The sequence below is a fragment of the Mesorhizobium sp. M0571 genome (genome assembly GCF_040320985.1).
Taxonomy (GTDB): Bacteria; Pseudomonadota; Alphaproteobacteria; order Rhizobiales; family Rhizobiaceae; genus Mesorhizobium.
On sequence record NZ_JAMYQT010000002.1, the window covers coordinates 112398 to 168490 of the forward strand.

Here is a 56093-nt window from a genome sequence, read left to right on the forward strand (position 1 = left end):
TCACCGTCAGCGTCGCCGGCAAGGCGCCGGCGCGCAGCAGCACGGCGAGGTCGTTGGCGCTCTCAGCGGTGAAATTCCCCGATATCTGGCCGGTGCCGCCGGGGATCGGTTCGCGGATCTGCGGTGCCGAAATCACCTGATTGTCGAGGATGATGGCAAACAGCTTGCCGACGTTCTGTGATGTCGCCTGGCCGAACCGCTGCGCCCCTTTCGAATCGAAGCGAAACGAAACAACCGGCTCGTTGTTCTGGGAGTTGAACGTCGCCTGGGCATCGACGAGGTTTTCACCCGAAACGATGACGCGGTTCTCGATCAGATACGGAACCGGCGGGTCGTCCTGCGAATACAGCACCGAGGATCCCGGCGGCGGACGGCCGTTCAGCGCGTCCTGCACCGGCATCGATTGGTCGACCATCTGGAAGGTCAGCTTGGCGGTCTGGCCAAGAATTTCCTTCAGCCGTTGCGGGTCTTGGAGACCCGGCACCTGCACCAGGATGCGGTCGTCACCTTGCCGCTGGACGATCGGCTCGGTCGTGCCGAGTTCATTGACGCGGCGGCCGACGACCTCGATCGACTGCGTCAGCGCTGCCGAAGTACGATATTTGATGCCCGCATCGGTGACGGTGAACTTGAGCAGGCCGGGCTCGGAATCATCCAGCGTCATCTCCTGGATCGAGCCGCCGCTGAACAAGCCGGCCGCCACCGGATCGGTCAACGTCTTCAACGCCTTCTTGGCAGCGTCGATCTGTGCGGGATCGGTGATGCGGACCTGCACCGCGCGGCCCGTTCCGGCAAGGCCGGTATAGCCGATCTTGGCATCGCGCAGCAACGTCCTGATTTCGTCTCGCGTCGTCTCCAGCCGATCTTTGATCAGATCGTTCGGATCCATCCTGAGCAGGATATGCGAGCCTCCCTGCAGGTCGAGGCCGAGCGTCATCTGCCGCTTCGGCACCCAGTCGGGAAGCTTGGCCAGCGTGCTGGCAGAAAAAAGGTTGGGCGCAGCGAGGACCACTGTGGCGGCCACGGCCAGCCAGATCAGGATCATCTTGAAGCGCGAAAAATAAAGCATATGGCGTCGTCCGTCAGGGCGTACTGGCGGATCGTTCCGCCGACAATTCGGTTATTTCTTGGCGTTCTGGTTCGCCACCGGCTCGCCCTTGACGCGCACGTCGGCAAGCGTCGAGCGCAGCGCCGTCACCTTGGTGCCGCCGCCAAGGTCGATCTCGAGCTCGTTGTCGTCGATCACCTTGGTTACCTTGCCGACCAAACCGCCGCCGGTGACAACGGTGTCGCCGCGGCGAACCGCCGCCAGCATCTCGCCGCGCTTCTTCAGCTGCGTGCGCTGCGGCCGGATGATCAGAAAATACATGATCACGAAAATCAGAGCAAACGGCACGATCTGGATAAACATTGCGGACGAGTCCCCGCCGATGCCTTGGGCGTATGCCGGTGTCACGAACATCGAGGTACTCCTGAACTTTGAAAAACAGCCGCAAGGCGGCCCCGCCAAATTTGGCCGGAATATAGTCGGTAAAGTTGCCAATGCAACTGCGCGGCCGGGCAAATCGGCTGCTTTTCCGGCCTGGCGAGCCGTGTTAGAGGGTGATCCCGAAAAGCGACGCTCGGTTTTCGCAAAAGATCATGCCCGAACAAATGCTTGGGACGAGTTTCGAAACCGCTGAAATCAGGTAGGTTGCCCTGCCGCGCCGCTCTGAACGCGAACAAAAAAGACAAGAGATGACCGACAGCACCATCGCTATCCTGAACCAGAAGCTCGACCGCCTGATCGAGGCGGTCGCCCGCCTCGCCTCGCCGCCGGTGCCTCAAACCGACCTAGGCGAGGCCGATTGCTTCGTCTGGCAGGCCGATCCTGGCTATCTGGAACCGGTGCGCAAGGTCAACCGCGTCGAGATCGGCCTGATCCGCGGCGTCGACCGAGTCCGCGACATACTGGTCGACAACACCGAGCGCTTCGCCTCAGGCTACGCCGCCAACAACGTGCTGTTGTGGGGCGCGCGCGGCATGGGCAAATCGTCGCTGGTCAAGGCAGTGCACGCCTCGGTCAACGCCTCGGCGAAGCTCGACCTTCCGCTCAAGCTGATCGAGATCCATCGCGAAGACATCGACACGCTGCCGAAGCTGATGGGCCTGCTGAAGGCAGCACCCTTCCGCTTCATCCTGTTTTGCGACGACCTGTCATTCGACCATGACGACACGTCCTACAAATCGCTGAAGGCAGCACTTGAAGGCGGCGTCGAGGGCCGCCCGGCCAATGTCATCTTCTATGCCACCTCGAACCGGCGGCATCTGTTGCCGCGCGACATGATCGACAATGAGCGCTCGACGGCGATCAACCCGTCGGAAGCGGTCGAGGAAAAAGTTTCGCTGTCGGACCGCTTCGGTCTGTGGCTTGGCTTCCACAAATGTTCGCAGGACGAATATCTCGACATGATCGACGGCTATGTCCGCCATCACGATCTCGCCATCGATCCCGAGACGCTGCGCGCCGAGGCGCTGGAATGGGCGACGACGCGCGGTAGCCGTTCGGGCCGCGTCGCCTGGCAATTCACCCAGGATCTGGCAGGCCGGCTCGGCAAGTCGCTCAAGGACTAGACCATGATCCCGAACCGAAGGTCAGCGTAGCAAAAAGTGGAACCCGGTTTTCGGGCAAGATCATGGTCCGGAAAAGCAACAGAAGAAGCCCGCACCTTGCGGAGCGGACTTCTTCGGCGGGCTGAAGGTCAGGCGGCCCGCAAGTCGCTTTTTCTCTATTCGAGATAGCCTGACGGATCGACCGGCGCCGAGTTCTTGCGCACTTCGAAATGCAGTTTCGGCGAGTCGGTGGTGCCGCTCATGCCGGACAGGGCGATTTCCTGGCCGCGCTTGACCTTTTGGCCGCGCTGCACCTCGATCGAGCTGGCATGGCCGTAGACGGTGACCAGACCGTTTTCGTGACGCACCAGCACCGTGTTGCCGAATTCCTTGAGGCCATCGCCGGCATAGATGACGACGCCATTTTCGGCTGCCTTGACCGGCGTTCCCTCAGGCACGGCGATGTCGACGCCGTCCTTGCCGCCGCCGAAGCTTGAAATCACGCGGCCGCGCACCGGCCAGCGCATCTTGCCGATGCCGGTTGCATCCGGCGCCACCGCATCGTCGTCCTCGGCCTGCTGGATGACTTTCGCATCCTTCTTTGGCGGCGTGTAGGAGGCGAGCGTCTGCGTCGGCGTTGTCTTGGCCGGCGGCTGAGTGGTGGCCGTCGTCACCGGATCGACCTTTGCCGGCTTCGCGCCGGCGACAACAGCGGTTCCGCCGGCCGGCACTTTCAGGGTCTGGCCGATCTTGAGCAGTCCGTCCTGCATGCCGTTCGCCTGCTTCAGCGCAACGACGCCGACGCCGGTCTTTCTGGCGATGGCGGACAGCGTATCGCCTTGCTGTACCGTGTAAGTGCCGCCGGCACCGGCCGGCTTGGCCGTCGCCGAGGCTGTTTTGAGCGCAGTCTTTCCATCCTTCGGCTGGCTTGCGGCGGCCGAGGCATCCACCTGCGCGGCAGACTTGCCTTCCTTGAGCTTCGGCTGCTGCGGCAGCACGGCCACCTTCTCCGGCGCGTCGGCCGGCTGGTCGTGCCTGGTGCCGTTCGCGGGCTTGGCGTCGGCGACTTTCGGCGCGGCGCCGTTGCTCGAGTAAGCATAGGCCGGGATGACGAGCTTCTGGCCGGTCTTCAGCCCTTTGGTCGCGCTCAGCCCGTTGACTTTCATGATGGCATCCGCCGGCACGCCGTAGCGCTGCGACAGGCCGGAAATGGTCTCGCCGTCCTTGACGACGATCTCGGTTGCATGCGGTGCGCCGGCGGCCGTCGCCATGCGCGGCGCGTCGGGCTCGGCGTTCTTGAACGGCCTTGCCGCCGGAGCAACGGTGCCGGTTGCCGTCCTGTCGACACGAGGAGCGGCAGGCGCCAGGGCCGGCGCGGCAGCGGTACGCACCGGGCGGGCGGCAGGGGCCAGGGCGGGAGCCGGCGGCGGCAGTTGCTGTGCCGTAACCGGTTCGAGGCTTGAGCGGCTGACCGACTGGGTGTGGCTGCCGTCGATCGGGGCGGCCGCAACATCGCCCGGATAAGGCTGGGCAGCATCCTGCTTGTCGATGATGGCGCGCTGGTTGTTGGTCGAGGCGGTGAACACGTCGTCGACGCTGTTGAACCGCGCCACCTGGGAACTACACCCCGTCGCAGCGCCTGCGATCATGAGGACGGCGCAGCCACGCGCCAGATTGCGTCCGTTTGCCTTCAAAACACTGAATTGCATCGCACTAACCCGCACAGACCCGGTACAACTGAGTGTGATTAAAGCGCGTTAATGTTACCGGTCGGTTAAACCTGTAGAATCCGACGCAAATTTTCTTAAAATTTTTAAGTCAGATGACCGCGGCGACGCCGTGCAGGATCGGCTGCAGGCGCACCAGGCCGATATCCTCGCGTTCGAAGCGGCTGCCGACCTTGGTCAGCTTGGCCAGCACCTGCTCGCCTTCGTCGGGTCCGATCGGCGCGATAACGATGCCGCCGCTCGACAATTGGTCGAGCAGGAAGCGCGGCAGGCTGTCGAACGCTGCCCAGGCGACGATGCGGTCGAACGGCGCTTCATTGGCCAGCCCGTTGGAACCGTCCGCCTGGCGCACGATGACATTGCCGATGGCGAGTGCCTCGAGGCGCTGCCGGGCCTGTTCGGCCAGCGTCTTGTAACGGTCGATGGTGACGATCCGAGCGGCAAGCCGCGACATCACCGCCGCCGTATAGCCGGACCCGGTGCCGATCTCGAGCACGCGGTTTCCCGGCTCGATGGCAAGTGCTGCGATCACCGCCGCCTGCAGGTCGGTGCCTTCGATGGCCTCGCCGCATTCGATCGGCAGCATGCGGTCCGACCAGGCGATCGAATGGAAGTGGGCCGACAGGAAGCCGCGCCGCGGCGTCGCCTCAAAGGCGGCGATCAGCGCCTTCGGCACCGTGCCCCTGCCGCGCAGGCGAAGCAGAAAGGCGGCAAAACCTTCGCGGTCGTCGACCGCCGGAGCGTGGTTCAAGTTCATGCGAGCGCCTTGGCCAGTTGATCGCGGATTTCATGCGCGGTGAGATCGAGCTGCAGCGGCGTCACCGACACCAGCCGATTGCGCATGGCATAGAGGTCGGTGCCTTGCTTGCCTTCTACTGGCTCGCGGCCGAAGCGCAGCCAATAGTAAGGCAGGCCGCGGCCGTCGCGGCGCTCGTCGACCCACAGGCTGTGGACGAGCTTGCCCTGCGAGGTAACGACCGTGCCGGCGATCTCTTCGGGCGGGCAATTCGGAAAGTTGACGTTGAGCAGCACGCCGTCCGGCAACGGCATGGCGACAAGTTTTTCGAGCAGCGCCGGCGCCAGCGCTTCGGTGGTCTCGTAGGGAACGACGCGATCCTCGCCGACATAGGAATAGGCCTGGCTGATGGCGATCGAGCGCACGCCGAGCAGCGCGCCTTCCATGGCGCCGGCGACCGTGCCCGAATAGGTGACGTCGTCGGCGATGTTGGCGCCGGAATTGACGCCGGACAGGATCAGGTCGGGGGCTGCCGGCAGGATCTTCTTCACGCCCATGATGACGCAGTCGGTCGGCGTACCGCGCACGGCAAAGTGCTTTTCGCCGATTTTTCTTAGGCGCAGCGGCTCCGAGATCGACAGCGAATGCGCATAGCCGGACTGGTCCTGTTCCGGCGCCACCAGCCAGACGTCGTCCGACAGCGTGCGGGCGATGCGTTCGAGCGATGCAAGACCCTCGGCATGGATGCCGTCGTCGTTGGTCAGGAGGATGCGCATTATTTCGATTCGATCTTTTCCAGGCCGCCCATGTAAGGCCGAAGCGCTTCAGGAATGGTTACACTGCCATCCTCATTCTGGTAATTTTCGATGACGGCAATAAGAGCGCGGCCGACGGCCGTGCCGGAGCCGTTCAGCGTGTGGACGAAGCGATTGCCCTTGCCGTCCTTGTCCTTGTAGCGGGCGTCCATGCGCCGCGCCTGGAAATCGCCGCATACCGAGCACGAAGAGATCTCGCGATAGGTGTTCTGGCCGGGCAGCCAAACTTCGATGTCGTAGGTCTTGCGTGCGCCGAAGCCCATGTCGCCGGTGCACAGCGTTATGGTGCGGAACGGCAGGCCGAGCCGCTTCAACACCTCCTCGGCGCATTCGGTCATCCGCTCGTGCTCGGCAAGCGACGATTCCTGGTCGGTGATCGACACCAGCTCGACCTTGTAGAACTGGTGCTGACGCAGCATGCCGCGCGTGTCGCGGCCGGCCGAGCCCGCTTCCGAACGGAAGCACGGCGTCAGCGCGGTATAGCGCAGCGGCAGTTTTTCGTGCGGCGTGATTTCCTCGCGCACGAGATTTGTCAGCGGCACTTCGGCCGTTGGGATGAGCCAAAGGCGTTGTATAGATGCCGAGACGAACGTCTCTTCCGGCTGCCCCACCAGAGCATCCACAATTCGTTGTCGCGCAGAGCGACCGTCGACATCTGGTGAGCCCGCGTCTTGTGCTGAAGCAAGCGCTCGTACAACCTTTTCAATCGAAGTCAGATTTCTTGCTGTAGCAAACAAATCGTCCTCAAATTTCGGCAATTGTCCGGTGCCGAACATTGCCTCGTCGCGCACCATCAGCGGCGGGACGATCTCCTCGTAGCCGTGCTCGGTCGTGTGCAGGTCGAGCATAAACTGGCCGAGCGCGCGCTCCATCCGCGCCAGCTGGTTCTTGAGCACCGTGAAGCGCGAACCCGAAAGCCTTGCGGCACGCTCGAAATCCATCATGCCGAGCGCTTCGCCGATCTCGAAATGCTCCTTTACCCAATTCGGGCGGGTCGGCACCTTGCAGACGACGCGCTTGACGACATTGTCGTGCTCGTCCTTGCCGATCGGCACGTCATCGAACGGCACATTGGGCAGCACCGCCAACACGTCGTTCAGCGCCTTGTCGAGCTCGCGCTCGCGCGCCTCGCCATTCTGGATGAAGGCCTTGATCTCGCCGACCTCGGCCTTCAGCCTTTCGGCAAGGGCTGCATCGCCCGAACGCATGGCATTGCCGATCTCCTTCGATGCGGCATTGCGGCGTTCCTGCCTGGTCTGCAACTCGGTCAGATGCTCGCGTCGCGCCTCATCCGCGGCGATCAGGTCGTCGACCGTGGACTGCGCCTCCTCGGCCGACCACGAGCGCTTCTGGAGCGCCTCGACAAGGGCCTTCGGGTTGTCGCGAATCCATTTGATGTCAAGCATGGTCTGTTCGTCCTCGGCACGGCGGTTTCGGGGCAACGACATGCCCAAAACAAAGACCAGAGGGCGTAAACCGCATCATTGACCGATGCAAGATGTCAAGCCGAGTTCCTTCGCGCCCCGCTCAGGCCGGCAACACCGGAACTTTCAAACCCTGAAACAAAAAACCCGCCTCAGTAGGCGGGTCGTCGGCGCGAATCAGCACCATACCCAGATTAGTAGCATAGCTGCCGGCACAAAGCAAGAACAAAGATGCCAACCGCCCAACCGCAGCTACGTCGAAGACGCGTCCGCCGGCTTTTCGGCCACCTCTTCCCTGGCGTCCTGCTTTTCGCGGGCCACACGGTCGCGCTCCTTGCTGCGCTCGATCAGCCGGGCCGACCAGATCGAGACCTCGTAGAGAAGGATCGTCGGAATGGCGAGGCCGATCTGGCTCATCGGGTCGGGCGGCGTCAGCACCGCCGCCACCACGAAGGCGATGACGATCGCCCATTTGCGCTTCTCGGCCAAGCCCTGGGACGACAGCATGCCGACCCGCGTCATCAGGCTGGTCACCACCGGCAACTGGAACACCAGGCCGAAGGAGAAGATCAGCGTCATGATCAAGCTGAGATATTCGGACACTTTCGGCAGCAGCGAAATCTGCACCTGGTCGTTGGTGCCGGTCTGCTGCATGGCGAGGAAGAACCACATCACCATCGGCGTGAAGAAGAAATAGACCAGCGACGCGCCCATCAGGAACAGGATCGGCGAGGCGATCAGGAACGGCAGGAAGGCATTGCGCTCGTTCTTGTAGAGGCCGGGCGCGATGAATTTGTAGATCTGCGTGGCGATCAGCGGAAAGGCGATGACCATGCCGCCGAACATGGCGAGCTTGACCTGGGTAAAGAAGAATTCCTGCGGCGCCGTATAGATCAGCTCGACCTTGTGCGGATCGAGCCCGGCCCATTGGGTGGCCCATCTGAACGGGATCACCAGCAGGTTGAACAGCTTCTTGGCGAAGAAGAAGCACACAAGAAAAGCGACGAAGAAACCGCCGATCGACCACATCAGCCGCCGGCGCAACTCGATCAGGTGCTCCATCAGCGGAGCCGACGATTTTTCGATTTCGTCCTGTTCCTTATCCGAAGTGCTCACTTTGCGGCTCCCGCCGTTTTCCTGGCGGCCGGCTTCTTCGTTGCTGCCGATTGAGCTTTCGGCTCAGCTTTCGTGGCGGCCTTTGGCGCAGCGGTCTTTGCCGGCTTGGCCGGCACGGCAGCCGCTGCCTTCGCAGACGCCGGCTTCTTCTTTGCCGCCGATGCTTTTTGCGGCACGGCCGCTGCAGTCGTTTGCGCCTGCACTGCCGGTGCCACGACGGACTCGTCCGTCATCGCCGGAAAGATCGGCGTGGCCGGCGTCGGCTCCGGCGGACTGACGCCCGGCATCGTCGTTGCGCCGTTCTTCAGCGGCTCGGCTGCCTGCTCTGTCGAAGTGGCGGGATCGACGACCGGCTTGGGTTTCATCACGGCATCGACGCCGGAACGGACGTCAGCGGCCGCCTGCTCGAATGGATTGAGCTGTTTCCTGATCTCGGCCGCCGGATTGAGGCTTCTCAGCGAATCGACCGACTTCTTGACGTCGTCGAGCTCGGCTTCCTTCAGTGCGTCGTTGAACTGCCGCTGGAAATCGGACGCCATGGCGCGCAGCTTCGCCGTTGTGCGGCCGAAGGTGCGCAGCATGTTGGGCAAATCCTTGGGCCCGACGACCACGATCATGACGATCGCGATCACCAGCATCTCGGTCCAGCCGACTTCGAACATGGCTATACGTTCCGACTCAAGTTTTGGCCGACTAAAGTTTTGGGCTCAGCCTTTGCTGGCCTTTTCCTTCGGTACCGAAACGGTTTCGTCGGAACGGTGTTCGACGGTGCGCTTGTCCTCAGCAGTGTCGTCGTCGGCCATGCCCTTCTTGAAGCTCTTGATGCCCTTGGCCATGTCGCCCATCAACTCGGGGATCTTGCCGCGGCCGAAGACCAGCAGCACGATCACCAGAACGATCATCCAGTGCCAAATCGAAAATGAACCCATAGCAAATCTCTCTCGAACGGTTTCCCAGACGCTGATCTATGCGCTTTCGGGTTCGGATTCAAACAGAACTGCGACAGAGTTCATGAATGAGTGGCAGATGTCACGCACTTTCGGCACAGCAGCCCGCTACCAATCGGCGCAGTTCCGCCCTGCCTATGGCTTTAAGATGGCGCTCGGGTCAATCTTCCGTGACGCGCGGGGTCAAAAGGCCGAGTTCCTCGAGGTCGATGTCGGTCAGCGGATCCTCGTCGTCGGTGAGCGCATCGGGGTCGGCCGGCGGCAGCGGCACCGAGAAATTCGACGGCATGCGGCCGGACAGCAGCCCGGCACCCTTCAATTCCTCCATGCCGGGGAGATCGCGGATCTCCTCCAGCGCGAAATGGTCGAGGAAAATGTCGGTCGTGCCGTAGGTGACGGGACGGCCGGGCGTGCGGCGCCGGCCGCGCATCCTCACCCATTCCGTCTCCATCAGCGTGTCGAGCGTCCCCTTTGATGTCTCGACGCCGCGGATGTCCTCGATCTCGGCGCGCGTCACCGGCTGGTGGTAGGCGATGATCGCCAGCACTTCGAGGGCGGCGCGGGAAAGCTTCCGCTGCTGCACCGTGTCGCGGCTCATCAGGAAGGCGAGGTCGCCGGCGGTGCGGAAGGCCCAGGCATCACCGACGCGCACCAGGTTGACGCCGCGCCGCGCATAGATCTGCTGCAGTTCGGCCATTGCCGCGGCAATGTTGATGCCGTCAGGCAGCCGCGCCGCGAGCTGTTTTTCGCTGACTGGCTCGGCGCTGGCGAATACGATCGCTTCGGCCATCCGCACGGCCTCCGCCATATGCAGCCGCTCGCCGGGATTCTGCGACAAATTCTGCCCCTGGTTTTGTGCCGGGTTTTCGGCGACCATGCCTTGCTCGGCGTCGTCGTCGACCTTGAACGGAATGACCGAAGCGTTGGCGCGTTCGCTCATGGTGTCACCTCGACTATCTTGATGGCTTGGGCGCGGCCGCGCAGATAAAGCGGCGCGAACACCTGGTCCTGCCGCATCTCCATCTTGCCTTCGCGCACCAGTTCCAGCGTTGCGGCGAACGAGCTGGCAACTGCGGTGCGCCGCTCTTCCGGGCCGGCCAGATATTCGACCAGGAAACTGTCGAGCGCCGTCCAGTCGCGCAACGACCCGATCAGCCTGATCAGCACGTCGCGCGCATCCTTGAGCGACCACACGCCGCGCCTGGCGATCGTCACATTGGTGACCGCCTGCTTCTGGCGCTGCTGGGCATAGGCGGTCAACAGGTCATAGAGCGAGGCCGAATAGGCATTGCGCTTCTCGACGATAACCATCTCCGGCATGCCGCGCGCAAACACGTCGCGTCCGAGCCGGTTGCGGTTGACCAACCGTGCAGCTGCGTCGCGCATCGCCTCCAGCCGCTTCAGCCGGAACTGCAGCACCGCCGCCAGTTCCTCGCCGCTTTCGCCTTCGTCGCCGGGCTGCTTGGGGATCAGAAGCTTCGATTTGAGGAAGGCCAGCCATGCCGCCATCACCAGGTAGTCGGCGGCAAGCTCCAGCCTCAGTGCCCTCACCTTCTCGACGAAGACCAGATATTGCTCGGCCAGCGCCAGGATCGAGATGCGCGACAGGTCGACCTTCTGATTGCGGGCAAGATGCAGCAGAAGATCGAGCGGACCTTCGAAACCGGCCACATCGACGACCAGGGCGGGATCGCCGGTCAGCCGAGAATCGTCGTTCTCGGCCCACAGGCGGTCCATCGGTGCGGCCTTGCCGGCCTTCAGGTCCAATGTCTCCGCCACTTCGCTTCCTTTGATGCTAGGCCACCGCGTCGAAATAACTGGCAAATTCGGCCCGAATCTCGGTCTCGTCCGCTACGTCACGGTTCCTGATATAGGTCAGCGCCCGCTCCGCGCGCTCAAACGACTTGCGTTCAAGCCCGGTCGTGCGCGACGCAATGCCGGCCATCTCCTCGAACACGCCGTTGCAGTGAAGGACCAGATCGCAGCCCGCCGCAAGGATCGCGGCCGCCTTTGACGGGAAATCCCCAGAAAGTGCCTTCATCGAGGTGTCGTCGCTCATCAACAGACCGTCGAAGCCGATTTCGCCGCGGATGATCTTTTCGATGACCTTGCCGGATGTGGTGGCCGGGTTCTTCGGATCGATCGCGCTGTAGACGACATGCGCCGTCATCGCCATCGGCAAATGGTTGAGCTCCCTGAACGGGGCAAAATCATGCCGCTGCAGGTCGCCGATCGAGGCGTCGACGGTCGGCAGTTCGAAATGCGTGTCGGCGAAGGCTCTTCCATGACCGGGAATATGCTTCATCACCGGCAGCACGCCGCCTGCCATCAGGCCTTCCGCCGCGGCGCGGCCCAATTCGATGACGGCGCGCGGCTCCTTGCCATAGGCGCGCGCGCCGATCACGTCGCTGGCGCCTTCGATCGGGACGTCGAGCACTGGCAGGCAATCCGCGGTGATGCCGTAGCGCAGCAGGTCGAAAGCGTGCAGCCGCGCCATCAGCCAGGCGGCACGGGTGCCGGCGTCATGATCGTCGCGCCACAAGGCACCGAGTGCGCCGGCAGCCGGATAGTTCGGCGCCAGCGGCGGCCGCAGGCGCTGCACCCGACCGCCCTCCTGGTCGATGAATACCGGCGCGTCCGCACGCCCGACGCAGTCGCGCATAGCGGCGACCAGATCGCGGATCTGCTCGGTCTCGCCGATATTGCGCGCAAACAGGATGAAGCCCCACGGGCATTCATTGCGATAGAAACGGATCTCGTCGCGGGTCAGTGATTTCCCGGCGCAGCCCAGGATCATGGATTTTGATTCGGTCATGCGGAACAGTTTAGAGCTTCGCGTGGACAAAGGGAATCGCCCGCAATTGTCTCCAGGAATTTCCGTTCACGCAAAAAAAGCCGGCGCGGGCGCCGGCCTTTTCGAGGGGCTTTGAGCCGCTAGTGAGACACGAAGCAATTACCGCCGGCAGCCTTGTAGCCGGTGCACAGTTTGATGGCCTCGTTGCGAGACTGCGCCGGAACGCGGACACGGTAGAAGGTGCCCTTGCCGGCAATTTCGGCCTTGACGATGTTAGCGGTGCGGCCGGAAAGCACGCTGCCGTAGCGGCGCTGCAGATCCTGGTAAGTCGCCTGGGCGCTTTCGACTGTCGGCTGCGAAGCGATCTGTATCGACCACGAACCACCGCCGGCCGCGGCCGGATCGATGGAAGCAACCTGATCGGGCTTGACCTCGCCGACCACATCGACCGGCTGGTCGGACGGACGCTGCGGCGCCACGGGGACCGTGGCCGGGGTGTTGGCGGACTGCTTGCTGGCTGACGGCTGGGCCTTGGCTTCAGCCTTTGTGTCGGGCTGGGGCGCCGGCTGCAGCTTGGTGGTTTCGGCCTGGTCGCCACTCGCCTGGTCGCCACTCTTCGGATCACTTGTCATTTGGTCGATCAGGGGCACGGCGCCGGTCTGCGCCGCGTCGTCGGCCTGGGTCGACGGAGCTACGTGCTGCGGCGCCGGATCGGCCGGCTCGGCAGCAGCCATCTGCGGGGCGGCAGGCGCCGGATCCTCGCGCGCCACCAGCGAGCCGTCAGGTTTCACCACCATCGTCCGTACCTTGCGTGGCGCAACGGCGACGATCTCGGGGTTAGCACCCTTGTCGGCCTCCTGCAGAACCTGCGCAATGCGATCCTCGGACTTGGGCGCCGGTGCGGCGGCAGTTACGGTATCGCCAGACGGGTTGGTGCCAGACGCGTTGGTGTCAGACGCCCGGGTGCCGGGCGCGTCGATACTATCAGCGGCATCAGCGGCATCGGGGTCATTGGGCGAAAGATCGACGACGCGGCTCTCCGGCTCGTTGGCCTTCAGATCCACAGGCTCTTCGGTGTTGGTGACCAGCTTCTGCTGAACGGGCTCGGCGGGCTTGGTGCCCTTGACTACAGCGTCATAGACCTTGTTGTCCTGGTTCGGCACGACGGTGCCGCCTGGATTTTCCGGTTTGACCTTGATCGGCGTATTATCGGCCTTGACGATAACCGGCGCGTCGCTGCCGCCCTTGCCGCCGAAGGTCAGTGCAAAAGCGCCAAGGCCGCCGGCGATCGCCACCGCGCCAACTACCGCTCCTATCAGCAGCCCGCGCCTGCGCGGCTGCTTTTCGGCCTCCCGCTCGGCGAGACCCGGAACCGACATCGCCTCGTCCAGCTCGGGATCGTAGTCGAGCTCGTCAAAGGTGAAGTCGTTGGCTTGCGAAACCGGCTGGCCACCGGGCAATGTGCCCAGATCGAAATCGTCCGCTGCATCGGCATAGGAAGCGGCTGCCGCGCTGACAGGAGCTTCCACAGGCTTGGCGCCATAGGCGCGCGTCTCGCCACGATCTTGCTTATAGCCAGACCCGAAGCCGGCATCGTATTCATCATCATAGCCAGCACTGCGCACCGGGGCAGGCGCTATGTCCGTGGCATTCATTTCGGTGAGAAGGCTGGCAAAGTCGGCGTCAAGATCGTCGTAGGCGGGCGCCATTGGCTCGTCATCGTCGAAGTTGAGCTCCGGAATGTCGAGATCGTCCGCCAGCGCCACGACGCGCTCGGGCACGTCGACCGTCTCGACATCGGGCATCTCGTCATAGGCGGAAGGCTGTTGATGCGAGGTTGGTGCAGCTTCTGTGTAGGCCGGCCGATCTTCATAGGATGGCCCATCTTCATAGGACGGCCCATCTTCATAGAACGGCTTGTCTTCACGGGATGCCCGGCCTTCATAGGACGGCCTCTCTTCGACCGGCGCGGCCCGATAGGACGGCGTTGCAGCTGGCTGCTGCGGTGCAGGACGCGCCGAAGCCACCGGCTGGTTTGCAAAAGCGGGCTGAGGCTGTGCGACCGGCGTCACGCGGCTCCACGAGCGGGCCGGCTCGGCCGGTGTGGCGCGTGCCGTCAGCCAGTTCAGCGCATCTAGCGGATCTTCTTCGGAAGCAGCTGCCGCACTCTTGTCGGCCGAGTCATGATCCAGGCCGATATTCCTGGCGAAGTCGGCATCGAGCGCATCGTTGTCTAAATCATCCGTAGGTCCGGCGGCGGCGTCAACACCGAAATCCTCGCCTTCAAGCTCATCGAGGAGAACAGCACCAAGATCGGCGTCATCGGCGGCACTGGACTGCTGCGGCTCAGCGGGCTTGTGCTCATCGAGTTCCCAATCCAGCTCGCCGACAGGATGCACCGGTTCGTTGGTGACTTCTTCAGCCGCCGCGATTGGCTGTTCAGCAGCCACTGCTGGCTGCTGAATTGCAGGCGCCATGGGCTGCTGAGCAGCTGTCACAGGCTTCTGGGTCATCGGAGGTTCGTTGGCCGCTTGTGCCGGCCGTGTGCTCATCGCACCCAGCAGCGCGTTCAGCTCGTCTTCCAGACTGCGTTCCTCAGCAACTGGGGCCGTCGGGACGACAGCGGCGGCCGGCGCCACTGGTTCGGCCGCAACGACCTGCGCCACGGGCTCTTCGACGTCCTCGGCAAGCGCATCGTCGAAGCTCAGATCGAAATCGTCGTCGAACGCCGCTTCAGCGGCCGTGCCGGAAAGCTCAACGGCCTCTGGTTCTTCGATCGACAGCTCTTCGATAAATTCTGGTTCTTCGATTTCGCCAGGCTCGTTCGGGCGAACGTCGAAGTCCATGTCGACATCGGCCACGGCATCATCGACATGGCCGGCAAAATTCTCATCGTCCGAAACCGCCTCAACCGGCGATGCGACGTTTTCCGCCGGCTCATGCTCGTCGAACATCAACTCGTCTTCGAGCGAGCTTGCAACGGCATCGTCGAACTCGTCATTGAACGCAGGCTCGGCGGCTTGCGCTGCGGTTTCACCGGCGACGGCCTGCTCCATCGGCTCATGCTCTTCGAGCATCAGCTCGTCTTCGAGCGAGCTTGCCACGGCGTTGTCGAACTCATTGTCGAAGGCGGGCTCGTCGACCCGCGCGTACGCCTCGGCTGCGGCCCTGGGTTCGACATCGCTCGTCGCCCCGATCTTGCCCGTCACATCGTCGTCGAGCCGAAAATCCTGGTCGAGAGAGGCGGCAAGTTCGTCGCCCGTCGACAAGTCGTCCTCGAACGGCGACACGTCTTCGAGCGAGCCGGCGACGGCATTATCGAACTCGTCGTCGAACTCCGGCTCGACAGCGGGAGCGAACGCCCCGGTGCGGGCGGAGGCAATTTCCTCGGCAGCAACAGGAGCGGCCGCAACAGGAGCAGCATTGTCCGCCGCACTGTCCTCGAACGCGAAATCCTGCTCGAATGAGGCGGCAAGCGCGTCATCCATCTCGTCGGCGGCCGTTTCGGGTGCCGGTTCGCGAAGCTCGGCAGGCGCAGCATTGTCATTGGCGTCGGTGCCGAACTCGCCCATCAACTCCTTCTCGAGATCGATGTCGAAATCGCCCTCACCCGCCGACGGCTCGGCGGCAGCGGTTTTCGACTGGGCCGGGGTTTGCGGTTTGACCGGCTGGCGCGGGTCGAACCCCATGATCCTGGTCAGTTCCGCGAACGGATCATCGTTGGCGATGTCGTTGTGGTCGGCTGCTCTCAGCTGGGTTCTGTCTGCCATTATTGTTCCCGAACTCGCACTCATTCGGACGCCATGGACGTCGCGTAGGGTTGGCCCTTACCAGCGCAATGTGGGCAAAAGGTGACAGGTTTTTTAGTCAAACCTAACGCATTTCGGTGGGCGCATTGGCTCCGATCAGCGTCAGGCCGGACGTCAAAACGTCCGAAACAGCCTGCACCAGCCCTAGTCTGGCATGCGTCAATTGTCGGTCGTTAACCTTAACAAAACGTAAGTCGGGATTATCGGTGCCCCGGTTCCAGTGTCCGTGGAAGCTGGAAGCTAGTTCGTAGAGGTAAAATGCCAGCCGGTGGGGCTCGAGCGCGAGCGCCGCGGCTTCGATCAGTCGCGGATATTCGGCAAGCTTTCTGATCAGGCCGATCTCTCCCTCGTCGGTCAGCAAAGCCACTTCGGCGGCCAGCTGGTTGCGGTCGAAATTGGCCTCGCCCAACTGCTCGCTCGCCTGCCGGAACACCGAATGGCAGCGTGCCGAGGCATACTGCACGTAAAACACCGGATTGTCCTTCGACTGCTCGGTCACCTTGGCGAAGTCGAAGTCGAGCGGCGCGTCGTTCTTGCGGTAGAGCATCATGAAGCGGATCGGGTCGCGGCCGACCTCCTCGACCACTTCGCGCAAGGTCACGAACTCGCCCGACCGCTTCGACATGCGCACCGGCTCGCCGGCGCGAAAAAGCCTCACCAGCTGGCAAAGCAGCACGGTAAGCTTGACCTCGTCGCCGGCAATTGCCCGGGCAAGCGCCTCCAGCCGCTTCACGTAGCCGCCATGATCGGCGCCAAGCACATAGATCAGTTCGACAAAGCCGCGATCGACTTTGTCCTTGAGGTAAGCGACGTCGGCGGCGAAATAGGTGAAGGTGCCGTCCGACTTGACCAGCGCCCGGTCCATGTCGTCGCCGACCGCGGTCGAGCGGAACAGCGTCTGCTCGCGGTCCTCCCAGTCGTCCGGCTTCTCGCCCTTGGGCGGCGGCAGCTTCCCCTTGTAGATGTGGCCCTTCAGCGTCAGGTCGCTGATCGCCGAGCGTATCTTGCGGGCGTTGTTCGCATGCAGCGTACGCTCGGAGAAGAAGACGTCGTGATGCACGTTGAGCAGCGCCAGATCCTCGCGGATCATCGCCATCATCGCATCGATCGTCCTGTCCTTGACGATGGCAAGCGCCTCCTCGTCCGGCATCTGCAGCAGGGCACGGCCGAATTCGCCGGCCAGCGCCTGGCCGACCGGGACGAGATAGTCGCCTGGATAAAGCCCGGCCGGAATGTCGCCGATTTCCTCGCCGAGCGCCTCGCGGTAGCGCAGCATGACTGAGCGGCCGAGCACGTCGATCTGCGAACCGGCATCGTTGATGACATATTCCTTGGTGACGTCGTAACCGGCGAAGGCCATCAGATTGGCGAGCGCGTCACCGACCACAGCACCCCGGCAATGGCCGACATGCATCGGCCCGGTCGGGTTGGCCGAGACATATTCGACATTGGTTTTCTTGCCGCTGCCGACCGTCGAGCGGCCGTAATTGCGGCCTTCGCCGAGCAGCGCCGTCAAATGCGCCTGCCAGAAGTCGTCCTTGAGCCTGAGATTGACGAAGCCCGGGCCGGCGATCTCGGCGGCCGCGATATCCTTGTCGGCGCGCAGCGCCTCGGCCAGCCTTTCGGCCAGCGCGCGCGGATTCTGGCCGGTCGGCTTGGCCAACACCATCGCAGCGTTGGTCGCCAGGTCGCCATGGCTGGCATCGCGCGGCGGCTCGACGGCGATGCGCGACAGGTCCGGCGGCACGCCATTCTTGTCTTTCAAATCAAGCGCTTCGACGGCCTTTATGATTCGCGCGTTGAAATCGGCGAAGATGTTCATTGCTATGGCTCTGACGGTTTTGCAGGGATCCGGCTCGTTGGCCGGCAAAATCGAGCCCGCCCTAGCTCAAATCCGGCGTATGGTCAAACAAACGCCTGTGCTCCTTGAGCGCATAAGTGTCCGTCATGCCGGCCAGGAAATCGGCGACGCTGCGTGCCTTGACGCGGTCCTCCGCCCGGTCGAGCCCTTCGCGCCAGCCATCCGGCATGGCGCGCGGATCGGCGAAATAGGCGTCGAACAGGTCCCTGACGATCTGGTCGGCCTCGGTGCGCACCCGCATGACCTCGGCATGCCGGTAGAGATGCTTGTAGAGAAAGGCCTTCAGTTCCTTTTCCGATACGGCCGTCTCGGCGGAGAAGGTCACCATTGTCTCGCCTGCCGCCCTCACCGCTTCGGCGCTGTCAGGCTTGATGCGCGCCAGATTGGCCGTCGTCGAGACGATTACGTCCTCGACCATGATGGTGATCTGCCGGCGCATCAGCTCGTGGCCGGTGCGTACGTCATCGAGCGCCGGATAGCGCTCACGCACGCCCTTGAGGATCGACCCTGGCAGCGAGACATCCTCTAGCATATCCAGCGTCAGCAGCCCTGCCCTCAGGCCATCGTCGATGTCGTGGGTGTTGTAGGCGATGTCGTCGGCAATCGCCGCGCACTGCGCCTCGATACCGGCGAAGCGGTCGAGCTCGAGATCGTGCAGTTCGGAATAATCGCGGATCGCCTGCGGCACTGGCCCCTTCAGCCCCTTGCCCTTGGCATCGGTCAGCGGGCCATTGTGCTTGACCAGGCCTTCCAGCGTTTCCCAGGTGAGGTTCAGGCCGTCAAATTCGGCATAGCGCCGCTCCAGCCGCGTCACCACGCGCAGCGACTGCGCATTGTGGTCGAAGCCGTCCCAGGCGGCCATCTTCTCATTCAGCGCGTCCTCGCCAGTATGGCCAAAGGGCGTATGGCCGAAATCGTGCACCAGCGCCACCGCCTCGGCCAGATCCTCGTCGCCGCGCAGCGCCCGCGCCAGGGCGCGTGCAATCTGCGCCACCTCGATCGAATGCGTCAGCCTTGTGCGGTAATGGTCGCCTTCATGCGCAACGAACACTTGCGTCTTGTGCTTCAGCCGGCGGAACGCCGTCGAATGGATGATGCGGTCGCGGTCGCGCTGGAACGGCGTGCGCGTCGGGCTTTCCACCTCGTCGAACAGCCGCCCGCGCGACTTCGCCGGGTCGCTGGCATAGGCCGCGCGCGGCCGATAGCCAAATCCGATGTCGCCCAACTCGTTGGTCATAGCGTATGCCGCAGTTGACTTGCCCCGTCGCGCTTCATACCTATCATACGAAACCGAAAGCAAGGTGACGCCCATGGGCGCTGATGCCAAGACCGCTATGAAAGTCGAGATGACCGACGCCGCCGCCAGGCGCATCGCCAAGATTGTGGCGAACGAGGCCGGCAAGACGGCGTTGCGCGTTTCGGTCGAGGGCGGCGGCTGTTCCGGCTTTTCCTACAAGTTCGACCTGGTCGACAAGCGCAATGATGACGATGTCGCCATCGAGAAGGACGGCGCCACCGTGCTGATCGACGACCTGTCGCTGGTCTATATGGGCGGCTCGGTGATTGATTTCGTCGACGATCTGATGGGCCAGTCGTTCCAGATCAGAAACCCAAATGCGGTCGCCTCCTGCGGCTGCGGCACCAGCTTCAGTATATGAACGTATGAAACCGCTTCTCGAGGGCCGTGAGGATCCTGTGACGGTCCTTGTCGCTCGCGAGATAGAAGCAATTTCCGACGCCGATATTGTTGCTTGGGCCAGCCGCCATGCGCCGTCGCCGAGCTATGCCGACGACATCGACTACGTGCAGCTCGTGCGATGCAACCCGAGGAACGTTACAAGCCTTGGAAAAGCCCCGCGATCAATTGAAGTCGCTCGTTGTGCGGCGATTTCCTGATTTCGACGACAGGTCCGCAGAAGCGAGCGACATCGCGCGCAAGGTTTTCCTGCGGCGTATCAGCACTTATCTGCAAGGAGAGTTGGACCCGTTTGATATCTGCCGGATGGTCTTCCCCATTGAGCAGAAATACGACTTCCCGGTTTGGCTTGGCGGCGTCTTTGATGCCTGTGATTGGATGCACGAGAGTACGACGCGCGAGCAGTCAACGCATTTGCGGGAGGCGATAGAGCAGATACTCGCCGAAAATGCCGAGTGCCAACCTTTCGGGAGTAAGTGAATGCGCCGCGTTGGCGCGGTCCGTCAGGTCGCGCTTTCCGCCGGGCGCGACCTCGATGCAACGCTGGCGTTCTGGCGCGACGTGCTCGGCATGAGCCTGCATGTGCGTTTCGATCCGCCGGGCATCGCCTTCATCATGGCAGGTGACGTGCGCCTGCTTTTCACTGACGGCCTGCCGGCCGGCACCGTCTATCTCGACATATCGGGCCTCGAAGAGTTCCACGCTTCGGCAAGAGCCGCCGGTGTCCCCTTCACCGCGCCGCCGGCGCTCGTCCATCGCGACACCGAAGGCCTGTTCGGCCAGGCAGGGGAAAGCGAATGGATGGCCTTCCTAAAGGACCCGGCAGGCAATACGATCGGCCTTGTCGAACGTCACCCGCCAGATCGCTAGTCTCCGGACCACCAGCCTATCGAGGCCGTCATGAAAATCGTCACCTGGAACATCAATGGCGTTCGCGCCCGCATCGGCAATTTGACCCATTGGCTGACGGAAAGCGCGCCCGACATCGCCTGCCTGCAGGAGATCAAGACGGTCGACGAGCAGTTTCCCCGCGCCGAGATCGAGGCGCTCGGCTACAATGTCGAGACTTATGGCCAAAAAGGCTTCAACGGCGTCGCCATCCTGTCGAAGCTGCGCTTCGACGAGGTCAACCGTGGCCTGTCGGGCGACGATGCCGACGAGCAGGCGCGTTTCATCGAGGGCGTGTTCTCGACCGATAAGGGCGTCTTGCGCGTTGCCTCGCTCTATCTGCCAAACGGCAACCCGATCGATGACGAGAAGAAGTTCTCCTACAAGCTTTTCTGGATGGCACGGCTGGAGCGCTGGGCCGAGGAGCGGCTTGCGCTGGAAGAGCCGCTGGTTCTGGCCGGCGACTACAATGTCATCCCCGAGCCGGTCGACGCGAAATATCCGGAAAACTGGCTAAACGACGCGCTGTTCCAGCCCGAGACGCGACGCGCGTTTCGCCGGCTGAAGAATCTCGGCTTCACCGAAGCCGTGCGCGCGGTTACGGATGCGCCGGACACGTTTACGTTCTGGGACTATCAGGCCGGTGCCTGGCAGAAGAACAACGGCATCCGCATCGACCACCTGCTGTTGTCACCCGAAGCCGCCAATTGGTTTTCCTCGGCTTCGATCGAAAAGCAAGTGCGCGCCTGGGAAAAACCTTCCGACCACGTGCCGGTGGCGGTGGATCTCGACCTGCAGCCGGCCTGATCCGTCGGTGCCGGCACCGAACCCTCATATCGCCACAAATCGCGCGTCTGATGGGACGTCATCATGGCGGCAGGGGTTCCCATGACCATTCGAACGGCTCTTTGTCCGATTGCTCTGGCGTTTGCCATGGCAGCAACAGTGCAGGCTTTTGCCGATGAGGAATGCCTTGCCAACGGCAAATCGTTCCAGATCGGCCAAATGGCCTGCCTGACGCTTGCCGGACAAAGCCATCTCGCCCGCTGCGAGATGGTGCTCAACAACACATCCTGGACAAAGCAGCGGGACGGCTGCCCGGAGAACACGCTGGCCCCGCATCTGCAGGGCACGCCGATCTCAACACCAGCGCCCGGCGGCGTGCCGGCGGAACCGACCGAGAATTGATTTAAATCGACAATCCCGCCGGCCTACTAGTCGCCGCCACCCTTGGTGAGGATGTCGTCGGCCAGCGAGATCGCGGTACGGCGGTCGGCTTCGCCGGCGGCGGCAAACGCTTCTTCCTGCATGCCGCGGATCCATGGCTGGTCGGCGGGTGAGGCCCGTTCGAGCGCCGCGGTCATCATCGCCAGCCCCCGCACGATCTTGCCGCTTTGGAAAAGCAGGTTGCCGAGCGTCGCCTGTGCCCCCGCATGGCCCTTTTCGGCCGCCAGCTGGAACCAGCGGCCGGCCTGCTTGACGCTTGCCTTGACGCCGCCCTCGCCCTTGAGGAACATCTGGCCCATCTCGAATTGGGCGTTCGGGTTGCGGTAGTTGGCGGCGGCACGCATGTAATATTCCTGGGCCGCCACCTCGTTCTCCTCGACGGGGCTGCCGGGAATGCCCTTCCTCAGATAGTCGCCAAGCGCCACCAGCGCGTCCGAAACATAGCTTTCCTCGGGCGAACCGGGCTCGACGTCCTGGTCGACGATCTCGCTGAAGAACTTGAATGCCGCGTAGTCGTCTCGCGCCACGCCATCGCCTTCGGCATACATGCGCGCAAGCTTCCAGGTGGCACCGATCTGGCCGTTCTCGGCGGCATATTTATAGGCTTCCGCGGCCTGCTCCTTATGGCCGTTCTTGTAGGCGGAAAAGCCGAACTGGAATACCGCCCACGGGCTCGACTGCGGCTTCACGCCGGTCTTGTCGTCGAATACCTTGTCGTCGAAGGCCATGGCCTGGCCGACGGCGCCCAAGGTCGCGCCAAAAGTGGCGAGCGCAACCAGTGCCGAAAGGACAGACGACCTCAACAACTCAGATGTCCGCATAGCAGTGTGTTTCTTTGGCACCGCCGGGATGGGTGACCGCGCCATCGCGGGCAGATCCGACCGTCTGTGCGTATTTCCAGATCGCGCCCGACTGATAGTCGGTCGTGCGCGCCTTCCATGCCTTTGCCCTCGCCGCCAGTTCGGCCTTGGACAACGCAACCTCGATCGTGCCATTCACCGCGTCGATCGAAATCAAGTCGCCGTCCTTCAGCAGCCCGATCGGGCCGCCCACGGCCGCTTCCGGCCCGACATGGCCGATGCAGAAACCGCGCGTCGCGCCCGAAAAACGCCCGTCGGTGATGAGCGCCACCTTGCCGCCCATGCCTTGGCCATAAAGAGCCGCCGTCGTCGACAGCATTTCGCGCATGCCTGGGCCGCCGCGCGGGCCCTCATAGCGGATGACGAGAACCTCGCCTTCCCTATAGTTACGGTGCGTAACAGCCTCGAAACATTCCTCTTCCGAATCGAAGCAGCGTGCCGGACCCGAGAATTTGAGCTCCGCCATACCGGCGACCTTCACGATCGCGCCTTCGGGGGCAAGGTTACCCTTCAAGCCCACGACCCCGCCGGTCTGGGTGATCGGCCTATTGGCGGGACGGACCACATCCTGGCTGTCATTCCAGGAAACATGTTCCATATTTTCGGCCAAAGTGCGGCCGGTCACCGTCAGGCAATCGCCATGAAGATAGCCGTGGTCGAGCAGCGTCTTCATCAGCAACGGAATGCCGCCGGCCTCGAACATGTCCTTGGCGACGTATTTGCCGCCCGGCTTGAGGTCGGCGATGTAGGGCGTCTTCTCAAATATCTTGGCCACGTCGAAAAGGTCGAACTTTATCCCGGCCTCGTGCGCGATCGCCGGCAAATGCAGCGCCGCGTTGGTCGAGCCGCCAGTGGCCGAGACCACGGTCGCGGCATTTTCCAACGCTTTCATAGTAACGATATCGCGCGGGCGGATGTTCCTTGCGATCAGCTCCATGATCTTTTCGCCGGAAGCGAAATTGAAGCGGTCGCGCATCTCGTAAGGTGCCGGCGCGCCGCAGGAATAGGGCAGCGCCAGGCCAATCGCCTCGGCCACGGTGGCCATGGTGTTGGCGGTGAACTGGGCACCGCAGGAGCCGGCCGACGGACAGGCGACTTGTTCGATTTCAAGGAGCTCAGCGTCGCTGATCGTGCCGACCGAATGCTGACCGACGGCCTCGAACACGTCCTGCACGGTGATCTGCCGGCCACGGTAGCTGCCGGGCAGGATCGAGCCGCCGTAGATGAAGATCGACGGCACGTTGAGGCGCACCATGGCCATCATCATGCCGGGCAGCGACTTGTCGCAGCCGGCCAGTCCGACCAGCGCATCGTAGCAATGGCCGCGCATCGTAAGCTCGACCGAATCGGCGATGACCTCGCGCGATACCAGCGACGACTTCATCCCCTGATGGCCCATGGCGATGCCGTCGGTGACGGTGATGGTGCAGAATTCGCGCGGCGTGCCACTGGCGGCGGCCACGCCCTTCTTGACCACTTGCGCCTGGCGCATCAGCGAGATGTTGCAGGGTGCGGCCTCATTCCAACAACTTGCGACGCCGACCAGCGGCTGCGCGATCTCGGCCGCCGACAGCCCCATCGCATAGAGGTAGGAGCGGTGTGGCGCCCGCTCAGGACCAACGGTCACGTGGCGGCTTGGCAGCTTGGCCTTGGAGATCGCTCTGGCGTCCATACTCGTCCTTGCCGCGGGCGGTGCGGCCTGCCTCTTCGCCTAGCCTGTTGGCGCGTGTCCCGAGACAAGTTCGAGGTGCGCCGGGTTTATGGCGGGAAATGGGCAATGTTCCCGGGCGGCTCGGCGACGCGAGGGTTGTTCAGAAACTGTTGCCAAAACGTCACAATTACAGGAGTAAGCATTATGCGGAGCAGTTGTTGCGCCGGCCGGGTGCCGGACGGAGCGCCAAGCAAAACGGCCGGGCAATGCCCGGCCGTTTTGTCGTTTAAAAATTTGTAGTTAGAACTTGATCTTGACGGAAGCCGAACCGGCGAGAAGCAGGTCGTTGCCGTAGGTATAGGTGATGGCATTTGCCACGTCGCCGACACCACTGAAACTCGATGACCCGCTCGTCAGCACACCGATCGAGCCGCCGAGCCTGACCTCGACCTTGTCGTTCGGCGAATAGGAGACGCCGCTGGCCACGGCCCAGGTATCCGACTGATAGCCGGAGGTCGTCGAGGTGCCGCGATCCCAGGTCAGCGAAACCACGCCTGACAATCGGTCGGTGAACTTGTGGCCGATACCGCCCGTGACCGTCCAGCCGTCGCGATAAAGCAGGTCGAAGGAAACGGGCGAGGGAGCACCGGTCACCGGACTGCGTACGCCATTGATGGCAATGACGCCAAGCTTGCTCCACTCCTGCCAGCGGATGGAACCAAAGGCCAGCCAGCCAGGAGCTATACCGCTCTGCAGCTTGAATTCCAGAGCTTGAGGTATCTCAGCCGACGCGGAGACAGGGTACACCCCGGTAGAGCCAGGAATCAGATCCGCCGGAAAGGCGCCCCTGAAGCCGGTCGTGTCGACGGTTCCCGACAGCCCGTCATATTTGTAGCTCGAAGAGTACATCAGGCTGGCGCGCAGGGCGATTTCGGGGATTTCATAGGCGGCACCCGCACGCCAACCCCATGCTTCGTCGGAAAGTTTGAATTTTCCGAGGCCGGTATTGCCGAAGGCCAGCAATGTCTGGCGGGACAGAAACGCGTCGACCTGCTGATAGGAGACACCGCCGATGAACCGCACGGCACCCTTGCCGACGTTTAGCTTGTACGAGCAGGTGAGGCCGAAATCGTCTGTGTCGACGGAGTATTTGACCGCTGTCGGCGAATAGGCGTTGTTCATGCCGAAATTTGCATCCGCGCCATACGGTCTCGTATAGGTGGCAAGGCAGTCCACGGGCTCAAAGATATTGGCCTTGATGCCGATATGCGGCACTGCGTAATCACCGCCGACGTCGATTTTGGACGTCGACAGCCCCGAGCCGTCCAGACGCTGCACATTTTTGAGGGTGCGTTGAGGCGAAACATAGGTGACGCCCGCATCGAACGAATATGGCGCCGCATCAAACAGCTGGTCGATATTGACACCGCCCCGGTCAAAGCCTCCGGATTGCGCCGTCCCAACCAAAGCCAGCGAAAAGGCCCCTGCACCCAGCAGCGCTTTCAGACGCGAATAACACATGAATCTCCTCCCCGAATATCGTTGCATCAAGCTAGAACCAATTCAGGTTAACCGCGCAACAACGAATTCGCCGTGCGTACATGTACACCCTGGCCGAACGCATTTCCGACAAGGTGTCGGCCTTCCCGACAAGGCGGGAAAATGGCCGGCTCAATACAAATCAATGAGAAAAATCGGGAAAATCGCCTAAAACACCGCAAAACAGAGCGGTTTGCGGGCCTAGTCAGCCATTGTTACATTATGGCAACAATGGGGCAAAAACATTCAGTTTGCCTCAAGATTTACGCTGCGGAATGCCTGTTTTCGTGGCAGGAAGCCTGTCTGGAAAGCAGATTCATGACCGGCAAATCTGTTCGGTCAGCCGGCCCAAATCTGTTCGGTCAGCCGGCCCAATCTGTTCGGTCAACCGGCCCAATCTGTTCGGTCAACTGGCATCGCGCACCCGCGTCAATGCCACCGAAAGCTTCTCTTGCGCCTCGCGATATTCGGCGAGTTTTTCGCGCTCGGCCTCCACCACCTCTTCCGGCGCGTTGGCGACGAATTTCTCGTTGGACAGCTTCTTGTAAAGCCGCGCAATTTCCTCGGTCACCTTGGCAAGTTCCTTCTGCAGGCGCGCTGCCTCGGCGGTAAGGTCGATCAGGCTGCCGAGCGGCAGGCAGATGGTCGCCTCGTTGACGACGATCTGGGCGGATCCCCTGGGTGGCACCTCGGCGAGCGAGATGTCGCCGACCCGCGCCAGACGCTTGATAGCGGAGCTCTGACGCTCGAACCTTTCGCGTGTCGTTTCGTTGGCGCCAATCACCACAAGCGGCGCGATAGCCGCCGGCGGCACGTTCATTTCCGAACGCACCGAGCGGATGCCGGAGACGAGATCGACCAGCCAGTTGATATCGGCGGCGGCCTCCTCGTCCTCGAAGTCGGGCGACGGCCATGCCGCATGACAAAGCAGCGACGGCCGCTGCCCGCCCTCGCCGGCGGTTTCGGCCCAAAGTTCCTCGGTCATGAACGGCATCATCGGATGCAGCAGCTTGTAGATCTCATCGAGCACGAAGGCGACGCAGGCCCTGCTCTCGGCCTTGGCGGCCTCGTCGGTGCCCATGAACACCGGCTTCAGCAGTTCCAGGTACCAGTCGCAGAACTGGTTCCAGACGAACCGGTAGGCGGCACCCGCCGCCTCATTGAAGCGGTATGAGGTGATGCCGTCCGTTATATCCCGCGCGGCTCGCGTCAGCTCGGTCAGGATCCAGCGGTTGACCGCCAGCTTGGCGTCCTGCAGCCAGAAATCGTCGTTGCGCGCCACTTCGTTCATCTCGGCGAAGCGCGTCGCGTTCCACAGCTTGGTGCCGAAATTGCGATAACCGGCAATGCGGGCCGGATCGAGCTTAACGTCGCGCCCTTGAGCTGCCATCACCGTCAAGGTGAAGCGCAGCGCATCGGCGCCATATTCGTCGATGAGCTCGAGCGGGTCGATGACGTTGCCTTTCGACTTCGACATCTTCTGCCCGGTCTTGTCGCGAACCAGCGCGTGGACATAGACCGTATGGAACGGCTCCTGGTCCATGAAATGCAGGCCCATCATCATCATTCGGGCGACCCAGAAGAAGATGATGTCGAAACCGGTCACCAGCACGTCGGTCGGGTAATAGGTCTTCAGCTCCGGCGTCTGGTCCGGCCAGCCAAGCGTCGAGAACGGCCACAGCGCCGACGAGAACCATGTGTCGAGCACGTCCTCGTCGCGGGTCAGGATCTCGCCAGGCTTGAAATTCTCGAGCTTGTCCTCGACCCAGGCCTTCCATGGCCCTTCCAGCGCCAAATAATATTCGACGGCGGCACCGAGTGCTTCTTCCTCGGTCTTTTCGACAAAGACATGCCCGTCCGGCCCGTACCAGGCCGGGATCTGGTGGCCCCACCAGAGCTGGCGCGAAATGCACCAGGGCTGGATGTTCTCCATCCAGTCGAAATAGGTCTTTTCCCAGTTTTTCGGCACGAAATTAGTACGGCTTTCGCGCACCGAGGCGATCGCCGGCTTGGCCAGTTCCGCCGCATTGACATACCATTGGTCGGTCAAAAACGGCTCGATCGGCACGCCGCCGCGGTCGCCATGCGGCACCGCGTGGCGATGCGGCTCGACCTTTTCGAGAAAGCCGCCCGCCTCCATCAGCTCGACGATCTTCTTGCGCGCATCGAAACGGTCCAGGCCGTCGAGGCTGTCCCAGACGGCCTGGCGCTCCGGCGTCACCTCCAGCCCGGCGAGAAAATCCTCATTGTCCTTGAGGCTCACCGCCGCATTGACAGTGAGGATGTTGACCGCCGGCAGCCTGTGGCGCTTGCCGACCTCGAAGTCGTTGAAGTCATGCGCCGGCGTGATCTTGACCGCACCGCTGCCTTTTTCGGGATCGGAATACTCGTCCGCCACCACCGGGATCCTGCGGCCGACGATCGGCAGGATGAGGTTCTTGCCGACAAGATGCCGGAAACGCTCGTCGTCGGGATGGACGGCGACCGCCGTATCGCCCAGCATCGTCTCCGGGCGGGTCGTCGCAACGGTGATGAAGGTCTTCGGATTCTCCGGATCGAACGTCTTGCCTTCGACCGGATAGCGGAAGTGCCAGAGGTTGCCGTTTACCTCCTGCTGCTCGACCTCGAGATCCGAGATGGCGGTCAACAGTTTCGGGTCCCAGTTCACAAGGCGCTTGTCCTTGTAGATCAGCCCTTCCTTGTAGAGCGTGACAAACACTTCGAGCACGGCCTTGGACAGGCCTTCGTCCATGGTGAAGCGCTCCCGGCTCCAGTCGGCCGAGGCTCCGAGCCGCTTTAGCTGGTTGAGGATCGCGCCGCCGGACTCGGCCTTCCACTCCCACACCTTGTCGATGAACTGCTCGCGCGTCAGGTCGCGGCGGTGGATCTGCTTTTCCATCAGCTGGCGCTCGACCACCATCTGCGTGGCGATGCCGGCATGGTCCATGCCCGGCTGCCACAAGACGTTCTTGCCGCGCATGCGCTCGAAGCGCACCAGAATGTCCTGCAGCGTGTTGTTGAGCGCATGGCCCATATGCAGCGAGCCGGTGACGTTCGGCGGCGGGATGACGATGGTGAAGGCTTCAGCCCCCTCTTCGGCGCCGGCACCGGCCCGAAACGCGTCGGCCTCTTCCCAGATCCTGGCAATCTTCGGCTCGACGGCTTTTGCGTCGTAGGTCTTTTCGAGCATGGGAAAACGGTCCGCGCTGTCCGGAATTTGTGGTCCGGTGTAAATCGGAAGGTGGTTGCCAAGTCAACCGCAAGGGCGGCGGGTTTGTTCCACTCTACGCACCACACGAGTTTGTCCGTTTCGCGGGAGACACCGTGTCCGGATTCGACACGGCTTCCCCAAGCCGGGCAGTCGGCCCAGTCCGAACAGCGACATGGCTACGCGGTGGCGATAAGCTTGAAACGGATGAGCTTGAAATGGTCAACCAAGCCGCGCTGAAACGCCTTAGCGCTCGCGAGAGCTCCGGATAGTCCTTGATAACTTCTGCGGCTCGGAGTCGATAGTGCTACTGCGCGCCGCGCGCGACGCGCTCGATTTCCTCGCGCACCAGCCGCTCGACGAGCGTCGGCAAATTGTTGTCCAGCCAGTCCTGCAGCATGGGCCTCAGCATCTCCTCGGCCATCTCGTCGAAGGTCTTCTTGCTGCGGCTGGCAAACGCGTCTGAAAGCTCACCGAAAGCGGCGGCAACCTGCCGGCCCGTATGCTCCGAAAGGATCGCCGGACGTGCGGGCGGCGCCTCGCTTGCCGCCGAACGCGCCAATCCGCTTTGCGAAGGCTCCGGCACAGGTTCGGGGGTCGCCTCATCCTCGAAAATCTCGGCTTTCGGCTCGGCGTCCGGTGTCCGGGGTGCCGCGGTCTGGTCCGGCTTAGCCATCGCGTCGCCGACTGCGGCGATCTCGCGCCGCCAATCGGCAATGATGGTGTCGGTCGTCTCGGCAATCTTGGCCGTCGCAGGCCGATCCGGCTTTGCGGGCGGTTCGGCGGTGGCGTTCACCTCAGCCCGCGTGACCGGTGCTCTCGCCGGACCGGGACGCACCGGCGTTTCCGTGCGCGCAGTGACGGGCGCGACCGATGGCTGCGCCGGCACCTCGGCCCGCGTGGCCGGCTTGGCGATCTCCAGTCCGCCACGCAGTTCGGAGCGAAACGCATCCCCCTCCGGTGCCCGCCCGGCTGCTGGCGCCGGTTGCAGATCCTGGCGCAGCTCGTCCGCGTCGCCCGGCTGCTTGCGGCCGGTATCGCTGTCTTCGATGATCCTTCTGATGGAAGCCAGTATCTCTTCCATGGAAGGTTCGCGCTGTACGCTGCTTGCCGTCGCCATCGTCACATTCGCCGCCCTTGTGACTCGTTCCCAGATTTCCTGTCCGGCAAATGCCGGATTCGAATCATGGCGACAGCGTAACCGACGGAACGCCTTGCGAGAATCCCCAATCTGGCGACATCTCGGATTTCAACAGATTAGGGTCGGGAGTTGAAGCCCGCGCGTTGTTCGAGCGCGGGCTAAAAACACGGCTTGGCGATCAGCGGCCGTCCGGCGTGCGCAGGCCGATCCACTTGTCCTTGACGGCATTGTAATGCTCTTCGGGCCTGTATTTCGTCACGTTGAGCGCAAGGCGGCCTGCCGACAAATGGCCAACCGCCGAAAGGATGGCATAGCTTGCCACCACGACGTCGCGTTCGGCGCTGGCAAGATTGATCTTGGCGGTGATGACGGTTGCCTGCGCGTTGAGAACGTCGAGCGTGGTGCGCTGGCCAACATTGCGCTCCTCGATGACGCCGTTCAAGGCAAGCTGCGCGGCAGCGACCACCTGCCGGTTGGCCGTGACGCTTTGCTGCGCGGCGGTATATTGCGTCCATGCCGATGTCACGGCCTGGCGCACCTGGTCGCGACTGACATCGACCTCGATCCGCGCCTGGCTGAGCGATTCCTTCGACTGGCGAACCAATGCCGAGGTCCGGCCGCCGGAATAGATCGGCACGGTCAGCGTCGCGCCGATGCTTGCCGAATTGGTTGTGCCATCCTGCGTCGAGCCGAGCGAGCCGGGCGCGGTGTAGCGTAAGGCGCTCGAAACACCGGCCGACGCGGAGAGCTGAGGCAGCAGCGCGCCTTCGGCCGATTTCACCGAAAACCCCGCCGCGTCGACCAGGTGCTCGGTGGCAAGGATGGCCGGATGCTCGGCCGATGCAATGGCGATCGCTGCATCGAGGCTCCTCGGCAACAGCTTCGACAACGGCGAAGCCGCCCTGAGCTTGCCCGGCTCGTCGCCAACGATCTGGCGATACGTCGCGGCACTTGCCAGCGCTGTCGCGCGGGCGGCGCTCAACTGCGCCACTGCGGAGGCGCGCGAGGCATCGGCTTGCGCGACGTCGGTGCGCGTACCTTCGCCGACCTCGAAGCGCGAGCGCGCCGCACGCGCCTGCTCGGTCAGGAATTGCAGGTTCTGTTCGGTCAGAACCGCGATCTGGCGGTCGCGGATCACGTCCATATACGCACTTGCCGCGTTGAAAAGAGTGTTCTCTTCGGCGTTACGCAGGCTTTCGACAGACGCGCGGACCCGCGATTCGGCGGCCGCGACGTTGTTCCTGGTCTGAAAGCCGTCGAACAGCGTCTGGTCGATCTCGACGCCGAAATTGCCGGTGGTCAACGAGATGTTTTGGTGCAACCGGTTGCTATGGCTGGCGGAATAATCGATGCTCGCCGAACCGGTGATGGTCGGGCGCCAGCCGGACTTGGCGATCGCTACGCCCTCGTCGGTGACGCGGACGCCGGCGCGCGAAGAATTAAGCGAGGAATTGTTTTGATAGGCCTTTGAAAGTGCCCCGAGAATGGTTTCGGCCGAGGCGGCCAGTGGAGAAAGCGCGGTCGCCGAAACGAGGACAGCGGTAAAAAGCAACTTGCGTACAGACGGCACGTTATATTCCCTCATTCGTTTGGCACGGGAACTACGCCACGCTGGCTTCTCCTTCTGATCAGCCGGCGCCGCGTTTTTTATCGTTCCCCCGCTGAAAGCCCCCAGAAACGCCCGGTTATGCAGATCAGCAACGATTGTTCAAACGCAAGCGATCATGACAGCGCCTTCGCTGCAAGGCAAAATCACTCAGAATTCGAAGACGCGAATGCGTTCAAATCCAGGTAGTGGCTTAATTGCCGCATTAAATGCGCCTCTTCCGGTTACAACCCCTCCAGTCTTAAAAAAAAGCCGGGCTACGCCGGAATTGCCTTGCCCTTCGACGGCGACGAGTCGGCCGCCCTCGGCAAGCTGGTCGAACAGCGCCGCCGGCACCTCCCCGACGCTGCCGCCGATCAAGATGGCGTCGTAAGGCGCCTTGGCGGCATGGCCTCGCAGCAGCGGCCCCTGGACCACGGTGACATTGCCGCAGCCTAGCGCCGCGAGCGTCGAACTGGCGATCTCGGCTAGCGTCGGATCGCTTTCCAGTGCGACCACGGACTTTGCCAGCCGCGACAGGATCGCTGCCGCATAGCCGGTGCCGCAGCCGACATCGAGTGCCGAATCGCCTGGGCCGATGTCGGCCAGCTGCATCAGCTTGGCCAGTGGCGACGGTTCCATGAGATAGCGCGGACCATCCGCCGTGTCGGCAATACGGATGTCCTCGTCGATATAGGCGAGATCGCGCTGGCCGGCGCCGACAAAGGCCTCGCGCGGCACGACAAGCATCGCCTCGAGCAGCGGCGCACTGGTCACGTCGGTGGTGCGGATCTGGCCGTCGACCATCTTCACCCGGCGTTCGGCAAAATCAGCGCTCATGTTCCAACCATCCGCTTGCCGCGCAAAGGCCGCGGCTGTTTCGACCGGAACTGAAGCCCCCAGGCGCTGATGCGCGGGAGCTCGGGCATTGGAGGCCTCGCCCGGAATCGAACCGGGGTGCAAGGATTTGCAGTCCTCTGCGTAACCACTCCGCCACGAGGCCTCATTGCTCCCGGCGTTCCACCCGGCTCCAATAGGTTGCGGCGAAAATGCCGTCAAGCGGCCACGGTGCATTCCCAACGGTTCCTCCGACATCCAGGCCCTGCTTATCAACGCAATACCACGCTAGCAATAAAATATTAGCTTATCGTTAAGCATGATTCTCGGCGACAGGAACCCGAAACCAGCGACGACGTTGGGCAAGCAGGAGGCTCCCCATGCGTCGATTAGCTACGGAAAACCGCATATCGCGCGGATTGTCGCAGTCCAGATCTGCAGAGCTTGTGCGCTACGCCATCGACCGTCTCGGCATCGAAAGCGCAAACAGCCTGCCACCGCGCGACCGTGCGCGGCTGGCGTCGGCTACCGCCGTTCTCAAGGAGCTTTGCGAACGCCTGGAAAGCTGCTTCGACCAACCTCGGTAATGTAGAGGCCAATGCATAGGCGGAACACGCCGTCCTCCGGCATTTTGCCGTCTGCCGGCCTCTCAGGGGGGAACCTCAGTCCGGCCGCCGCCGTCGCTCCCACCAGACGACGAAGCGGCGCCGGTGACGACGCACCAATGCGAATTCATAGGAGAGCACCAGCAATCCGATCGGCACCATCCAGAAACCCAGGATTGGCAGGAAGCCGAGAATGCCGCCGATGATCAGCACAACGCCGATCGCAATCCTGAGGCCGCGCGAGCGCGGCATGGTGAACTGGCGGCCGAAGACCGAGATTTTCCGGGCCGGTGGCTGTTCGTCGCTCATTGCCGTCATGTGAAATGTCGATCCGTTTGCATCAGTAGCACCATCAACCGGAGAAAGCCGCAACGGCCTTTTCTGTTCCGTAACAGGCGAGAGACAGCTCATATGAGGGCGCCTGCCAGCCATTGCCAGAAAGCCCTGCGCCAAAAAGCACCGAAAAAATGCGAAATGCTTCTTTGCAAAGCCGAAACGGGTTTGCTATAGGCTGCCCCACTCACATGAGAGCCTCTGTTCCCCGGTAGCTCAGTGGTAGAGCAACCGGCTGTTAACCGGTTGGTCGCTGGTTCGAATCCGGCCCGGGGAGCCACTTAATCCAGAAAAGTCTTGAAACCCAAGGATTGCAAGGGTTTCCGCCTCCCCAGAGATACACCGCGAGATACACTGCGGGGTACCTTGAGCATGAAGATTGACGTGAAGCACATACAGAAACGTGGCGTTGCTGGCTGGCGTTATCGGCGCAAAATCCCGAAGGAAATGCGCGCCGCTGCGGGCAAGTTGGAAATCTTGATCCCTCTTGGGAGCACCGAACAGGAAGCCCTCAAGGCTTACCCTAAGGCTCATGCCCAGGCAGAACAGCAGTTGCGACTCTGGTCATTGCCGAAAGACCGGCAGGGCGGCAGCCACGTTAGCGCCCCCTCCCCGACAGCTTTGGAGCAGTTCAAGCGCAGCCGCGCGCAACTCAGGGCGCTCAGCCTTGACCCCGCTTGGAGTGGTCCCGAAGATGAAGATGACCCCGAGGCGCTAGCACGAGAGGTGATCGCTGATCAGATTGCCAATAAGTACCCCTTGGATGATCAGGGCAATCCCCACGGGATCGGGACGGAAGACCGCGCTCTCCTCCACGCACTTCTGCTCGGTCAGCACCAACAGCAACCCGAACCAACCTTTGAGGACGCCAAGAGGCTATATCTAAAAGAGCGCGTTGGGGACGACGAAACGAAGCAGATGGAGCTTGAGCGGGTCTTCAAGCTCCTCAAGGAGGCCCTCGGCAAGGATCGCAAACTGTCGAGCCTCAAGCGCGAGGACGCCAAAGAGGTCCGCGATCACATGCTAGACGGTCGCAAAGCGTCTTCCGTGGACCGCTATCTGAATGTAGTCCGTGCGGTGATCAACCACGCCATCAGAGAGTTTGACTTGGCCGGCGTCATCAACCCATTCATGAATTTGGAAGCTGCGCCGAAGGACAAGGCCGAGCCCGATAAGGACAAACGCCGCCCCTTCACCCAGGCCGAGGTCACCGCCATAACCGCCCGCATCGCGTACCATGCCAAGGCAGACCTTCACCACATCTGGACAATTCTAAATGGCACAGGGTGCCGCCTCGCTGAGGTGTCCGGCCTTCGTGTCGCGGACGCGCACCTTGACCACGCCATTCCGCACATCACAGTCGAGTGGCATGACGACAGGCGCATTAAGAATAAGGTGTCGCGGCGCAATGTCCCGTTGATAGGTGGCGCTCTGAAGGCCGCAACGGAAGCCGTCAAAGCCGCCGGCAATGCAACGATGCTCTTTCCGACCTACGGACGTCCTAAGGGCGCGTCCTCAGCTTCTGCCGCCTTGGGCAAGCACGTTCGGGCTTGTGTGACCGATCCGAAGGCCACAACCCATTCGCTTCGACATCTCATGAAGGACCGATTGAGGTTGGCCGGGGTCATCAAGTCGGACCAAGACATTGTGCTGGGTCACTCCTCGGGCAGCGTTGGGGAGGACTATGGAGGCAACGAGGCGCGGCTTGAAGTGGCCAGGCGGGCACTTGAGAAGGCTCTGGCCAAGGCACACTAGCGATGAGTCCACCCAGTTTCTGCTTAGGTGACCACCCATTCGTTGCGCCACCGCATGGAAGATTTGCTGGTGATCGCTTGGTCCCGGAGAAGCTCAAGCGGTCGATCATGGGGCACCCAGGCGGCGGCGCTGGGGACACTACGGGGGCGAAGAGGCGAAGAGGCTCGGCTTAAGGTGGCGACTGAGGCGATGGAGAAAGCTCTCGCGACGGGCACATAGTTTCGCTGGCCGGTCAGAGCGCTGCTCCGATCCCCGTCTGGGCCGCCGCAACCCGTAGAGTTACTCTTTAATTTGCGACCGGGTGCATCCTGTGTCAGGCTGTCCTGCTGCGAGGGCGCGGCGACTGGCGGCAAGTTCGGTTGCATAGACAAGCTGCTTCCAAAATTCTGAAAAGGGGGAGTGATGGAGGACGAAACTCGGCGCATTCTGCCGCTTCCATCGAGGCTTGGGATCAATTCCACTGCTGCGGCAGGCATTGCAATACTGCTCACGTGTTTGGTCGCGGGTCCGCTGTTTGCTCAAGACAGCGTAGTCGACCTCGCAGTCCAGAGATCAATGGCAACGGCGACATGGTTGCAGGTTTGGTTGTCGGCAGCCGGAATCGTGGCCCTGCTCTTTACGCTGCGGTTGTCAATCAATGCCAACGGAACCGCCACGGCGGCGCTCAAACAGAGCGAGGAGACTAGCAAGCGCGAATTGCGAGCCTATCTGAGCGTAGCTCCCGCGGGAGTGTTGCGCATGAAACGCATTGAACCAACGATCATCGGCTACATTGCGGTTGAAAACGTTGGTGGCGTCTTTGCGACGGATGTCAGGCTGTCCGTTCAGATGCTGGTCTCGTCGAACCGCAACTTTGGGACCTTTCCGGTAGACGAGCAAAGTGCGGAACTAATCGGAGCGGTGCATCCTGGCGCTACGGTTCGGCGGGGTGCAGACAAAGGCGCTGCTCCACCGACACTTGTCGTGGGCTCGAAGACATACATCTACGTCTGGGGCGGCGTCTGGTATACGGACGGCTTTGAAACGCGACGCTTCACCAACTTCTGCCACCGATACAACGCAGCAAGCAGGTCGAGCGGCGGAGGCTTCTCTATCGATCCCGAGAAGGCGCGCTACCACAATCAGGGCTCCAACAACGCTAATTGAATTGAACCATGTGGCTCACCGCGCCATGGCCTGAGGCGAAGCGGCTACGCGGACGGCCCGGGATGATGCCCTTGTGATCGTCGAGAAGCCCGCCACACAGACCAAATTTCCACCAGAAGATGTCTCACAGACAAATGCCCAGCTCTCGTTGTGTAGTGACGGCATCACAAAGGGCACGCTCCGATGAGTTGTCCGCAAGGCTCTAACAGCACCCCCACATCACTCCTGATCGCACCCGGGAGCAGGCGGCTCGATCACCCCATTTGAATCTCCATGCGAGGCCAATACCCAGCTCAAAAGGGAGCCACAGCGACGAATAATAAGGCCCTTCCAAAAACGAAATAGCTGGGATTACTCCGGTTCGTTCACCGTTCTCCAGTTGCGCCCAAGCTCAAGTCCGCCCATAACTAGGCATTTATTTGCGGTGACAGTAATTCGGGGGGGCCTCTCATGCCTATTGCGGTCGACTTTTTGCCTGTTGGAGATAGCAACGGTGATGCGATCATCATCAAATACGGACAGGGCGACACCTTCTACCTGCAGGTGGTGGACGGCGGCTACACCCAGGTTGGCGAGGAGATGATCGAGCACATCGAAGAGTACTATGGCAAGGATGTCATTATCCACGACATGGTGGTGTCTCACGCAGACAATGATCACGCCAAGGGCTTGATTCCGGTGTTTAAGCGCTTCCGGGTAGGGTCACTTTGGATGAATCGGCCGTGGCTGTACGCGCAGGAGGTCCTCGATAACTTTCACGGAAACTGGTCGCTCGAAGGTTGGGTCAAGGAGGTGAGAGCAAACCATGAGTACCTGGTGGAACTCGAAGTCCTCGCTCGGGGGCGGGGGATAGAGCCGAAGGAAGTCTTTCGAGGCGCGCAGATCGGTCCATTCCACGTTCTCGCTCCTTCTCGTGAGAGATACATCTCGCTCATTCCTGATCTCGACAAGACGCCACCACCGTACAAGAGCGAGGGCGTGGTTAAGTCGCTAGTAGAAGCGGTGCGGGGAGTGCTCGACAGGATCAAAGAGACGCTGGATGTTGAGACGCTTGATCCAAATCCACCGGCGACATCCGCATCGAATGAGACAAGCGTTGTACAGCTTGGCCTGTACGATAATAGGAAGATCCTTCTCACTGCCGACGTAGGGCCGGTGGGGCTCATGGAAGCAGCGCAGTACGCTCAGTCTCGGGGATTTCTAAGTGCGCCTGACATGATTCAAATCCCGCACCAAGGCAGTCGTCGCAATGTGACGCCTGCAGTGCTGAATGCGTGGCTTGGCGAGCCGAACGGGGGTAATGCGAGACGCGGCGCCGCGCTCTTGATGGTCGGAAGGAATAAGACAGAGCATCCGCGCAACAAGGTGAAGAATGCTTTCATTCGGCGCGGATACCCGGTGTTCCTAGGTCGCAGCACGACCTGGATGCACATGCCTTACGGGTATGACCTACGTGGCTCGGCGATGACACCGGAGACGTTCTCATACGACGTAGAGGATGATTGATGTTCAAGGTCCTCGATGCGTACAGCCTCAAAGCCCGATTTTTCCCGGCGTTGATTGCCATCATACCAGCACTCGCGGCGCTTGCGATCCTGATCTCGTGGAGCAAGTTTGGCTTAACAAACCTGATCGCGACAGTGGCAATTCCCGTACTCGTTTATGCATTCGCTGATACTGCTAGGCGTTTGGGAAAGCGCATTGAGAATCGGATTTATGCCGCGTCGGGGGGCAAACCGTCCCTCACGATGCTTCGCTATTCGGATGACAGTTTCGACGCTGCGTCAAAAGCTCAGTATCGAGGCTTTCTGTCGTCCAAGATCAACCAACCTGTTCCGACCGAGCAAGACGAAAAAGATAAACCAAAGGAGGTTGATGCCTTCTACGAACGTTGCGGGGCATGGCTCAGAGAGAATACTCGGAGCGCGAATAAATTCTCCGTTCTTTTCAATGAAAATGTGACCTACGGGTTTAGGCGCAATCTGCTTGGACTGAAGTGGCCAACACTGGGCCTCAATCTAATAATCGTCCTAACATGCGCTTTTATCCTCTATCGGCAAGGGATGGTCGATGTGAACGACGATCTAACGCTTCGGCTATTGATTGTCATAGCATTCGCGATTATCCACGCCATTTATATGGCCTTTGCAGTAAGCACGCGAAGCGTGATCGACGCCTCCCGGACTTACTCGCGGCAACTCATTCTCTCATGTGAGACTTTTCTCGGGAAGGGAAAGCCGAAGGCAGCCAAGTCTTGAAGAGCTGCCTAGACGTCCGAGGGCGACATGGCGGGAAGCCGATCTTCCAAGAATCTGCTAATGGTTGAGGCCACCTTCCGTTTGCTTTGGAACCGCCTCCGCAGGGAATGCCCCTTCGGTCAAACAAGCGGAGCATCAATCCTCATCCCGCCAAACGACCCGCCGCACCGTTCTTATTTCCGCAAGCCGCCTAACTCGAATACCCTGCCGTTCCCGCGCCGATGGGTTCTGCGTTTCGACGTGCATGAACTCGTGCTTGCCGCACCGTTTGCAGCTCATTTTGCTCCCCACCAGTTCCGCCTCAACGTCCCCGAAGATTTCCTTCAGGTCACCCGGCTGATACCAGTGCTTGACGTTACAGAGTCCGCATTGAATGCGCACAAGCTGCCCTGCGTCATGGGCATTGCTGAGCTTCCATTCGCCACCGCGCTTTCGTCTTCCACCAGTGTCAGGCATGACCCAAAGTAGGAACACATTCCTCTCTCGGTCAATTCGCCATTGACAATTTCGTTCCCATTTTGTTCACTGCTGGGACGAGCCATTAGGAGACGCTCATGTGGATGGCATGTGTCCCTAGACAGCCAGGCAGAGAGACCAATAGCCATGGGAGAACAAACCGAGAGATCGCAGGAAAAGCAAGTTGATCCTGCCGACTGGGAGCTTGTGACCGACGAAGCCATAGCTGCCCATGGTGGTGCCAGAGAAGCAGTCAAGGCGCTTCTTATCGCCAACGCTGCCCTGGAGCGTGAGTTGGCCCTAGCAGCCCCTGCTTTGAGCCATGGGTTTAGCAGGGGCTGGCACCGCCGAAGATGGTACGCCAGCGACACCGAAACTTCGCGCTAGAGAAAGGCCTCAACATGTCAGACACCATTCTTCCTCAGCAGAAGGCCCCCAAGCTGATCGTCGTCACCGCCTTCGATCGCGATGAGATCGGCGACCTCCAGACGGTCTACGGGCCAGCCGAGCAGCAGACCGAAGACAGGGCGACAAGGACCGCGAGGGTCTTGGCGGGGAAACATGCCGGTGCCGTTGCGTGGTCGCGTGAAGCCAACCCGGCGCTTGGCGAATACGGCGAGCCGAAGACCCTCTTTGTTGGTGGCGACGTGCCGGACATGCAATGACGGGCCGCTCGGTACCCCTTAGGCTCTCCTGAAGTTCTCCTAAGGGTGTAGCCGAGGGGGCACAGGGACCTAGTAGTCCAATTAGAGATGGCTTACAGCGTTGTTCCCGCCGGAGTACAACGCCTTGATCGAAGAACCATCTGGTGCCGCCCGGCCACCCCTCAGCAGCCCGCAAACGTTTGGTGGGGGTTTAATCATTGGGGCACTGGGTGGATTGGTTGGCCTTGGTGGAGCTGAGTTCCGCCTGCCGCTTCTGATTGGATTGTTCAACTTCGCAGCATTGGAGGCCGTGATCCTCAACAAGGCGATGAGCCTGATCGTGGTGGCGACGGCGCTGCCCTTCAGGGCTCAAACGGTGCCGTTCGGAGAATTGGCATCGCATTGGCCCGTCATCGCGAACTTGCTCGCCGGTAGCTTGATAGGCGCGTGGCTTGGCGCTGGATGGGCGACCCGGCTGCGCTCTGAAACCCTCTACAAGACCATCTCAATCATGCTTGTCGTGATCGCGGGGGTGCTGTTGCTTGGGCACGACGCTCATGCCGAGGGTGCCTTGCTGGGTGGCGCAGCACAGTTGATGGCGGGGATCGTCGCTGGGTTCATCATAGGCATCGTTGCGGCGCTGCTCGGGGTGGCCGGTGGCGAACTGCTGATCCCAACGCTGATACTGCTGTTCGGTGCCGACATTAAGCTCGCCGGCAGCCTCTCGCTCGCTGTGAGCTTGCCGACCATGATTGTCGGTTTCGCTCGCTACAGCCGTGATCAGAGCTTCTCGGTCATCCGGCGGAACATCGCGTTCGTATTGGTGATGGCCTGCGGCTCAATAGTCGGGACGTTCCTGGGTGGACAAATGCTTGGATTTGTTCCGAGTGCTTTCCTATTGCCATTACTCGCAGCGATCTTGGTGATTTCAGCGGCTAAGGTTTGGCGTCACTGAGGGAGCAGCACTCCCCTCCTCCTCGGCAGCAGCCAGGAACGCCTTACGTGCCTCCTCAGGGGTCACCCGATCCTGCATTGCGTCAGCGCACAGTTGCACAGCCTTCCTCCACTTAGGTCCCATCTTGGTCCACTTCATGAGTTCCTCGGCGGCACCCTCGACATTGTTGCAGCCGTAGCTGACCCCAGGTCGGTCGGTCCTGACGTACACCGGAGGGGAGAACCAATGGGTTGCCATGGGCGAAATGTAGAGCGGCACAGGCCTGCCGACCAACGCAGGTTGTAGGGAACGATGTAGGCCCTCGCGGGTTTGGAACTCGCAGCGGTTCTTCTTGGATGTGCAGCCGCTGTGGGGGTCCGTCGCCTTTCTCACGGGCGGCGGGCTCCTTTCACGAAGGCGGTGTTGGTCAGAGAACCTTTACCGCAGTTCAAGTTAGCTGGTTGTCATTGGGGGGAGTAACATCCCCTCCTCTTTTGCAGCAGCCAGGAATGCCTTACCAGCCACCTGAGGTGACACCTTATCGGCCAGTGCGGCCGTGCAGATACGCACCGCAAGGTCCCACCGAGAACCCCGGTTAGTCCACTTCATGAGTTCCTCGGCCGCACCCTCGACGTGGCTGATCGCGACGCGGACACCTGGGTGGTCGGTCCTGACGTAGACCGGAGGGGAGAACCAATGGCGGGACATAGAACTCCCAATCAGCAAAAGAGCATGCCCTCCTCCTTGGCAGCAGCCAGGAATGTCTTCCGTGCCTCCTCAGGTTCCATCTCGTCGGAAATGCAGGCGATGCAGACGCGCACCGCTTGGTTCCATTTGGGGCCACGCTTGGTCCACTTCATCAGCTCCTGGCCGGCTGCCTCGACGTTATTCACGTTCCGGGTCAGACCAGCGCGCTCAGTCCTGACGGGGACCGGAGGGGAGAACCAGTGGGTTGACATGCGGCTATTCGCGAAGGTCGAACGCGACGAACATGCCAAAGGTTGGGGCAAGATCGACAATAAGCTCCACCAGCTCGCAGTCACTTTCCGCCAGATGCGGGCCGTCTCGGCGCACCGCTGCGATAGTCTCTTTGACGGAGATGATGATGATTTGGCCGCGCCGGGCTTGTAAAATCAGCTTTTCAACAAGCTCATTGGCAGTCACTTTGATGAGTCGGCAGTTCGTCCAAACGTTCATACCAGGCCTCCCACCTCAGCGAGAACCCACGCGGAACATTCATGACCCTCTGTCGGGAAAAATCAAGGGAATGTTTGTAGGAAATTTCCAAGAGGGGATTAGAGAACAAGCACGCAGCGAGCCCTCTGTACTCTTCCGCTTTGACGCTCAGCCAGCCCGCTAAGGACCTTCTTCGGTCGACCCCCGTTTGGCCCGATCAATAGCCGCAAGTAATGACTGTAGGGTTGGCGGCAGTTCTGGTTCGACCCCCAGATTTAAGAACGTTTGTACGTTATGACGATAGCCTTCGGAACGGATCAGTTTCCGAAACGCTTCGGAGACAGACTGATGGTCTGCTTTGTTGCTCGTTGTCATGTTCGGGAAGTCCGTCCCAATGAGCCGCAACTCGCCCGCAACGAATGGGTTCCATCAGGAGGTCGGAATATTTGGTAGAAATTTCTGAGCGGGGGATCGGATAACTGGCTCGCGCGAAGACCCCCCGTGCCCCCTCTTCGTTTCCGTCAATCTCAAACGGCGAGCCGGCTCGGCCCCAACTACCAACGTTTTGCCGGAATGCCGGTGGCGGCTTCCCCTTTGGGCGTCAAGATCATGATTGACCACTCATCAAGGGCCTCGCCCCAATTGGTCTCTACGAACCCCAGCTCTACCAATTTCCGCACGACTTCGGGGTCAAAATCGCGAGCGGTCGGCCGCTTCTCAACCGCAATCCGATCAAGCGCCCGCTTCTGATCCTTGGACAGGCCGAGCCTCTGAAAGGCCTGCCCGATCTCAGTGAAAACGGCAGTTAAGATAACTCCGCCAAAGACCAACATCATGATAACGGGAATGATGTTGCTGGACGGTCCATCGCCAACGTCAACCCCCATCATTGAAAAACCCCGTCCTCCAGCGATTAACCGGCGCGGCTCATAAAGTTCGCCGAGCCAAAAGGCAAGCGGGAGGAGATCGACCGTCGAGATTTGGTTCGCCAGGGACCCGCGAGGCTCTTACTCTAGCTTCTGCTTTGTCACTTCCGTCCTCGCTGCAATCGATCGGCTTATCTCGGCCACCATGCCCACCGCGACACCGATCAGAAGGCACAACAAACCCTTGTCGATAGCCTCCCCTGTGGACGTTGATCCGAGGTATCTCGGAGCCATACTTTGTCCAGTCGTTAGAGCGATAGTGAGGCCAAGAAGCGCCCGAAATCCACCAAGAATAACCAACAGCCACGCAATGACGCGCCCCGACTTTGTGAAAAACATTGATCCCCCCATCTCAATTTCCCTACCCTCGTAGCTACTTCGTACCAACGATAACCGCAACTAGGCTGCGGTACGACAACGTATGCCCCAGCGGTACTACCAAACTTGCCCCGAAAGATAATTGTTGACCATCTATAATGAACCGTTTAATGGAAACCATCTTAACTGAACCATGGGATTTCCAGACATGTCATTCATCAGGGCCTATCTGCGCGCATCGACCAAGGAACAGGACGCTGGACGGGCAAGGGCGGATCTTGAACGATTTGCGAAAGAGCGTGGGCTGGCGGTGGCAGCTTGGTATGAAGAGAACGAGAGCGGGGCGACCTTGAAACGCCCCGAGTTGGATCGACTCATGCGCGATTGTCATCCTCAAGACGTTCTCTTGGTGGAGCAAGTCGATCGTCTCTCCCGGTTGAACGAGGCCGATTGGGACAAGCTGAGAGCCGAATTGAAAGCGAAACAGGTGCGCGTCGTGGCACTAGACCTTCCGACGTCGTGGCAGGCTGTCAGCGGTGCAGGTGACGAGTTCTCCCGGCGCATGGCCGAGGCGATCAATGGCATGATGCTGGACATGCTCGCCGCCATCGCCCGTAAGGACTACACCGACCGCAGGAGAAGGCAGGCTCAGGGTATCGAGAAGGCCAAGGCTGAGGGGCGGCTGAGGGGCCGGCAGGAGGACACCAAGCGGAACGCCGCCATCATGGCCATGTTGAAGACCAAAGCAAGCTGGAACCAGATTGTTGACGTAATGGGCTGCTCTCGGGCGACCGTAGCGAAGCTGGCAAAACGGAACAGGGCAGCGTAGCGAGGAGCCCTGCCGCGACACCTTGCCTCCTTATCGCCGTTCATGTGCCCGCGTATGCGGGGTGGCTATTTTGACGATCAGAAGCTTTGCGGATGGACCAGACTACACCGACAGCGATTCAACTCGATGAGGAAGAGGAAGAGCGCGACAGTCCCTTCAACGCCTATCGGTTCGCCGCCTCGGAGACCACCAAGGCGATTGTCCGAGAAGCGATCGGGCTGCTCCTGAACTGCGAGGCCCACTTGGGGCTCAGGACGAACAAGCGTCGCGACCGAGATCAGCAAACGTTCGACCTAACCGTTGATGCCATCCTGTCGGACCTCATGCACCATCATCTCGCCGAGCATGTAGGCGACATCTATGTAAGGCGGTCTAACCGCGTTCTAGGCACAAAGAGCCGCTATCGGCCACGCGCGTACAGCAAGATGTTCCCACACATTCTCGACCTCATGGCGAGGCCAGAGATGGCCTATGTCGAACAGCAGATCGCCTCTCCCGTGGAAGGCGCTGCCAGAGCGACGGTCATCCGGCCTGGTTCCCGGCTTCTTGATAGGATCGCTGAGCATGGGGTCGGAATCGCTGACCTCGACGAACATCCACGCGGCGAGACCATTGTCTTGAAGCGCGTCAAGGATCGCGAGGACTACTGGGACGAGGGCGGATTGGAGGAGTACGACGATACGCCAGCCACGGAGCGACACCGGAGTGAACTTGACGAGATCAACCGTTGGATTGCTGATGCCGATCTGCGGTTCGACGACGAAGGCCTCCCATGGCCAAGGACTCAGTTCAGCATCCGTGACCGAAGGCTCAGGCGCATCTTCACTCAGTCCCGTTTCGACAGCGGTGGCCGGTTGTTCGGCGGCTTTTGGCAGAGCCTCCGCAAGCAGGAGCGTCGACAGGGGCTATGGATCAGCGGCGAGCGAGCCGTGGAACTCGATTATGGCCAGGTCGGACCACGCATCCTCTACGGCATGGCAGGCCACAAGCCACCGTTCGAGGACCTCTATGACATCTGGCGCTACGGGATAAATCGGCCGGCAATCAAGAAGGTCATGAACGCCATGATCTTGGCATCAGATACGTTGAATCGCTTTCCGAAGGGGACGCGCAAGCTGTTCCCGCGGAGCTACAAGGTTGGTGAAGTTGTCGAGGCAATCGAGGCGAAGCACCCGCTGATCAGGAACTATTTCCATCGGGGTCTCGGGCACGATGCCCAGTTCATCGAAAGCCAGATGATGATCGAAGTGCTGCTGACACTGAGAGACAGAGGCATTGTGGCATTGCCGATCCATGACGCTGTGCTGGTCCCGGTCTCTGCTGTTTCCATTACCAAGGGAGTCATGCTCGACACCTTTCATCGGCATGCCCATGTGGAAGGCACTGTAACAGAGGAAGCCTTCAGGGAATGACTCTAGGAGGGGATGTTCTCTTGATCTCTCTCTCCCTGATCTCCCCCAGGTAAAGCCTTACCTGCCTTCCAGGAAACCCACAGCTCACCATAGAGGGACTCGAGATTGACCACGAACTGGATCAAGAAGCGCGAGCGCAAGAACGAGGTCAAGCGGCGTGCCGCCGAGCCGAGCAGCATGTTCTCGCGCTGTCGTGTCGTGGGATGCGGCAGGCCCGCTCGTGCTGGCACCAACGACGGTCTGGACACCCGCTTTTGCCGTCAGCACGCCGATCACTACTCTCGCCACGGCAGCCCTTACCGGCGCTCCTACACGGCCAAGGAACTCGCGGCGTACCGCAAGGCAGCCGTCGCATGGCTGGAGGCGAACGCCGAGAACCAATGGGTGCGCAATGCCTTCGACCGCGTGGAGACGCTCTACCGGACCGCAGGGCCGCAGGTAGAGGCGTTCAGGCTGCGGGGCCTATCTCCCGAAGCTCGCGCGAAAGCAGCGTGGGCGAGGCTGCGAAAGGCGAAGATCGACCCTCGCAACGTTGTAGCTGCCTGGTTTGCGGTGGAGATGGTCATTGCGGCCGATCCACAGGCCGATCGGAAGTCGGAATACAAGCGCGTTCAGGTGGCCAAGCTTGTACACAGAATGGCGTCGGGAACCCACAAGCGGTGGGAAACCGGGCCTGGCGGAGTGCAGGAGCTTCATGTCTATCCGCGTTCACGTGGACAGGTCTTGCGGCACATCGGCGGGGACATCGAGAAGGCGACCGCGCTACTCCTGCAAAAGGTCGCGCTGCCAACAACTCCGATTCGAACCCACAAAATGGAGATCACCAATGACCGATAAGAAGCTCCGGCACCCCGGCCGGCACATTGTCATTCACACCGACGGTGCTTGCATCGGCAACCCCGGCCCGGGCGGCTGGGCGGCAATCCTGCAATCGATGGACGGGGCGGAGGAGTTGAAGCGAAAGGCGGCGTCTGGCTCGAAGAAGGACACGACCAACAACCAGATGGAACTCACGGCAGCCATCGAGGCCGTGAAGATGATCAAGAGCGATAACCCGGTCTTCCTCAGAAGCGATAGCCAATACGTGATCAAGGGAATCACAGAGTGGCTTGAAGGCTGGAAGGCCAAGGGCTGGCGCAACGCTCAACGCAAGCCGGTTCTAAATCGTGCCCTCTGGGAGGAATTGGAAGCCCTCGTCACCGGCCGCAGTGTCACCTGGGAATGGGTGCGCGGTCACAACGGCGATCCGCTGAACGAGGAGGTCGACCAGTTGGCCAATGAAGCAGCACGTAAAGCCACATTTGCATAGCCGCTCTGGTATTGGTTCACGCTCGTACAATTCCAATGAGCCTCCGAAACTCGGCGTCCTGGCTGCTGTTCTTCCAACGGTTTACGAACTTGCAAACGATCTGCAGGTTGTCCTTCTCGTAGTGCCCGTCGCTGTTGATGCGGTCGAGCGAACACAACATCTCGTGATCGTCTTCATCGCCATCGTATTGCAGTGGCAGATCGGTGATTGCGCATAGCCCTTCTTGCTCAGCCAGCGGAGCTTCAAGGAAGGGCGTCAGCTCGCTCTCAGGAATCAGCAGGTCCTTGTTCTTGACCGTCTTCAACACCTTTTGGCCGTTCGAGAAATTCACCGTGCCTTTCACCGTCGCGGCCATTCGCCAGATTGCCTTTTGGCGCGAATTGAAAGTCGTGCCCGGGTTCTTCCCACGACGAGCGACCTTTGCCATCCATTCCGGCCGCGAGTGCCACGGAGATAGATCGCCACCATCTATTAGCGCTACCGCGTACTCTGCATTGTCCGGCCTCAATTGCTGGAGCGTGCCTTCGGTGAAGAGAAACTCCTGCGCCTTCGGGTGCAATCCGCTCCATTCCAAGCGGTTGCCTAAACGGTTCTTGTTGGCCCAAGGATCGCAGAGCTTGTGGCAGATGATCACGTCGCGGCGATCACCAACTGTCTCCTTGAAAGGCTCGAACGTCGCCGGATCTGAGCGCGATGTTGTCCACCAGAGCTGATCTTTCTCCCGGTGTATCCAGATGTCGCCTTCGCTTTCAACGATGGCCGTCATCAGGTTGAACCAGCGCGAGGCAACGGAACGTGTCGGCGTTTTGCCAGCCGCCGTCTTGTGCAGCCTCATCCGGTTCAGAATGTAACTCTCGCGGTCTCCGGCCTGCCAGTACCCTTGGACCGCCACATCGTTCATCGTCGCAATGGTACCTCGGGCCAGACAGTCGGGCCAAGCATAGTTCTCGCGCCCAAAATTGGCGATAAAGACCTTCATGCGCCCGCCTTAGCTCGTCGCCCCCGCTTAGGTGCCATGCTGCGCGCTGCCCTGATCCGCTCAAGCAACACACTGGCGGGTTCGTCGGCGGGATCTTGCAGCACGAGTTCGCCCCCGAAAGCCTTGGCAAGCACAACTTGGTCGAGGCGGTCGATCAATCTACGGGCGCTGGTTGCCTCGCCTCGAAGGTGGTCGATCCAAGTAAATGCGCTCTCGACGCGATGGATTATGCTGGTTTGGACGGCAATTGAAGGCAGCGGCACAGGAAGTTTTTTTAGGTCCGCGCCCGAAATTCCGTGCTGACCGGCGGCAGACTTGATGTGAGCGATTAGCCAGCTTCTAGCCTGCGGACTGGTGCACATCAACTCGACGAAAGACGCCAGAGCTTCGGCTCTTAGTCTGACACGGATCAGCTTGTCCGGGTAGGTCAGGTCCTGCTGAGCATCACGCACCTGTCCACACACTGCCGTGTAGTCGGCGTTACCGTTGTACCGCGTGAATAACAGATCACCGTTGCGAAGCATTGAAGTGGGGGGCACATCATCAGACGGATAGTAGCGAACGTCGGCGATCCGAACCTGGCGAGGCCGAACTGCGGAAATGCGCAAAATAGGCGTGCCGCCTGGGCTCTCAGTCGGCTTCTTGCCAAGGCCATTTCGCACTTCAGTGGCGATCTCGCCTAACGTTGTGTCCACATGAGCGGCAGTTTGCGCTTCATGAAACGCTGCTGCCAGCATAGCCTCTTTATACTTCTCGACGAGACGGGGGATGTGATCGAGACGATCGCGGGCGCGTTTGGACTTGCCGGTCAGGCCGTCGATCTTCGCCACAATCCGCTGCTGTTCTGGGAATGGCGCAACCGGCATTGTCGTACCGCGAAAGTCGGACAGGTTTATGCGGATGCGGCCAAGACCGTGGCTTCGAGCGAAAAAACGCTGGCGGGCCTGCTCACTATTCAGCCAGAGCATCACGTATTTTTTCGAAATCTCAGGGGATGTTCGAAACCGAAAGCAGTCTGCCTTTACGACAGCAGGCTCCGCCATCTCCGGCAAGATGCATGCTCGCCCGATCGGATCACCCAGCGCGGCAACTACAATGTCATGTGCAAATACACGGTGTTTCTTGAGCCGCTCGAAATGCTCAAGCGGCACGAAGGCCGTATCATGGTCCAAAAAAATGCCGGCTCCGATGTTGCCGAGACGTACCACCCTTGCGCCTTGAGAGCTGTAGTGGCTCGATTTGAGGTTGCTCCCATAGGGGCCGTCGGTGATGGCATTCGGCTCAGAGCCTCGAAGCTCATTCAGTTCGGCATGTTCCCACCCCGGTGGCAGGGAAATCATTCTGTAGCCTCCGCGACTGCAACGGGTTCGTCTTCGTTATCCGTCTCCAGTTCCTCCGACAGCGCCTCGATCTCCTCCAGCGCAGCCTTCAGATGGCCGATTATGGCGGCGGCGATGTCTTCCGGCTCGGTGAGCTCCTCCTCGGCCTCGACTTCGGTGTCGCGCAGCCAAGCAACGTCGAGATTGTCGTTGCGCTCGGCAATCGCCCCGCGGCCGAACCTGCGCCAGCGCCCGTCCTGTCCCTGATCCTTCCGCTCTGACCCGCCATTCGGGTCAGTCCCGTAGGCGGCCTCGAACTCGGAGAAGTCGGTGACCATGAGCGGGCGGGTCTTGCCGAAGGCGGGCATGTTGGCCCGCATGTCGTAGACCCAGACAGCCCTTGTGTTCGCCTTGTCGGTCTTCCCGCGCTGGAAGAACAGCACGTTGGTCTTGACACCCTGGGCATAGAAGATGCCGGTTGGCAGGCGCAGGATGGTGTGCAGGTTGCAGAGGTCCATCAGCCATGTGCGCAGGCGACGGCCTGTATTGTCCTCGAACAGGACATTGTCAGGCACTACTACGGCCGCGCGGCCGCCAGGTTTCAGGGCACGCACGATATGTTCGACAAAGGCAAGCTGCTTGTTCGAGGTGTCGGCCGTCACGGAGAAGTCGGACCGGGTCGGGCGACCGCCACCCCTCTTGGTGCCAAATGGCGGGTTGGTCAAGACCAGATTCGCCTTGGGCAGCGCCTCGCCGTCCGGCGATAGCGTATCGATATTGTCTACGCCGCCCTCGACGCCGTGCAGCAGCAGGTTCATCATACACAGTCGGTGGGTGTCAGGCACGAGTTCGGCCCCGACGAAGGCATTATGGCGCTGGAAGAAGACCTGCGCCTCCGGCAAATTGTAGAGATCGTCGGTGTGATCCTTGATGTAGCGGTCAGCGGCAACGAGGAACCCAGCCGTTCCGGCGGCGGGGTCCTGCACCATCTCGCCGGGCTGCGGCTGCATCAGGCGCACAATGCAATCGATCAGCGGGCGGGGCGTAAAGTATTGTCCCGCACCGGATTTCTTGTCGGAGGCGTTCTTCTCCAGGAGACCCTCGTAAAGGTTGCCCAGCCCCTCCTCGCGGGCCGAGAACCAGTCAAGCTGGTCGATATTAGAGGTCAGCGCCTTCAGGTTGGTCGGCTTGCGAAGGCGGGTCTGCGCGTCGGTGAAGATGGCACTGACGAGCGTATCCTTGGCCTTGCCGAGGTCGAGAAGCAACGACTTGTAGTAGTCGAGCTGCTCCATCCCCTGGCGCCTGGCGAGCGCTCCCCAGCGATAGTCGTCCGGCAGGCGGTTCTCTCGCTTCGTCTCCTCCAGCATCTTCAGGAAAAGCAAGTAAGTCAGTTCGGTGACATACTCGTTGTAGGTAACGCCGTCATCCCGCAGGACGTTGCAGAGGCCCCAGAGCTTGGCGACAATATCGGTGGTGGTCGTCATCAGGATGCCGCCTTGGTGATCTGTCCGGCGTCGATGTCAAACCCCGCAGCTCGCAATCGCTCAGTGAGGCGGGGCACGACTTCCTTCACGTGGTTGTTGAAATGAAGGTAAATTATGCCATGTGCATCCGAGGGTTGCTCCACATGGCCCTTGACCAGAATTACCACCTTGTCCCGTGTGAGCGACGATAAGAGCATCCCCATTTCCATCACGACATTCTGTCGCGTCCTCGGCTGGATTTTGTCTGCACCATCGCGAGAGGCGTAGCCCATGTCGTCAGGAGTCATCAGAACGATGCCAAATTTTGCCTCAGGTTCTTTCCCAATCTGCCTTTCCAAGGCTTCGATGATCGTCATGCCGCCACCAGAAGTGTTTTGCAGAACAAAGGGCTCCAAGCCTAGAAGCAACAATATCCGTTCCAGTTGCTCGCGAGATGCATCATCGTGCCCGTGTACGACAAAGATGCGTGTACCATTTGGGTCAGGCTCGGCAACCTTCATCGGAACCCTGATCGCCAATGCGTTTCCCGCACAGGCCGCATTCACGGCTGCCTCTAAGGCTTGTTTCGGCCCATCCGGTCCTTGCAAGCTCACAGTTTTCTTTCTTGTATCCCACCAGTTCAAGACAGCGCCGGTCACGGCCGTGAACTTGTGATGGGCGTTGTCATGCGTGGTCCACGCGCCCCGGACGCCAGTTTGATCCACAATCGTCTTCAGTTCCTCAATGGACCCATCGAAACGGTTCATCAGGCGACCCTCTTCCACATTTCTTCATTGATCCCTGCAAGGATGCTCTCAAGCTCCCCGCCGAACACCTTGTTGAGCCGATTGAACCCTCCATCGGCGATGAACGGCTCCTTGTCGATGGCCTCCCGGTCAACCACGACTTCTTTTTCGATCTGTTCTCCGATCCGTTTCAACCAGCGCCTCTGCGGTTCGGTCCATTGCCGGCTCGCCATGATGCGGCGCATAGCAGTTCGCACACGATCTCCGTAGGGCGTGAGCGGGTCGCCTATGGCGGCTTGGCGCACGAAACCGATGATTGAGGCGGCGATTTCCTCGTTCCGCGCATCCGACCATGCACGGCGCAGATTGGCTTCGGAGTAGCCCTTCCGGTCGAGTGCGAGGCGAAGGTCCTTCAGATCGGCGCGAGTGAGATCGCGGGGGCGCGTCACGACCAACTTCAGAGCAGCGATGGCGTTAATGTTGTCGCGCACAAAAGCGGAGAAGCCGTCGAGGAAGTCTTCCGGCCTCTCCGACTCGCCGTACCCTCGGGTCACTGCAACGACCTCATCGGAGTGATACGAGATCGGCACAAAGCGCGGGCTGTCGCCGTCCGCCTGCCAATCGAGGATCGGACCAATGGCGGAGCGCTCCTTCAGCCATGCCGCAAGTTCGGAGGCATCCCCGGCAAGTAGACGCTGCAGCATCGCCTCAGGCGTCTCGCCCGCGACCGCCTCAAACCGCTGGCGCGCTTCTTCGGGCAGTTTCCTGAGACGGCGACGCAATTTGACGGCAAGCTGTTCGCGGATGGTGTCGCGGTGCTGATTGTCCGAGGCCTCGGTCATCTCGCGCACAAGCTGCTCGAAACTGATCGACGGGTTGACCACGACCGGCTTCATGTCGGTCAAGTTCTGGAGGTGCGGATAGAGGTCAACGGCATCGAAGATGCGGAACACCTCCTTGCCGATCTCCGGGCATTGGCGTGTCGCCCGCCCGATCATCTGCTCATACAGAATGCGGCTGTTGACCCGACGGAGGAAGACGAGATTGGTGATCTTCGGCACGTCAATGCCAGTGGTGAGCAGATCGACCGTGACCACGATTTGCGGATTGGCGTCATTGCGGAAAGAGCGGATCAGGTTCTGAACCTTGTCCACGCTGCCGGTGATCTTCCGCACCGCTGCATCGTCTATCTCGCCATACGCCTCAGCGAACGCCTTCTTGACGGCGTTGACCACGAGGTCGGCATGAGCATCTGTCGCGGCAAAGATCAGCGTCTTGCCTGGCAGCGCGGGGTCGATGTGTTTTGCCAGCTCCTCGGCCACCACGCGGTTGAACGCCGGGGTGATCACCTGCCTATTGAACTGATCGACCTCGAACCGGATTTCATCGGGCAGGACGGCAGTGTTGATCTCTCCGGTTTCGGGCGCCAGGTATTCAACCTGTTCACCCTCAGCGAACCCAATGCCGGCACGCGCCAAGGCTGTCTCAATGCGGGTCGGTGGTTCATGGTCGATCAGGTATCCGTCGATCACGGCCTCGCGATAGGAGTACCGGAAGATCGGTTCACCGAAGATGTCGGTCGTGTGCAGCGCTGGCGTGGCCGTGAGGCCAATCTTCACGGCGTCGAAGTACTCCAGCACACGGCGGTATTTGGAGATGTAGTCGTCCTGACCCCGGAAGCTCAGTTCGGCATCCGACATCTCCCGGTCGAGCAGATAGCCGCGATGGCATTCGTCGATGACCATCAAGTCATATTGATCGACGGGCGGAGCCTCGGATGTGTCGGCAGCAAACAGCACCCGCTTGACAAGCCCCTGAATGGTGCAGATGTGAACCTTGGTTTCTAAATCCGGCGTAACATCATCCAACCCCTTCAACCCGAAGATTTCGGAGAACGTCTTGCCCGACACGACCTTGGTGGTGGAGAACTCGCCTTCGGTCTGGATGCCAAGGGCGCTGCGGTCGACAACAAAACAAATGCGGCGGAACCGCTTGGCCGACAGCAGGCGATAGAGCAGCGCAATGGCGAGCTTGGTTTTGCCAGTGCCAGTTGCCATCGCAACGAGCATCGCTCGCTCTTCCGCCGATAGCGCAGCCTCGACGGCCCGGATGGCGGCCTCCTGATAGGGACGCAGTGGGAAGCCGAACTCGAAGGGTTGAGCTTTCAATGCAGCCGTGGCGGCGTCCTGATCGACATCAAGCTGGCCTGCCAGCCCATCCGGCGTCGGCCAGTCCACCAGCGCACGGCGATGATTGGCGCTGCGACGAGTGTCGCGAAACCAGATGCCGCTCTCGGTCTCGATCTGCTTTAAATAGGACCGGCCATTGGCGGCAAAGACAAATGGCACGTGATGCTCGCCCCATGGGCCGCCCGCCATCACGAAGTCCATCGAGGGCTTGATGCCCGGTGAATAGCGTTCCGCCTGATCGATGGCCGCCGAGACGTTCTTACGCCGCCGCTTGGCCTCCACCACGCCAATCAACATGGTGCCGACGAAGAGCGCATAGTCGGCCGGACCGTTGGCCGTAGGCCATTCGGCAATTGCAACGTTGTGGCCCTTGGCAGGCCGGACACCTGCGCTATGGCGCAACGTCTTTGTGTTGGCTTCCCAGCCGCGATCCCGAAGCTGCTGGTCGATCAGGGTGCGGGTTTCGGCCTCGTCCAGATCTAGCTTGGTTGCCGCTTCTTCGCCGCGTTGAACGAGTTCCAGAACGTCAGCACGCGGCGCTGCGTCGGCCTCGGCCTGCAGGCTGGCGAGCTTCGCCGATAGCGCTGATTTCTCGGCTTCACTCTCCTGAGCAAGTTGCTCCCATGTCACCCGTTCCTCGGCCTCGCGCTTGAACCGCTCTTCCAGCGTCTCACGAACGTGGATTTGCTCTACCGTCTCACGACGAGCAACAGCGATGGCGTCCTCGCTCACGGCGACCTTACGGCGCAGTTCGTCGATCTCTTCCCGTAGCGGCGCGGTGGCGTCGACAGGCTCTGGCGGAGGCACGAAAGGCCCAGGATTGAAGTTGGGCTGCCTGCCATAAGTTCGGTGGAACCAAACACCCAGGGAGCGTGCAAACTTCAGCGCGGTCAGCGCGTTGGCATGGTCGCCTTCCGCCTCATGGACCGCCGTGTTGCCTGTCTTGCGCAAGGCGTGGAAGAGGTCCGCGACTTCCTTCGGGATGATGCGTTCATACGACAGGCGGCGAAGCGTCTCCTCGAAACCCTCGCGTTCGTCGCGATAGGCGGCATGGCGGGCGGCGATCAGCTTGACCATCAGTTCGGCGTACTGGCGCAGCTTGATAATGGCGGTGGAGGGGTCGTCGCGGAAATAGCGTTCGGCCTGCCCGCCGAGCGTCACCAGCTTGGCGTCATGAATACTGAGAAAGCCGAAGTTTGCAGTGCCGCCCATCATCCCTCCCGGCACACGGTTGCATATTTAGCTTAAGGGATCATGCAGAATTTAGAATGGTGCCCATGGCTGTCCGAATGGCTGACCACGTGAGGAGGCTTGACTGAGAGATACACCGCTGCTACCCCTTCAGATACACCAAGGCGGTAGATGCATTGTGGAAGCGGTCGTCCCAAGCGGCTGAAAATAAAAGCTTTTCTGGCACTTTCGTCCCCGGTTCGATTTATCAAATTTGTCCGGCCCGGGGAGCCAAATCTTTTCAAAGACTTACCTAGTTTTTGCTGCCTCTGCAGAATTTGCATATTGGCCATCAGGGCTACAACCTGGGCTACAACTCCATGTCCACCATAGAGAAACGACCGTTCTACCGCGTCTATCGCGTAACGAAGTACGAGGCCGCTGTTCAGCAGATCGAAGCGGCAATTGCGGCTTTCCATGCTGGTCAGTTCGCAGTGGCGATCACTTTGACCGGCGCTGCGGAGGACATGGCGCCTGGCAAGCCGAGTGGACTTTGGGAATTGCTTCTCAGCAACAGGCCGGTCGAGGAACGAAAAGACTGGGTGTCGCGCCTCAATGAGACCCTCTATTGGCTAAAACACGAACGACCGAATGCCGGCGAGACGCGGAACCTGGCTGCGGTAGAGGCGGGTATTTTCATTCTCCGGGCTCTGGATAAGTGGGAGCCGTGGACGCCTGCGATGCTGGCCTTCAAAGACCTGTGGTTTTCGTCACCGAAGTTGCTTCGGCCTGAAGACTACGCGACGGAAGGTTAAAAAGCCCGCCACCGTGAGGCAGCGGGCTAACGCGGCGGAAAACTTTTCCGTGGCGATCATCCAGCCTTCCGGCGCTTTGGCTGCTTTGTGATCGGATGCGCCGCGAGAAACGTTTCGTCGGCCTCGATCAGTTTGGCAACCTCCGTGTCGTCTATACGAAGGAATCGATGCTTCGCCGCCTCTCGCTTCCACTGGACAGCAAGGCGATCTGGAGCAGGGACGCGGATCTGTTCGGCAATCGCCTGCCGCCATCTTTCAACCCGGTGCTGATCCCGCTGACCGAACTCGGCAGCAGCGCCTGCATCCTCCAGCACCCACTGCGCGTGAAGGCTCTTGGCGAAAAAATAGTCCCGTTCCGCCTTGGCGAGGTCAGTGACGAGACGGGCTTTCCGCCAGTTGTCGCCGCGCGCCCTCCGCATGAGTTGGTTGTGATGTGTGTCGATAAGGACAGCATCCGGCAACGGGTCTAGGCATTGCTGCACGAATGCAGACAACGCCGTTCTGTTGATGGTCGCCCCGGTCATAGCCGCACCAGCACTTCCTGCGACTTGGGGTCGTCGCTCCACATGATGGTTTCGCCATCGTCGACAAGCTCCGGCGCGTGGCTGGGGCAGCTCCTGCGCCGGAGCTATGCGCTCGGCGATGAGTTCGACCCACGACGTTTCTGCCTATTGTCACGACGATATGGCAATGCGGAGCTTGGCGAAGGTACGGCCACTCCCGAGCCATTTGCCAAGGTCCTAGACTGAAGCAATTACAGACCATCGGATGTTCGATTTGGTAACAAGGTCGTCTCGCCAAGAATGCAGACGAGGCGTACTATCAGCCACCGCTGGCTGGGGAGCACAAGACTCTCGC

54 protein-coding genes and 2 tRNA genes (1 of these 56 only partly in view) are annotated in these 56093 nt (G+C 61.0%); 22 read left to right on the forward strand and 34 right to left on the reverse strand.

Annotation, left to right across the window (positions count from 1 at the left end; genetic code table 11):
* Positions 1 to 1069 carry the 5' end (the start) of a protein translocase subunit SecDF gene (secDF, locus tag NKI85_RS03020; RefSeq protein ID WP_352775854.1) on the reverse strand. Its footprint begins 1484 nt before the window's first position, so only the first 1069 of its 2553 coding nucleotides appear in the window; the start codon lies at positions 1067 to 1069; the stop codon falls past the left edge of the window.
* 51 nt (positions 1070 to 1120) lie between these two features.
* Entirely contained in the window at positions 1121 to 1462 is a 342-nt protein-coding gene (gene yajC / locus NKI85_RS03025; RefSeq protein WP_023678921.1) for a preprotein translocase subunit YajC, read from the reverse strand.
* Between yajC and NKI85_RS03030 the strand changes: the two genes are divergently transcribed.
* Entirely contained in the window at positions 1368 to 1682 is a 315-nt protein-coding gene (locus tag NKI85_RS03030; protein ID WP_352744843.1) for a hypothetical protein, read from the forward strand. The genes yajC and NKI85_RS03030 overlap by 95 nt on opposite strands.
* Before the next feature lie 55 nt (positions 1683 to 1737).
* The gene (locus tag NKI85_RS03035; protein WP_352775856.1) at positions 1738 to 2613 is read left to right on the forward strand and encodes an ATP-binding protein; all 876 of its coding nucleotides are present in this window, start codon (positions 1738 to 1740) and stop codon (positions 2611 to 2613) included.
* A 155-nt stretch (positions 2614 to 2768) separates the two neighbouring features.
* On the opposite strand, the gene NKI85_RS03040 is transcribed toward NKI85_RS03035, so the two are convergent.
* The 13 genes from NKI85_RS03040 to NKI85_RS03105 all read right to left on the reverse strand — a co-directional run bounded on the left by NKI85_RS03040 (position 2769) and on the right by NKI85_RS03105 (position 19058).
* Positions 2769 to 4301 carry a peptidoglycan DD-metalloendopeptidase family protein gene (locus NKI85_RS03040; protein ID WP_352775859.1) on the reverse strand — a complete coding sequence of 511 codons (1533 nt, stop codon included), beginning with the start codon at positions 4299 to 4301 and terminating at the stop codon, positions 2769 to 2771.
* Positions 4302 to 4410: 109 nt separating this feature from the next.
* Positions 4411 to 5076: a protein-L-isoaspartate(D-aspartate) O-methyltransferase gene (locus NKI85_RS03045; RefSeq protein ID WP_352775861.1), complete on the reverse strand. Its 666-nt coding sequence runs from the start codon at positions 5074 to 5076 to the stop codon at positions 4411 to 4413.
* Positions 5073 to 5831, reverse strand: coding sequence for a 5'/3'-nucleotidase SurE (surE, locus tag NKI85_RS03050; RefSeq protein ID WP_352775864.1), 759 nt, complete (start codon positions 5829 to 5831; stop codon positions 5073 to 5075). The genes NKI85_RS03045 and surE overlap by 4 nt, the downstream gene beginning before the upstream one ends.
* A complete protein-coding gene (gene serS / locus NKI85_RS37895; protein ID WP_502900638.1) occupies positions 5831 to 7276 on the reverse strand; it encodes a serine--tRNA ligase in 1446 nt (481 codons plus the stop codon). The genes surE and serS overlap by 1 nt, the downstream gene beginning before the upstream one ends.
* Positions 7277 to 7546: 270 nt before the next feature.
* Positions 7547 to 8410 carry a twin-arginine translocase subunit TatC gene (tatC, locus tag NKI85_RS03065; RefSeq protein ID WP_352526039.1) on the reverse strand — a complete coding sequence of 288 codons (864 nt, stop codon included), beginning with the start codon at positions 8408 to 8410 and terminating at the stop codon, positions 7547 to 7549.
* Positions 8407 to 9072: a Sec-independent protein translocase protein TatB gene (tatB, locus tag NKI85_RS03070; RefSeq protein WP_352451387.1), complete on the reverse strand. Its 666-nt coding sequence runs from the start codon at positions 9070 to 9072 to the stop codon at positions 8407 to 8409. The genes tatC and tatB overlap by 4 nt, the downstream gene beginning before the upstream one ends.
* Positions 9073 to 9117: 45 nt before the next feature.
* A complete protein-coding gene (locus NKI85_RS03075) occupies positions 9118 to 9339 on the reverse strand; it encodes a twin-arginine translocase TatA/TatE family subunit (RefSeq protein WP_352451388.1) in 222 nt (73 codons plus the stop codon).
* A gap of 178 nt (positions 9340 to 9517) precedes the next feature.
* Positions 9518 to 10297, reverse strand: coding sequence for an SMC-Scp complex subunit ScpB (scpB, locus tag NKI85_RS03080; protein ID WP_352526041.1), 780 nt, complete (start codon positions 10295 to 10297; stop codon positions 9518 to 9520).
* On the reverse strand, positions 10294 to 11094 hold the full coding sequence (locus NKI85_RS03085; protein ID WP_352526216.1) for a segregation and condensation protein A: 801 nt from the start codon (positions 11092 to 11094) through the stop codon (positions 10294 to 10296). Before NKI85_RS03085 ends, scpB begins: the two co-directional genes overlap by 4 nt.
* 58 nt (positions 11095 to 11152) lie before the next feature.
* On the reverse strand, positions 11153 to 12172 hold the full coding sequence (gene nagZ / locus NKI85_RS03090) for a beta-N-acetylhexosaminidase (RefSeq protein WP_352775869.1): 1020 nt from the start codon (positions 12170 to 12172) through the stop codon (positions 11153 to 11155).
* 119 nt (positions 12173 to 12291) lie between these two features.
* Positions 12292 to 15921, reverse strand: a complete 3630-nt coding sequence (locus NKI85_RS03095) for an SPOR domain-containing protein (protein ID WP_352775872.1) — start codon at positions 15919 to 15921, stop codon at positions 12292 to 12294.
* 103 nt (positions 15922 to 16024) lie between these two features.
* Positions 16025 to 17782 carry an arginine--tRNA ligase gene (gene argS / locus NKI85_RS03100; RefSeq protein ID WP_352775875.1) on the reverse strand — a complete coding sequence of 586 codons (1758 nt, stop codon included), beginning with the start codon at positions 17780 to 17782 and terminating at the stop codon, positions 16025 to 16027.
* A 61-nt stretch (positions 17783 to 17843) separates the two neighbouring features.
* Positions 17844 to 19058, reverse strand: coding sequence for a deoxyguanosinetriphosphate triphosphohydrolase (locus NKI85_RS03105; protein ID WP_352775877.1), 1215 nt, complete (start codon positions 19056 to 19058; stop codon positions 17844 to 17846).
* A gap of 73 nt (positions 19059 to 19131) precedes the next feature.
* Between NKI85_RS03105 and erpA the strand changes: the two genes are divergently transcribed.
* The 5 genes from erpA (at position 19132) to NKI85_RS03130 (ending at position 21593) form a co-directional block, all read left to right on the forward strand.
* Positions 19132 to 19479, forward strand: a complete 348-nt coding sequence (erpA, locus tag NKI85_RS03110) for an iron-sulfur cluster insertion protein ErpA (protein WP_352526048.1) — start codon at positions 19132 to 19134, stop codon at positions 19477 to 19479.
* Between the two features lie 185 nt (positions 19480 to 19664).
* Positions 19665 to 19997 (forward strand): hypothetical protein, encoded by a 333-nt coding sequence (locus tag NKI85_RS03115; protein ID WP_352526050.1) that lies wholly within the window; start codon positions 19665 to 19667, stop codon positions 19995 to 19997.
* Positions 19998 to 20387, forward strand: coding sequence for a VOC family protein (locus tag NKI85_RS03120; RefSeq protein WP_352526052.1), 390 nt, complete (start codon positions 19998 to 20000; stop codon positions 20385 to 20387).
* A gap of 30 nt (positions 20388 to 20417) precedes the next feature.
* A complete protein-coding gene (xth, locus tag NKI85_RS03125) occupies positions 20418 to 21212 on the forward strand; it encodes an exodeoxyribonuclease III (protein WP_352775882.1) in 795 nt (264 codons plus the stop codon).
* Between the two features lie 63 nt (positions 21213 to 21275).
* Positions 21276 to 21593, forward strand: a complete 318-nt coding sequence (locus tag NKI85_RS03130; RefSeq protein WP_352526055.1) for a hypothetical protein — start codon at positions 21276 to 21278, stop codon at positions 21591 to 21593.
* Positions 21594 to 21619: 26 nt separating this feature from the next.
* Here NKI85_RS03130 and NKI85_RS03135 read toward each other — a convergent pair whose 3' ends face one another.
* From NKI85_RS03135 to NKI85_RS03170, 8 genes are all read right to left on the reverse strand, one after another.
* Positions 21620 to 22453, reverse strand: coding sequence for a tetratricopeptide repeat protein (locus tag NKI85_RS03135; RefSeq protein WP_352526056.1), 834 nt, complete (start codon positions 22451 to 22453; stop codon positions 21620 to 21622).
* Positions 22440 to 24164, reverse strand: a complete 1725-nt coding sequence (gene ilvD / locus NKI85_RS03140; protein ID WP_352526057.1) for a dihydroxy-acid dehydratase — start codon at positions 24162 to 24164, stop codon at positions 22440 to 22442. The genes NKI85_RS03135 and ilvD overlap by 14 nt, the downstream gene beginning before the upstream one ends.
* 279 nt (positions 24165 to 24443) lie before the next feature.
* The gene (locus NKI85_RS03145; RefSeq protein WP_352775886.1) at positions 24444 to 25664 is read right to left on the reverse strand and encodes an OmpP1/FadL family transporter; all 1221 of its coding nucleotides are present in this window, start codon (positions 25662 to 25664) and stop codon (positions 24444 to 24446) included.
* Positions 25665 to 26088: 424 nt separating this feature from the next.
* Positions 26089 to 28872, reverse strand: coding sequence for a valine--tRNA ligase (locus NKI85_RS03150; RefSeq protein ID WP_352775889.1), 2784 nt, complete (start codon positions 28870 to 28872; stop codon positions 26089 to 26091).
* Between the two features lie 325 nt (positions 28873 to 29197).
* Positions 29198 to 30010, reverse strand: a complete 813-nt coding sequence (locus NKI85_RS03155) for a PopZ family protein (RefSeq protein ID WP_352775892.1) — start codon at positions 30008 to 30010, stop codon at positions 29198 to 29200.
* A gap of 199 nt (positions 30011 to 30209) precedes the next feature.
* Positions 30210 to 31601, reverse strand: a complete 1392-nt coding sequence (locus NKI85_RS03160; protein WP_352775894.1) for a TolC family outer membrane protein — start codon at positions 31599 to 31601, stop codon at positions 30210 to 30212.
* 186 nt (positions 31602 to 31787) lie between these two features.
* Entirely contained in the window at positions 31788 to 32456 is a 669-nt protein-coding gene (locus NKI85_RS03165; RefSeq protein WP_352775897.1) for a protein-L-isoaspartate O-methyltransferase family protein, read from the reverse strand.
* 89 nt (positions 32457 to 32545) lie between these two features.
* Positions 32546 to 32619: transfer RNA gene (locus NKI85_RS03170), tRNA-Cys, on the reverse strand.
* Positions 32620 to 32833: 214 nt separating this feature from the next.
* Between NKI85_RS03170 and NKI85_RS03175 the strand changes: the two genes are divergently transcribed.
* Positions 32834 to 33040 (forward strand): hypothetical protein, encoded by a 207-nt coding sequence (locus NKI85_RS03175; protein ID WP_352526065.1) that lies wholly within the window; start codon positions 32834 to 32836, stop codon positions 33038 to 33040.
* A gap of 75 nt (positions 33041 to 33115) precedes the next feature.
* On the opposite strand, the gene NKI85_RS03180 is transcribed toward NKI85_RS03175, so the two are convergent.
* Positions 33116 to 33376, reverse strand: coding sequence for a hypothetical protein (locus NKI85_RS03180; RefSeq protein WP_023676401.1), 261 nt, complete (start codon positions 33374 to 33376; stop codon positions 33116 to 33118).
* Between the two features lie 220 nt (positions 33377 to 33596).
* Here NKI85_RS03180 and NKI85_RS03185 point away from each other — a divergent pair.
* The 8 genes from NKI85_RS03185 to NKI85_RS03220 all read left to right on the forward strand — a co-directional run bounded on the left by NKI85_RS03185 (position 33597) and on the right by NKI85_RS03220 (position 40605).
* Positions 33597 to 33671: transfer RNA gene (locus NKI85_RS03185), tRNA-Asn, on the forward strand.
* Positions 33672 to 33763: 92 nt separating this feature from the next.
* Positions 33764 to 35146 (forward strand): tyrosine-type recombinase/integrase, encoded by a 1383-nt coding sequence (locus NKI85_RS03190; RefSeq protein WP_352776227.1) that lies wholly within the window; start codon positions 33764 to 33766, stop codon positions 35144 to 35146.
* 402 nt (positions 35147 to 35548) lie between these two features.
* Positions 35549 to 36292, forward strand: coding sequence for a hypothetical protein (locus NKI85_RS03195; RefSeq protein WP_352775900.1), 744 nt, complete (start codon positions 35549 to 35551; stop codon positions 36290 to 36292).
* Positions 36293 to 36742: 450 nt separating this feature from the next.
* Positions 36743 to 37798 (forward strand): ComEC/Rec2 family competence protein, encoded by a 1056-nt coding sequence (locus NKI85_RS03200; RefSeq protein ID WP_352775902.1) that lies wholly within the window; start codon positions 36743 to 36745, stop codon positions 37796 to 37798.
* A complete protein-coding gene (locus NKI85_RS03205; protein ID WP_352775905.1) occupies positions 37798 to 38550 on the forward strand; it encodes a hypothetical protein in 753 nt (250 codons plus the stop codon). Before NKI85_RS03200 ends, NKI85_RS03205 begins: the two co-directional genes overlap by 1 nt.
* Before the next feature lie 60 nt (positions 38551 to 38610).
* Entirely contained in the window at positions 38611 to 39018 is a 408-nt protein-coding gene (locus tag NKI85_RS03210; protein ID WP_352775908.1) for a hypothetical protein, read from the forward strand.
* A gap of 389 nt (positions 39019 to 39407) precedes the next feature.
* Complete coding sequence (locus NKI85_RS03215; RefSeq protein WP_352775910.1) at positions 39408 to 39671, forward strand: hypothetical protein; 264 nt, start codon at positions 39408 to 39410, stop codon at positions 39669 to 39671.
* A 124-nt stretch (positions 39672 to 39795) separates the two neighbouring features.
* Positions 39796 to 40605: a sulfite exporter TauE/SafE family protein gene (locus NKI85_RS03220; protein WP_352775913.1), complete on the forward strand. Its 810-nt coding sequence runs from the start codon at positions 39796 to 39798 to the stop codon at positions 40603 to 40605.
* Here NKI85_RS03220 and NKI85_RS03225 read toward each other — a convergent pair.
* The 5 genes from NKI85_RS03225 to NKI85_RS03245 form a co-directional block, all read right to left on the reverse strand.
* Positions 40579 to 40842, reverse strand: coding sequence for a DUF982 domain-containing protein (locus tag NKI85_RS03225; protein ID WP_352776228.1), 264 nt, complete (start codon positions 40840 to 40842; stop codon positions 40579 to 40581). The genes NKI85_RS03220 and NKI85_RS03225 overlap by 27 nt on opposite strands.
* Positions 40843 to 41037: 195 nt before the next feature.
* Positions 41038 to 41292, reverse strand: coding sequence for a DUF982 domain-containing protein (locus tag NKI85_RS03230; protein ID WP_352775916.1), 255 nt, complete (start codon positions 41290 to 41292; stop codon positions 41038 to 41040).
* A gap of 11 nt (positions 41293 to 41303) precedes the next feature.
* A complete protein-coding gene (locus tag NKI85_RS03235; RefSeq protein ID WP_352775918.1) occupies positions 41304 to 41543 on the reverse strand; it encodes a DUF982 domain-containing protein in 240 nt (79 codons plus the stop codon).
* Between the two features lie 4 nt (positions 41544 to 41547).
* Positions 41548 to 41781, reverse strand: a complete 234-nt coding sequence (locus NKI85_RS03240) for a hypothetical protein (protein WP_352775920.1) — start codon at positions 41779 to 41781, stop codon at positions 41548 to 41550.
* Positions 41782 to 42314: 533 nt separating this feature from the next.
* Entirely contained in the window at positions 42315 to 42650 is a 336-nt protein-coding gene (locus tag NKI85_RS03245; RefSeq protein ID WP_352775923.1) for a hypothetical protein, read from the reverse strand.
* A 562-nt stretch (positions 42651 to 43212) separates the two neighbouring features.
* Here NKI85_RS03245 and NKI85_RS03250 point away from each other — a divergent pair.
* The 4 genes from NKI85_RS03250 (at position 43213) to rnhA (ending at position 46554) form a co-directional block, all read left to right on the forward strand.
* The gene (locus NKI85_RS03250; protein ID WP_352775926.1) at positions 43213 to 43833 is read left to right on the forward strand and encodes a recombinase family protein; all 621 of its coding nucleotides are present in this window, start codon (positions 43213 to 43215) and stop codon (positions 43831 to 43833) included.
* A gap of 92 nt (positions 43834 to 43925) precedes the next feature.
* On the forward strand, positions 43926 to 45245 hold the full coding sequence (locus NKI85_RS03255; protein WP_352776230.1) for a hypothetical protein: 1320 nt from the start codon (positions 43926 to 43928) through the stop codon (positions 45243 to 45245).
* A gap of 105 nt (positions 45246 to 45350) precedes the next feature.
* Positions 45351 to 46082, forward strand: a complete 732-nt coding sequence (locus tag NKI85_RS03260; RefSeq protein ID WP_352775929.1) for a hypothetical protein — start codon at positions 45351 to 45353, stop codon at positions 46080 to 46082.
* Positions 46072 to 46554 (forward strand): ribonuclease HI, encoded by a 483-nt coding sequence (gene rnhA / locus NKI85_RS03265; protein WP_352775932.1) that lies wholly within the window; start codon positions 46072 to 46074, stop codon positions 46552 to 46554. Before NKI85_RS03260 ends, rnhA begins: the two co-directional genes overlap by 11 nt.
* A 16-nt stretch (positions 46555 to 46570) precedes the next feature.
* On the opposite strand, the gene NKI85_RS03270 is transcribed toward rnhA, so the two are convergent.
* From NKI85_RS03270 to hsdR, 5 genes are read right to left on the reverse strand one after another with little or no spacing between them, the layout of a single operon-like run.
* Complete coding sequence (locus NKI85_RS03270) at positions 46571 to 47533, reverse strand: hypothetical protein (protein WP_352775935.1); 963 nt, start codon at positions 47531 to 47533, stop codon at positions 46571 to 46573.
* The gene (locus NKI85_RS03275; protein WP_352775938.1) at positions 47530 to 48873 is read right to left on the reverse strand and encodes a restriction endonuclease subunit S; all 1344 of its coding nucleotides are present in this window, start codon (positions 48871 to 48873) and stop codon (positions 47530 to 47532) included. The genes NKI85_RS03270 and NKI85_RS03275 overlap by 4 nt, the downstream gene beginning before the upstream one ends.
* A complete protein-coding gene (locus tag NKI85_RS03280; protein WP_352775941.1) occupies positions 48870 to 50336 on the reverse strand; it encodes a class I SAM-dependent DNA methyltransferase in 1467 nt (488 codons plus the stop codon). The genes NKI85_RS03275 and NKI85_RS03280 overlap by 4 nt, the downstream gene beginning before the upstream one ends.
* Positions 50336 to 51082, reverse strand: a complete 747-nt coding sequence (locus tag NKI85_RS03285) for a TIR domain-containing protein (RefSeq protein ID WP_352775944.1) — start codon at positions 51080 to 51082, stop codon at positions 50336 to 50338. The genes NKI85_RS03280 and NKI85_RS03285 overlap by 1 nt, the downstream gene beginning before the upstream one ends.
* Positions 51082 to 54462, reverse strand: coding sequence for a type I restriction-modification system endonuclease (hsdR, locus tag NKI85_RS03290; RefSeq protein ID WP_352775947.1), 3381 nt, complete (start codon positions 54460 to 54462; stop codon positions 51082 to 51084). The genes NKI85_RS03285 and hsdR overlap by 1 nt, the downstream gene beginning before the upstream one ends.
* A gap of 338 nt (positions 54463 to 54800) precedes the next feature.
* On the opposite strand from hsdR, the gene NKI85_RS03295 reads away from it, so the two are divergent.
* The gene (locus tag NKI85_RS03295; protein WP_352775949.1) at positions 54801 to 55235 is read left to right on the forward strand and encodes a hypothetical protein; all 435 of its coding nucleotides are present in this window, start codon (positions 54801 to 54803) and stop codon (positions 55233 to 55235) included.
* 95 nt (positions 55236 to 55330) lie between these two features.
* Positions 55331 to 55705, forward strand: a complete 375-nt coding sequence (locus tag NKI85_RS03300) for a hypothetical protein (RefSeq protein ID WP_352775952.1) — start codon at positions 55331 to 55333, stop codon at positions 55703 to 55705.
* Positions 55706 to 56093: the final 388 nt, after the last annotated feature.

Excerpts from the sequence above, each read along its gene's own strand:
- NKI85_RS03030 (WP_352744843.1), top strand. The coding sequence starts at position 1,368 with ATGATCACGAAAATCAGAGCAAACGGCACGATCTGGATAAACATTGCG.
- yajC (WP_023678921.1), bottom strand. The coding sequence starts at position 1,462 with ATGTTCGTGACACCGGCATACGCCCAAGGCATCGGCGGGGACTCGTCC.
- NKI85_RS03035 (WP_352775856.1), top strand. The coding sequence starts at position 1,738 with ATGACCGACAGCACCATCGCTATCCTGAACCAGAAGCTCGACCGCCTG.
- NKI85_RS03040 (WP_352775859.1), bottom strand. The coding sequence starts at position 4,301 with ATGCAATTCAGTGTTTTGAAGGCAAACGGACGCAATCTGGCGCGTGGC.
- NKI85_RS03045 (WP_352775861.1), bottom strand. The coding sequence starts at position 5,076 with ATGAACTTGAACCACGCTCCGGCGGTCGACGACCGCGAAGGTTTTGCC.
- surE (WP_352775864.1), bottom strand. The coding sequence starts at position 5,831 with ATGCGCATCCTCCTGACCAACGACGACGGCATCCATGCCGAGGGTCTT.
- serS (WP_502900638.1), bottom strand. The coding sequence starts at position 7,276 with ATGCTTGACATCAAATGGATTCGCGACAACCCGAAGGCCCTTGTCGAG.
- tatB (WP_352451387.1), bottom strand. The coding sequence starts at position 9,072 with ATGTTCGAAGTCGGCTGGACCGAGATGCTGGTGATCGCGATCGTCATG.
- NKI85_RS03075 (WP_352451388.1), bottom strand. The coding sequence starts at position 9,339 with ATGGGTTCATTTTCGATTTGGCACTGGATGATCGTTCTGGTGATCGTG.
- scpB (WP_352526041.1), bottom strand. The coding sequence starts at position 10,297 with ATGAGCGAACGCGCCAACGCTTCGGTCATTCCGTTCAAGGTCGACGAC.
- NKI85_RS03085 (WP_352526216.1), bottom strand. The coding sequence starts at position 11,094 with ATGGACCGCCTGTGGGCCGAGAACGACGATTCTCGGCTGACCGGCGAT.
- nagZ (WP_352775869.1), bottom strand. The coding sequence starts at position 12,172 with ATGACCGAATCAAAATCCATGATCCTGGGCTGCGCCGGGAAATCACTG.
- NKI85_RS03095 (WP_352775872.1), bottom strand. The coding sequence starts at position 15,921 with ATGGCAGACAGAACCCAGCTGAGAGCAGCCGACCACAACGACATCGCC.
- argS (WP_352775875.1), bottom strand. The coding sequence starts at position 17,782 with ATGAACATCTTCGCCGATTTCAACGCGCGAATCATAAAGGCCGTCGAA.
- NKI85_RS03105 (WP_352775877.1), bottom strand. The coding sequence starts at position 19,058 with ATGACCAACGAGTTGGGCGACATCGGATTTGGCTATCGGCCGCGCGCG.
- erpA (WP_352526048.1), top strand. The coding sequence starts at position 19,132 with ATGGGCGCTGATGCCAAGACCGCTATGAAAGTCGAGATGACCGACGCC.
- NKI85_RS03120 (WP_352526052.1), top strand. The coding sequence starts at position 19,998 with ATGCGCCGCGTTGGCGCGGTCCGTCAGGTCGCGCTTTCCGCCGGGCGC.
- xth (WP_352775882.1), top strand. The coding sequence starts at position 20,418 with ATGAAAATCGTCACCTGGAACATCAATGGCGTTCGCGCCCGCATCGGC.
- NKI85_RS03130 (WP_352526055.1), top strand. The coding sequence starts at position 21,276 with ATGGCGGCAGGGGTTCCCATGACCATTCGAACGGCTCTTTGTCCGATT.
- NKI85_RS03135 (WP_352526056.1), bottom strand. The coding sequence starts at position 22,453 with ATGCGGACATCTGAGTTGTTGAGGTCGTCTGTCCTTTCGGCACTGGTT.
- ilvD (WP_352526057.1), bottom strand. The coding sequence starts at position 24,164 with ATGGACGCCAGAGCGATCTCCAAGGCCAAGCTGCCAAGCCGCCACGTG.
- NKI85_RS03145 (WP_352775886.1), bottom strand. The coding sequence starts at position 25,664 with ATGTGTTATTCGCGTCTGAAAGCGCTGCTGGGTGCAGGGGCCTTTTCG.
- NKI85_RS03150 (WP_352775889.1), bottom strand. The coding sequence starts at position 28,872 with ATGCTCGAAAAGACCTACGACGCAAAAGCCGTCGAGCCGAAGATTGCC.
- NKI85_RS03155 (WP_352775892.1), bottom strand. The coding sequence starts at position 30,010 with ATGGCGACGGCAAGCAGCGTACAGCGCGAACCTTCCATGGAAGAGATA.
- NKI85_RS03165 (WP_352775897.1), bottom strand. The coding sequence starts at position 32,456 with ATGAGCGCTGATTTTGCCGAACGCCGGGTGAAGATGGTCGACGGCCAG.
- NKI85_RS03175 (WP_352526065.1), top strand. The coding sequence starts at position 32,834 with ATGCGTCGATTAGCTACGGAAAACCGCATATCGCGCGGATTGTCGCAG.
- NKI85_RS03180 (WP_023676401.1), bottom strand. The coding sequence starts at position 33,376 with ATGACGGCAATGAGCGACGAACAGCCACCGGCCCGGAAAATCTCGGTC.
- NKI85_RS03190 (WP_352776227.1), top strand. The coding sequence starts at position 33,764 with ATGAAGATTGACGTGAAGCACATACAGAAACGTGGCGTTGCTGGCTGG.
- NKI85_RS03195 (WP_352775900.1), top strand. The coding sequence starts at position 35,549 with ATGGAGGACGAAACTCGGCGCATTCTGCCGCTTCCATCGAGGCTTGGG.
- NKI85_RS03200 (WP_352775902.1), top strand. The coding sequence starts at position 36,743 with ATGCCTATTGCGGTCGACTTTTTGCCTGTTGGAGATAGCAACGGTGAT.
- NKI85_RS03205 (WP_352775905.1), top strand. The coding sequence starts at position 37,798 with ATGTTCAAGGTCCTCGATGCGTACAGCCTCAAAGCCCGATTTTTCCCG.
- NKI85_RS03210 (WP_352775908.1), top strand. The coding sequence starts at position 38,611 with ATGGTTGAGGCCACCTTCCGTTTGCTTTGGAACCGCCTCCGCAGGGAA.
- NKI85_RS03215 (WP_352775910.1), top strand. The coding sequence starts at position 39,408 with ATGTCAGACACCATTCTTCCTCAGCAGAAGGCCCCCAAGCTGATCGTC.
- NKI85_RS03225 (WP_352776228.1), bottom strand. The coding sequence starts at position 40,842 with ATGGCAACCCATTGGTTCTCCCCTCCGGTGTACGTCAGGACCGACCGA.
- NKI85_RS03230 (WP_352775916.1), bottom strand. The coding sequence starts at position 41,292 with ATGTCCCGCCATTGGTTCTCCCCTCCGGTCTACGTCAGGACCGACCAC.
- NKI85_RS03235 (WP_352775918.1), bottom strand. The coding sequence starts at position 41,543 with ATGTCAACCCACTGGTTCTCCCCTCCGGTCCCCGTCAGGACTGAGCGC.
- NKI85_RS03240 (WP_352775920.1), bottom strand. The coding sequence starts at position 41,781 with ATGAACGTTTGGACGAACTGCCGACTCATCAAAGTGACTGCCAATGAG.
- NKI85_RS03245 (WP_352775923.1), bottom strand. The coding sequence starts at position 42,650 with ATGATGGGGGTTGACGTTGGCGATGGACCGTCCAGCAACATCATTCCC.
- NKI85_RS03250 (WP_352775926.1), top strand. The coding sequence starts at position 43,213 with ATGTCATTCATCAGGGCCTATCTGCGCGCATCGACCAAGGAACAGGAC.
- NKI85_RS03255 (WP_352776230.1), top strand. The coding sequence starts at position 43,926 with ATGGACCAGACTACACCGACAGCGATTCAACTCGATGAGGAAGAGGAA.
- rnhA (WP_352775932.1), top strand. The coding sequence starts at position 46,072 with ATGACCGATAAGAAGCTCCGGCACCCCGGCCGGCACATTGTCATTCAC.
- NKI85_RS03270 (WP_352775935.1), bottom strand. The coding sequence starts at position 47,533 with ATGAAGGTCTTTATCGCCAATTTTGGGCGCGAGAACTATGCTTGGCCC.
- NKI85_RS03275 (WP_352775938.1), bottom strand. The coding sequence starts at position 48,873 with ATGATTTCCCTGCCACCGGGGTGGGAACATGCCGAACTGAATGAGCTT.
- NKI85_RS03280 (WP_352775941.1), bottom strand. The coding sequence starts at position 50,336 with ATGACGACCACCACCGATATTGTCGCCAAGCTCTGGGGCCTCTGCAAC.
- NKI85_RS03285 (WP_352775944.1), bottom strand. The coding sequence starts at position 51,082 with ATGAACCGTTTCGATGGGTCCATTGAGGAACTGAAGACGATTGTGGAT.
- hsdR (WP_352775947.1), bottom strand. The coding sequence starts at position 54,462 with ATGGGCGGCACTGCAAACTTCGGCTTTCTCAGTATTCATGACGCCAAG.
- NKI85_RS03295 (WP_352775949.1), top strand. The coding sequence starts at position 54,801 with ATGTCCACCATAGAGAAACGACCGTTCTACCGCGTCTATCGCGTAACG.
- NKI85_RS03300 (WP_352775952.1), top strand. The coding sequence starts at position 55,331 with ATGCGCCGCGAGAAACGTTTCGTCGGCCTCGATCAGTTTGGCAACCTC.